We start from the raw sequence: 55,405 nt of genomic DNA, 5'->3' as shown, positions 1-55,405 counted from the left end.
CTTGATCAGGCCCATATAGCCGGGCATCACGGCGTCGCGCACGCCTTCGCGCGAGAAGGTCCGCGAAACGCGGTGGTTCATCATCGCGCCATACACGGGATGCGGGTCTTGCCGCTCGCCTTCCGAGCGCACCACCGGCAGCGCGTCTTCGGGCTTGTACATGCTGGCGTAGGGCTCGGGGACGATGTACGGCCAATGCGGCTTGATGTACGACAGGTGCATGCACCACGGCTGCTCGCCGGCCTCGGCGATGAAGTCCATGGCCCGGCGCGTGATGTAGGGCGTCTCGGAGTGCTCGTCGGGGACGCGGGCCGCACGGTTCGAGTACTTCAGGAACCAGCCCGAACGGATCCGGCCCTCGTCGTCGACCGTCGAATTGGCCCAGCTCTCCCAAGGGTTATCGCCGCCGAATCCCTGCTTTCGCAAGTAGTCGTTGTAGTTCGGGTCAGGGTCGTGGCCGGAATAGGGATGGATGCCGTCGTCGCGCTCGTAGGGGTCGAAACCGCACTCGGCGATGCGTATGCCGATGGTCGACGCGGGGTCGATCCCCAGGCGCGACATGCCCGCCAGGTCGGCCCGCATGTGAGTCTTGCCGACCAGCACCGAGCGCACGCCCAGAGGACGCAAGTGATCGCCGATCGTCATCTCGCCGGCCTTGAGGGGGACGAAGTTCCAGCTTGCGCCGTGCGAGTGGACGTAGCGGCCGGTGTAGTAGCTCATGCGCGACGGCCCGCACACTGGCGACTGCACGTAGGCCCGGTCGAAGATCACGCCACGCGCCGCCAGCGCGTCGAGGTTCGGCGTCTTCAGCGTCGGGTGGCCGAAGCAGGAAAGGTGGTCGGCCCGAAGCTGATCGCACATGACGAAGAGGATGTTCTTCACGCGGCGGGTCATGCGGCACTCCAGTGATACGGTGGGGATAAGTGATCGTAGTTGCAGCTCCGCGAGAAGTCGCATCACATGTTCTGATGTCGATTACCATGGGTTATCGCATCGGAGGCCCTACCTTGCGGCTGCAGCACCTACACCTGCTTCTGACCCTTGCAAAGACCGGGAGCCTGCGCGCCTCCGCTCAACTCCTCAACGTTTCCCAGCCCGCGCTGACCAAGGCGCTGCGCCAGCTCGAGGATGAGTTCGGTACCGAGCTGGTGGTGCGCTCGCCTAAAGGCGTGCGACTGGCACCAGCCGGCGAACTGATCGCCGCGCGCGCTGCGACCGTCGTGCGCGAGCTCGAACGGGCGCGGGAGGAAGTCGCATGGCACTTGCGGCATGCGGAGGCGCAGGTGACGGTGGGCGTTTCGCCGGTGGCGGCGATCCTTCTGGCGCCCGGCGCAGTGGACCGCTTCGGCGCGAGATGGCCCCAGGTCAGGCTTCGCCTGCGCGACGCGCTTTACCCCAGAGCGCTGGAGCAGGTTCGTGCTGGCGAGCTCGACATGGCGCTGGGCCCCTTGCCCACCGAGGGCGTCGGACGCGACCTGGTCGTTCAGCCACTCTTCGACAGCCAGGCGGTCGTCGTCGCGCGTCGCAGCCATCCCCTGGCGCGCGCCAAGATGCTCGCCGACCTGATCGACGCCGCCTGGGTGCTCACCGGCCCGGCGGGTGGGCCCGGCGATCCGCACAACCTGCGCTTCGGCGCGGAGGGCGGACGCATGCCGCAGGTTCGCCTGGAATGCGAGTCCTTCTCCACACTGCTGGCCCTGGTACCCAGGCTCGACGTGATCGCGATCATGCCCAAGGGCTTCTTCGACCGCTATGGCCCCCGCATGGACTTCGTCCAGTTGCCGATCGTGGACGCACTGCCCAACACCACGACCTACGCTCTGCATCGCGCCGACACGCCTTTGACCTTACCGGCGCAGCGGCTGCTCGAAGCGTTCGTCGCGGAAGCCCGCGACTTGCGTACGACACAAGCCTGACTTGGGGCGCGACGGCGGAAAGTGAGAGAGAGCGAGGTCCGCAACCGGCTCAAGGCCGGCGGTCCAAGAGGACAGGTTGCACGCGGCATAGGCGCAGGCGTCGAACCGGTTCGCTGTGCAGCCAGACGGGCGAAGATCTTGGCTGCCGCTTCCTGCAAGGTGATTGCTCCGGTACCGCGGGACCGGCTCAGCTGCAAATCTCGAGAAGGGCACTCACTTCGACGGTTTCCAGCGGCGGACCGGCGATGGGGGCGGTTGGTCCACCTCCAAGCCTCGAACTGGCGCAGCGCAGCCGCCGTCGTCGCCCTTGCCCTGGGCGATCGCCAGGATGCGATTTCGGTTGGTCGTGGTCGGGGGGCTTGATCATTCGGATGCCTTCTTGCCTCAATGAGACCGGCCGGGCTGGGGCTTTTCAGCGTGCGCTTCACGGCGGGCCTCGAGCTGACACAACGCGGCCGACGCCGCCACTTGGCTCTCTCGCAATTGCGCAATTTCACGCTATGCCTGCGCCTGCTGGCGCTGCAGCTGAAAAGCGAGGTCGTCAGCCCGCTGCTCCGCGCAGGCGGCGCGCTCTCGCGAGGTCGCAAGCTCGACCTGGGTCGCCTGATTCGTTGAACATCTGCCTGTGAGTCGGCCATAACCGGCAATTTGCCGTACAATACCGCTCAACCTTGGAGAGTACCGCCATGACATCCGCCTCTACTGCCCGCCTAGAAGCCCGCATCAGCACCGACCTGCATGCGATGCTGAAGCGCGCGTCCGAGTTGCAGGGGCGCACCATGACTGACTTCGTAGTTGCGGCGGTGCAGGACGCCGCGCAGAACGCCATCACCGAAGCCGAAGTGATCCGTCTTTCGCTGGCCGACCAGGAATGCTTCGCCCAGGCGATGCTGTCTCCCCCCAAGGCCACGCCGGCTCTGAAACGTGCATTCACCCGTCATCGCAAACTGCTGCGCGCTGAATGAGCAAGGCTGCGCCGTTTCGTGTTGCCTTGCTGGATCCATCGCATGACCGCGCTAGCTTCGACAGCGATTCGGCAGCGCTGAACCGCTACCTACAGCAGCAGGCCACGCAGGACGTTCGCCGCCGCATCGCCGCTTGCTTCGTGGCGGTGCCTGGTGACAACGTTCAGCACATCGCGGGCTACTACACCCTGGCATCCTCTAGTGTGCTTCTCCATGACCTGCCAGCGACCACTGGAAAGAAGCTGCCGCGATATCCCTCTGTGCCCGTGGTTCGCATGGGCAGGCTAGCGGTTGCAAAGGCCTTCAACGGCGTAGGCCTGGGTGCCGCCCTGCTGGCCGACGCATTGGGCAGGGCGGCACGCGCGGAGATCGCCGCCTATGCCCTGGTCGTGGATGCCAAGGATGACTTCGCAGCATCGTTCTATCGACACCATGGATTCATTGCAATGCCGAGCACACCGTTGACGCTGTTCCTTCCGCTGGCGAAGGTCAAGGAATTGGCATAAACGCCAATCAGGCTTAATTTTTGCGACAACCTTGGGCGCGATAACGCGCTGCTTATCGGGCCCCATGCTTCACGCTAGGGCAGTGGAGCGAATGTCTCACAACCCTTCATGTCTGCTGTCCTTCGAATTTGGCTGCCGAATGACGGCGATCGCCGAAAGCTGACATCGGCGCCTTACGTGATGAACGGCTGGTCTACTTTGGAACTTGGTCATGGAATGCCGCGACTCGCCCGCCGCACGACCACCGCCCCTTCATCCCAGCATTGAAATGCCCGGGCTGCAGGCAGCGGAAGTCAACTTGCCCGCCGCGCGTGAACTGCCAAACGATCTCGCCGCGGTCTCGCCCGCGCGCGCCTCGATCGAGGCAGGCGTGAAGCGCATGCCGTCGCTCATGTCGACCGCGATCGTGCGCCTCACGCGCGCCGGCGCGCCGGGTTTGCCGATGTCGTCCTGCGTTGCGTGCGAGTGGGCGTGCGCGCCCCTTGGTGCCGCATTGACCAACCCGCTGCTGCATCGCCGTGTGCATTCCTCTCGTCCTGTAGCGCCTGCTGCACGGTACTCGGAGCCGTGCCCGCCGCCTCGATGTCGGTAGCGTGCGCTTTTTGCTACTTGGCGAGCTCGGCATTGGCCTGGAGCGGCTTCATGCGCTAGCGATCGATGTCGGAGAGGAGGCGGCGTAGTGCGCTAGGTGGCGATTCTCGGCTTCGCTGGCAGCGCGCTGCGGGGCCTGAAGTCCCATTGCCGCCTTCTCGCGGAGCGCATCCCTGCGAGGGCTTCGGCGCGAGACTTGGGCAAGAGCCGCACCTCGGCCTGCGATTCACTGAGCACGCGAGCGAATTCCTGCCGCTGCGCGTGCTGTCGGTTTCCCTTCAATCTGTCACTTTTCCTCTTCCATTGTCTCGGCGCCAGATCATGGAGAGCCTTGATGCACAGCTTTCAAGGCGAGCGCTGCTCACACCTGCGATTTGAGGTCGGCCCGGCCGCCGGATTCTTGGCCCTTTCAATGGCACGCTCTTGCGCTTAACCCCTTCAATCTGTCACCATACTCGCACTCACTTGCGAGTTGATGGAGATGGGTAATTTCCGGGCGCTTCCTGACCTTGTTGCGGTCGCCGCCGATAGACTGGTGGCGATCGTTTGCGTTGAACCCGACGGCAGCGTCGTCGTTCGCGTCCTTGCCAACGGCATCTTGAGAACAACCTCGGCGTCGGAACTAGGTGCCCTAGCATCGCTGTCTGCTTCTACCGGGACGACGCTCTCGAACGTTGCGCTGGCTACGGACGCGCAGTGGGAGCGCGCTCGGCGGCGAGAGGCGGTCGTTGCCGGGCTCGTGAACTCCTCCACCTAGGGCGACCGATTACAAGCGCGGCCGCGCGACCCGGCATATCGCGGCGCACAGTCTTTCAGTGGCTGGCCGCGGACCGAGTGATCCATTCGACCTAGCGAAATACGACCGGCTGTTGCTGCTCGCGCGCTTCCTCGGACACGAAGCCGTCGACGAGGTGCTGGCCGCGCAGATCGGTGCCGCCGAAGGACGTTTTCGCGGCGTGCGCAACAGCGGCGCGTACCACGCCGACTTCAAGCACGGCGTGCTCGCGCGCTCGATGCCGCGCCTGTATGCGGACCCTGCGTTTCGCGAAGGCTATGCATGCCTGGAACGGCATGGCCTGAGCTTCGACGCCTGGATCTATCACACGTAGCTCGAGGACGTGTTGGAGCTGGCGACGACTTTCCCGCGCATTCCGCTCATCCTCGATCACGTCGGAGGGCTGCTGGGGGTTTCTGGCTACGAGGGGCGGCAGGGGGCGGCGCTGCAGGAGTGGCGGCCATGGATGCAACGCCTCGCGCAGTGCCCCAACGTTGCCGTGAAGGTCGGCGGACTGGGAACGGCCGTGTTCGGCTTCGACTTCGCGGGCCGACCGACGCCGCCATCGTCGCGGCAGCTGGCCGACGCTTGGAAACCGGTGGTCGAGCCGGTGCTCGACCTCTTCGGTCCGCAGCGCTGCCTGTTCGAGAGCAATTTTCCGGTCGATCGAAGCGCTGCCGGCTATGGGGTGGTCTGGAACGCCTTCAAGCGGCTCGCCGCCGGCGCTACTTGCGAGCAGAAGAAGGCGCTCTTCCATGAAAACGCTGTGCGACTCTATCGGCTGGACTTGGTCGATGCCTGACTCGTCTGGCGCAATGGACTGACGCGAGATCATGCCCGACTGGCTCAGATGCTTCGCCGCGGTCGTCCATCGATTGATTGTCGGTTCGGGCGCCCTGTTCGACGCCGCCCACGGCGAGTACCAGTGTGGGACCGTGAATTCGTCAGCAGCTCTCGGACTTCCGCCGGACGGGCAAGCTGGAGAGAAACCTGTCGATCAACCGAACGAGATCCGTACTCATGACGCTGCGGCGTCGCGCACCTACTAGTTGCATTGGTGGATAGATTCGCTGATTGCCAGGCGCAATGCATTTCAAAGGGCCTTGACCGCTTCAAGGCGGCTACTTTGGAGTTCTTGCTGCGGCCTAGAGGTGCTCTTTCGCCATCCGCGAGTTGTGCCTCTAATTAGCGAAGTGCGGCCTTGGTTGACACATTGTTCTCTTGAGGCTGAGTGATCTCGCGGTCCGACTGCACTTGGAGGCGCTGAAGCTGTGAGGCGAGGTCGGTTGCCCGCAGTTCTGCACCGGCAGCGCGCTCGCGCAGCGTCGCCAGTTCGACCTGAGGCTCTTGGTCCTGGCGTGACCACGTGGCAGCGGCGTCGCGGTGTGCGGTCTTCTCGTCCTGAAGCGTCTGTTGGGCCGAGTTCAGAGCGCTGCGAATGGCCTCTGCATCTGCAGCGTGGGCCTTTTGAACCTTTGCCAGTTCGGCGCCGGCCTGACGCGACGCCATGCGCTCGCGATCAATCTCCGAGAGCAGGCGACGTTCATGGACGAGATGTCGCTCCTCGGCTTCCCTCGTGTCGCGTTGCGGCGCGCCGAGTTCCATCGCTGCCTTCTCGCGCAGGGCTCCCTTGTTGGCCACAGCCTCGTCCAGCGCCTTGGGCAGGCGCCGCACCTCTGCTTCTGAATCGTTGTACAGGCGAGCGGACTCCTGGTGCTGCGCGTGCATCTGGGCCTTCATGGCCGTGACCGCCTGATGCCAAGACGCCAACGCCTCATCGAGCGCCACGCGGGCCTGCTCGAAGAAGGTCTCACGCTGCTGCAGGTCCGCTTCCTTCTGGGCCAGGGCGATGCGCTGCAGCTCGAGTTCGCGGCGGGTCCCCTTGGTCTTCTGGACCTGCACCTGATCGGCCTCGCCAGAAGACTTGCAGGTTGAGACCTCGCTGGACAAGCCGCTCCGTCACGGGCGCCATCTGATGAACGAGGATCGTGCTTCTGGCTGGCTGAGCATTCAGTTGCGATGACTTGCGTCCACCCGCTACGGGTCTTGTGAGGCCCATCGCACACTCCTATGATGGTCCGCCAGCCCGCCAACATCGGAGACCCCATGAACAGCATCCAATCGAAGCGCACCTTGTCCCGCCGCATCGCGTTGCAATACGGGCTCGGCGCTTTCGGCGCCGGCATTCTGCCCGCATCTGCTCTCGCCCAGGGCGCCTGGCCCACCAAGCCGGTCTCGCTGGTGGTGGGCTATCCACCGGGCGGACAGACGGACTTCGCCGGGCGCGTGCTCACCGCCGGCATGCAGGCCAGTTTGGGCCAGAGCGTCGTGATCGACAACAAGCCCGGCGTCAATGGCAACATCGCCACCGACTACGTGCTCAAGGCGCCGCCCGACGGCTATAAGCTGCTGGTGGGAAACGGCAGCAACATGGTGCTGAACCCACACACGTACCGCAACACGCAGGTGGCCGATCCGCTCAAGATGACACCCATCGGGCTGCTGCTGACCTCCTCGTTGATGCTGGTCGTGCCGACCAGCCTGCCGGTCAAGGATGTCCCCGAGTTCATCGCCTGGATCAAGGCGCAGGACAAGGCGGGCAAGGCCGTCGACTACGCCTCTGGCGGGCCCGGCAGCCTTGTGCAAACCGCGATGGAGCTGTTTCGCGAGCGCATCGGCAAGCCGAAGATGAGCCACGTGCCGTACAAGGGCAGCAGCCCGGCGATGACCGATCTGATCGCCGGCCGCGTGCCCGCCATGTTCGATGCCTCGTCTGTCGTCGCGCCCTTCCTCAAGTCCGGTCAGCTCAAGGCGCTGATGGTCACCGGCCCCAAGCGGGTGCCTGCGTTTCCCGACGTGCCCACAGCGGCCGAATCAGGCATCAAGGACTTCCAGATCATTTCCTTCATCGGTCTGTACGGCCCGCCGGGCCTGAGCCCCGACATCGTGAAGAAGGCGAACACGGCGATGAACAGCGCCCTCAAGGAACCCAATGTCCAGAAGACCATCGCCGATCGCGGCGACGACGCCGGTGGCGGCACGCCCGAGCAGCTCGCTGCGCTGACCCGGGACTACTACAAGCTGCTCGGCGAGGTGGTCAAGAGCAACGACATTCGCGCCGAGTAGGCAACGCCGGCGTGTCGTGCTTGAGGTTCAGATGCGGTCGAGGCCGCCGGTTTGAAAAGCGCCCGTCAGACGCCGCGAGAGACGACGCCGTTCGCCTCGGAGGCGACGTTTGACTGGGTGGGGGTGTGCAAGCTCGAAAGCGGAACGAGGCCACCTGCACGGCGAGCTCGCGCAGCACCGGCTTGGCCGGCACTTGCCGCCACGATCACGCAGTACCTCGATGGTCGGAGTGCTCAGCCCGTCGAGGTCTTACGCTAGCGGGTCACAGTGTCCCCCCTTGGTGACCCGAAAGAAATTGCAAGCCATCGGCTACTTCGACGCTTTCTTGCCGCGCTTGATGGGTGCCTTCTCGGCGACAACAGATTGGGCGCCCGGTTGGCTTAGCGCGGTCTTGCTCAACGCATGGCTCTCTCGGAGGAAGGCGATCTCGCGCTCCGACTGCGCTTGAAGGTGCTCAAGCCGCAGGGCAAGGTCCGTAGCGCGCTGGTCTGCACCGGTGGCACGCTCACGGAGGGTCGCAAGTTCGACCTGGCTCTCCTGCTGCTGGCGCGACCAGGCGGCGGCCGCATCGCGGTGCGCGGCCTTCTCGGCTTGGAGCGCCTGCTGTGCAGCCGCCTGCGCGGCGCGTGCTGCGTCGAGGTCCGCTGCGCGGGCCTTCTGCTCCTTTGCGAGATCTGCAGCGGCCTGGCGCGCGGCCACCCGCTCGCGATCGACGTCGGCCAGGAGCCGGCGCTCATGGGCGATATGACGCTGCTCGGCTTCCCGCCCATCGCGCTGCGCAGCGACCAGATCCATCGCCGCCGTCTCGCGCAGGGCTTCCTTGCTGGCCACGGCCTCGTCCAGGGCCTTGCGCAGGCGTCGTACCTCGGCTTCCGCGTCGCTGAGCAGGCGAGCGGACTCCTGCTGCTGCGTGTGCATCTGGGCCTCCATGGCCGTGACCGCCTGGCGAGAGGACGCCAGTGCCTCATCATGCGCGAAGCGGGCCTGCTCAAAGGAGGACTCGCGCTGGGCCAGGTCCGATTCCTTCTGGGCGAGTGCTTCGCGCTGCAGATCGAGCTCGCGCCGGGCAGCTTCGGCCTTCTGAACCTGCACCTGATCAGCCTCGCGGCGCGCGAGGTCCCAGAACTGCTGGGCGGCCTGAACGACGGCCAGGGGAAGCTGGTTCGCCTGGCCGTCGGCCGGGCTTACGCCATGACCGTCCAGGCGCTTGCCGAGCGTGGCGAACCAGCGCTCCAGCATCGGGCTCACGGTGTTGGGCGAGCCGCTGCCGATCTTCTGGCGGACACGCTCGATCGTCGGGCGCAGGCCTTCCTGCAGCAGCCAGTCGGCCGCTTCCCAGACTTGGGCCTCCTGGATGCCACGGCCGCTTCGGATTGGATGAATGTTGTCGCTCGAACTTTTCGGATCCATGTCGGCCTTCCTCTCCGTCTTTTACTTGCGATAATAAGAGATTATCGTAAGTGATGTAGAATGTATGTAGTACATCATACATGGCATGTTTAATAAATAACAGAGAGTCGGGGTTGGATCGACAGCCTGTCGTCGCCGGTGAATCCCATCAGTTGCTGGAGCTCGCATGAAATCCGCTGAAAAAGTGCCGCCATTGAAGGCCTTGATGCCGCTGAAGCGTGACCATGCGCTGCTCGATCCCGGCCAGCTGTCAGGGATGGCCGAGGAAGCCGCCCACGACCTGATGGCCGAGGGCGAATCCGACAACACCCGGCTGGCGTACCGCGCCGCCATGCGCTACTGGGCCGCCTGGTTCGGCGCGCGCTACGGGCGCCAGATGGCGCTTCCGGTTGCAGTCCCTGTGGTCGTTCAGTTCATCGTCGACCATGCGCAGCGCTCGACCAAGGCGGGCCTCGAGCACCAGTTGCCGCCCGAGATCGACCAGGCGCTGGTCGAGGCCGGGTTCAAGGGAAAACTCGGCGCGCCGGCGCTGAACACCCTGATGCACCGGATCTCGGTGCTCTCGATGGCGCACCACGTCTCCAAGCAAACTAATCCATGCGTGGACCCCGCGGTCAAGGCGCTGCTGAGCAAGACCCGAAAGGCCTATGCGAAGCGCAACGCCCTGCCCCACAAGCAGCGGGCGCTGACCAAGGAGCCGCTGGAGGCGGTCTTGGAAGCCTGCGACGACTCGCTGAAAGGAAAACGCGACCGCGCCCTCCTCCTCTTCGCCTGGGCCTCGGGCGGGCGCCGGCGCTCGGAGGTGTCGGAAGCCGTGTTCGAGAACCTGCACCGCGGCGATGAAGGCGCCTATCTGTACACGCTGGCGAGCTCGAAGACGAACCACAATGGAAAGATCCGCCCGGAAGACGTGAAGCCCGTCGTCGGGTCGGCCGCCGTGGCCCTGGACGCCTGGCTTGAGGCCAGTGGAATCCGCTCGGGGCCCCTCTTCCGGCGCATCCTCAAGAACGGCAAGCTCGGCACCGAGGGGCTCTCGGGGACGGCGGTGCGGGACATCGTCAAAGCGCGATGTCTGCGGGCAGGGGTGGGAGAGGATTTCTCGGCGCACTCGCTGCGGTCGGGGTTCGTGACCGAAGCCGGGCGGCAGAACATGCCTTTGCAAGAAACGATGGCGATGACGGGGCATCGGAGCACGGATACCGTGGCGGGGTACTTCAGGGCGGGGGCCGCTCAGGTCAGCGCGGTGGCTCGAATGATGGACGCAGATTAACCGCGGCCGGACCAAATCAAAATTTGACGGGGGCGAAAAACGGCACGGGCGAAAGGCACCGGATATGACGCAAGGTCGCGTGTCTGGTTTGGGACCAGAGGGTCGAAGGTTCGAATCCTTTCGCCCCGACCATGAAAAAATGAATGAGGACAACAGTTAAGGCTGTTGTCCTCTTTTCATTTCTGGGACGACTTTGTCTACGTTTTCGTCTGGTGTCTACGGGAGTCACGGAGCGCGCGGGGTATCGGCCGTCGTGGCAGCAGCGCCCAAATTGACGGGCGCTCGATTGCGAACGGTGATCGGCCCAGCGCCGACTGAGTGCAACCTGAGTTCGCGAGGGGCGGCCGGCATCAAAGGAAGGCCCCCTTCCATGAGGGGTTGCCGCAGCGTCCTCTACCAGCGTCAGCGGGCCGTCACTCTCCAGGGTACGTCTGACCCGTTGCCGCTGTATGTAGTCCTACGCTTCTGCCGAGAGGATGTTAGCCCCGACTCCGTGATCGCGCATTCGACGAACACCCCGACCGTGAGGCATTGGCCGTCAGCAGAACGCGCCAAATGCCACACGCCCACCCGTAGGGAAATGATTGACCATCTCCCAGGTGCTGGCTCGAAGTGAGCCCGCGCCGTCACTGGAGACTCACATGGCAGACGACCCCAAGAAGACCGGCCTCGAGCGCGCTAGAGGAACCCCACGAAGTCAGGAGTTGGACCGAAGCGCTGAAGGTCAGCGAGCAGAAACTCAGGGAAGCAGTAAAAGCCGTGGGCCATAGCGCCGAGAAGGTACGCGAGTACCTGCGGAAGAAATGACCGCGCGAAAAGCCGACCTCATGAAGGCCGGTGATCCGAAGTTCGCCGACGCTGTCCGCCTCATTGAGTCCTTCGTCGACATGCCGCGGAAACCGGTCAAGCGGGCGACCCCAAAAGCAGGCTCGGCGACCCGCGCGAAGGCTAAGGTCACCTCACGCGGCGTGGCGGAAAGCAAGCGCGCAAGCACTCGCACAGCGGCAAAAGGAGGGCCACCTAAGCTTGGTGACTCCAGGTAGGCGGCCTGCCGATCGGTGGGAGGGCAGTACCATCCCGTTCATGTGGAAGCTCACCCTCCCCGATGGAACGATCCTCGTCTTCGAAGACTGGGATTCGGCGCGAATCCAGGGCAACTTGCTGGGGTACGACTTGGGGGTGTACTTGGTTCCGGAGCGGCACGATCCCAACGTGGATGGCGGTCGCTGCGCTGGGCGAGCTGGATGCGCTGGCACGATTGAAGGCCAAGACGGCCCTATCGGGCGAACCACAGGACAGCAATGAGCACCGCCCACGCTAGTCCGGTGAGGCACGTCAGCACAACGATCACCCTTCCCAGCAGCTTCGCCATCCTAAAATAATACCCTCCCCAACGTGGGATTCGCCCCCAAATGTGAGCGGGCTACGATACGGGCCATGACCCACCTGCGGCGTATCTCCGTTTTCGTCGACGAGCCGGACCCGGGCCACTTCCACTGGGTGATCCACGAGAGCACAGAGGATGGATCGGTCTGGCTCGACATCGAATCCAGCGCGACCTCGTTCACGAGCTGGCTAGAGGCCTTCGACGCTGGATGCGTGGAGCTTTTCAAGGTGGTGTCCGACGAGCGGACCGGCCCGAGGGCGCTGGGCGAAGATGAAGACGCCGACCCGGTGGGCTGACGATCAGGGCTTTGACTGGAGTATCAGCGCGTCATAGCTGCGCTCGCAGGCAAGCCCGGCTATTCGAGCTCGGTCAGCGTATTCAGCCAGGATTCCCGCTCGACGGTCAGCGCGCTCGAGCACGTTGGCGAGCACTCCGATGGGATCGCCGGCTGGCGGGCCTGAGCTGACAGCGGCGGTATCCGTGCTGGCAGCACGACGGACGGCGGTGCGGAGCCTTTCGAGCTGTTCGCGCAGGCGGACAGACACAGCGTCAGCAGCAGCAGCAGCGACCTGAGCGCCCTTTGATTGATTCGTGGCGTCATCGAGGATCTTCCTTTGGGTGGCGGTGACGCGCTCCAGTTGTTGAGGTCAAGGATGGCTGCTGATGCCGAAGTTGCAGCAACATACGGTGGACCGCCTTGCGGCGCTGACCAGGATCAGTAGGGACAGAATCAAAGACATTCGGGTTCCGCCGCCCTGGGAGGGACCAAGGAAGCACTTCTGCTACTACGCGCGGTGTGTGTTCGTGAATCCCCTGGACGTCGCGGCGCCGATCTGGCGGCGTGAGTGGCTCGAGCAGAACTTGTCGGTCTGCCCGATTCACGGGAACGAGTTCCAGACGCTGCAAGCCGGCCGGGGGCTCGCGTGTAAGAACCTCGACAAGCTGCTTGCGCTGGTGAGTTGTCAGGAACGCCAGCTGCGCGACGGGACCTTGCCCAGGCGCGCTAGCAGAGTTCATTGAGCGGCTAGCGCATTTCGCTGACCTGGCTACCTTGAGCGAGGTGAAGATGCCGCGGCTGATGACGTCGCGCTGGATGCGCGAGAACCAGTTCTCGACCTGGTTGCGCCACGTAGTGGATCCGCACGTTCTGGTGTTCAGCCAGGAAGGCCTCGACCAACTCAGTCTTGTGGCTGCTGACGTTGTCGCAGATGACGTGGATCTCGCGGCCCTGCGGCTGAGTGCCGACAACGTCGCCGAGGAAGCTGACGAACTGCTCGCTGATGTGGCGCGGGGCGGTCATGCCAAGGACTTCACCGGTAGCGGTGTTCAGGGCAGCGAACAGGCTGAGGGTGCCGTTGCGCTTGTACTCGAACCCGTGGCTCTCGGCACGGCCCGGCGCCAGCGGCAGCATGCGATCCTTGCGATCGAGCGCCTGGATCGCCGTCTTCTCGTCCACGCAGAACACGGCGGCGTGCGCCGGCGGGTTCAGGTACAGGCCGATCACGTCCGCAGCCTTGGTCTCGAAGTTGGGGTCGTTGGAGACGAGGTGCCGCTCCAGCCGATGCGGCTGCAGTCCGTGCTTGCGCCAGATGCGCTGCACGGCAGAGAACGAGACGTCGCCCAGTTCGGCCGCGAGCTTGCGGCTGCTCCAATGCGTGGAGCCATCTTTCGGCTTGTGCTTGAGCGTCCTGTTGAGCACCCGCGCTTCCAGCTTGGCCACCGGCCGTACAGGCGCGCGGCCCGGGTGCAGCGACACCAGCCCGGCGAGACCTTGAAGTTCAATCGCCTTGGTCCATCGCGTGACGAAAGCGTCGTTGCAGGCCAGCTTGGCGCGGATGTCTACCCGACGTTCACCGTCGGCCCACAGCAGCACGCAACGCGCGCGCCGCGCCAACGCCGCACTGCCACTGCGCTTGCGAATCACTGCTTCCAGTTCGCCGCGCTCGTCGGACGTCAACTTCACCCTGTGCATGCCTTTCAAAATGGGCATACACATCCGATTTCAACGACTAGGCGTAGGCCGCGACCAGGGGTCCATAACCTCGCTATCGTGAACAGGGCCCGGAGGCCCTGCGTCTCATCGGAAAAAGAGCGCGCATAGCTGCCGCGTCGCCGCGTCGACATGAAGGCCTCTTCGTTTTCGCGCTGGACCAAGACAAACGGCACCCGGAGGTGCCGCTTGCTGCCTGCAGTCAAACGCATGCCGCGGTGCTGTTCGGCTGGTCGCTGGCTGCCCCGGTTGGGGTTTGCAAACGTCCGGCTTGGTGGACGCGCATGCTCGTAGTATTCAGAGGCCGTAGTATTTGTCCACACCGGTTCGATAGGCGTCGTCGTATTCAGGGACGGCGTCGCTTCCGTAGCGCGGTGCGCCTTCGAGTTGAGCCTTATCCAACGGCACGACATAGCCATCCTGGGATGTGTCGTACTTCAGCATGTTCCAGGGGATGGGGTAGCGGTCTGTGCCCATGCCCAGAAATCCGCCGAACTCCAACACTGCGTAGCGCACCTGGCCCGAGACTTTATCGATCATCAAATCATCGATCGTGCCGAGCTTTTCACCCCCGGCGTTGTAGACCGAGGTCCCTTCGACCCGTTCTGAGGAAATGACGTTGTTAGTGGAAATAGCCATGAGAAGCTTTCCTTGTTCAGCCGGCGCCGCTGGGGGCGACGACCTCGAATGCAAAGCCCAGCCCAACTCGTATCGCACGACGAATCTCTCGCAAAGATCAGCGGGTCGGCACTCTCCCTGTAGGTGATGTGCCCCGGTTTCCAGGCCACACAGCTGTTGAACATCAAGGTGCAGGCCTGGGTCGACGACCACCGCCTGCTTTGAGAGGGGGTCGCGCGACCGCACCTACATAAACGGTCAAAGATTTCCTGGTGCGGCAAAAGCACGCTCGGAAGATACTGGAACCCCTCGGGCTCATGGCAGCGATCAACATGACTATCTCAGCACAACCTCCCCGCCGGGGCGTTCGATCCCCCGGCAGTCCGGAGCCTGGCGGTTCCGAGTCCAAGAAGGGCACGAATCCGGACGGTGCAACACCCGCAGAGCTGCCCCAGCAACAACCGTCCCGACCGGCTCAGGCGAAGCCTAAGAAGCAGCCATAGCTGCTGCAGTGTCCCGATTGCGCGGCCGCGATGGAGGATCCGTTTCTGGCGCGAAGAAGGGCTCGCGAACGCGGGTTTAAACGCTTCGTGCAGATGTGGGTTTTCGAGCGTAGCGCCAGGCGTAGCAAATGCCCTCACGCTCCAGGATGCCTACTTAGGTTGGGAAGCCTAGGCCTGAACGCCATTTCATGGTCGCGGCCACATACGGCTTGTGGGCATTGTCGCCAACGCGGGTCGTGTCCCATTCCGTGGTGTGAGGTGGTATCCGGGTTTCGGAGCTCGGGACCAGGTGCCGCTCGCGGCGTAGGCGGTGGAGCAAGGATGGCACCGCACACCCCCAAGATTGTGATGCTCTCCTTCAGCGGGTTGTAGCCCGCCGCCTGGCGCTGGCGGACCCTTCGGTCGGCTGACGAGCGCCTCGACCGCTCGAAGGGCGCGGACAGTGAATGTCGGGGCCGGAGTGTGGCGACTCCAGGCGGGCAGATGGGTGACATAAGTCCGTCCGAACGTATCGATCCGATCGCCGGGTGATTGCGGAGTCGAGGAGCCACGCAACAATGCGTGATGGACCCAACAGCCCTCGCCGACGACGAACTTTTCCGAAATTGCCAAGAGCTGCGGGTGCAAGCGATGCGAGGTGACCAGAACGCTCTGCACCAAGCGCGCGTCTTGGAAGCGGAAGCCAGACGCCGATTTCAAGCGGCCACCACCATGGCCGCGCCACTGGCGGCTTTGCCTATAGGCCGGCGACCATGGTGGCGTTTTTGGTAGCCCCATGCATTCAGGGCCGCACGTTCATGCCTTTGTGTTTCAGGGACATTTAGGCCCGGTTCAGGGCCTAGTTTCACGATGAGTGCTTCCTCCTCCGCCCCACTGAGGGTTGCCCTCTTCGACGGGCTTTTTCAGGGGCGCTTCGTCCGGCGCCGGAGCCGGGATTGCTTCGAGCCGAGGCCATGTGAGTTTCAGCCCCGCTGCGCTCGTAGGTCGCCGACTGCGCCGGGCAGAACCACCGGAACTTTGCTTCCCCCCCGGGGTCTTACGTGTGCTTCGTGAGAGAGAGCGGTCGCCTGCCCCAACGCGCCCTCTCCGCGAGGTGTGTTCGATCGCGCTCAGGCAGGGCGCAGAATGTGAAGATTGTCAGGACTTCGTGAAGATGCACGGGACACCGGCATTCCCCACAGTTTCGACTTTGTCGAACCGGGGCCATGACGGAGGACCAGATGCATCGATTTCTATCAAACAATCGGGATGAGCTGATTTCACGGTGCAAAGCCAAGGTCGCGCAGCGGCCCTGGCGGGCCGCGACTGCGGCGCAACTCGCCAACGGCATTCCCATGTTCCTGGCCCAGTTGATTCAAACGCTGGAAGCACAGGACAACGGCGAGGTTGACGAGAGCTTACGGATTTCCGGTGCCGCGGGCGGGGACGCCGCCGCTTTGTCAGAAATGGGGCTGAGCGCGGCCGCGCATGGCAAGGAGCTCCTGGGGCTTGGCTATTCGGTGGACCAGGTCGTGCACGACTACGGTGACCTTTGCCAAGCCATCACGGACCTCGCAGTCGAACGCGATGCGCCGTTCTCCGTCGATGAGTTCCGGACGTTGAACCGCTGCCTGGACAACGCCATCGCTGATGCTGTCACCGAGTTCAGCGTCTGGCGTGACGCAAACGTCGCTCTTCAGCAGTCCGCTCAGGAGAATGAGCGGCTCGGCATGCTTGTGCATGAACTGCGAAATCACCTGCACACCGCATCGCTGGCGTTTGCAGCGCTGGAGTCGGGACGCCTGCCCATTGGAGGTTCGACCGGGGCGGTGTTGAAAAGGAGCCTGACATCGTTGGCGGCCCTGCTCAACCTGTCGCTGTCTCAGGTCAGGGGCACGGCCGAAGCGCCACAGGCGACGGCCTTTTCGGTCGCATCGTTGGTCGCGGAGGCCAGGAACGTCGCCTCGCTCGACGCGAGCGCGAGGGGTTGCACTCTCTCGGTCCAAGATGTCGATGCGGCGCTGGGCATTTCCGGCAATCGGGAGCAGCTCCTGGCGGCTTTGGTCAACCTCCTGCATAACGCCCTGAAGTTCACCCACACTGACTCCGAGGTCACACTGAGCGCACACGCCGAAGGCGACTATGTCCTGTTCGACGTTGAGGACCAGTGCGGGGGGCTTCCTCCAGGCGCTGCCTCACGCATCTTCCATCCCTTTGTTCAAGTCGGTGAGAACAAGAGCGGGTTGGGACTCGGTCTCTCCATCGCGCGCCGAAGCGTGGAGGCTGACGGGGGCGTTTTGACCGTTCGAGACCTACCTGGGAAAGGGTGCGTCTTCACCATCAAGCTTCCGCGCAGGGTGCTTCATTAGCGAATCGCACCGTTTCCCCAAGGCCTCCAGAATTGCGCAGGCAGTGCGACCGCGGTCGTCGGATACGGCCCCTCGCCCGATCAAGGCCAAGTCCCAGTCAGTGGCGCTTCGCAGCAGCACTCCTCTCTGCATTCGCGCCTTCGCAGGTTTGTAGCTCGCGCGAAATCTTCATGAGGGCTTCGGCAGCCCCCGGTTCGCATCGACGCAGCGCTTCAATTGCCGCCTCGTACTTTAAGGAGAGCGCCTGCCAATCGTCGAATGCTGAGCCCATTCCAGGTGTGTTGGTTGCCATTGGGTTCACGTAGACTTGCACGTTGTGTCGTAAGCAACTTGCTTCGCGACGCATGCACGACATACGGGTCCACAAGAGATGGTGCTCGTGCGCGCCGCCAGTGCCAGTGGCCCCGGCCCCGCATTGCCGTAAGGTGTTGGCGCCGGCCGAAAATTGACCCACCGGGGATGCGGACGAAAACTTGGACTACCAAGAGGTAGTTCATGTATTCATACGACGACAGAATCCGAGCCGTTGAGCTTTACATCAAGCTTGGCAAACGGGTTAGGCCCACCATAAGACAGTTGGGTTACCCAACCAAGAATGCTTTGAAGGGCTGGTACCGCGAGTATCAGCAGCGCCTCGACCTGCGGGTGCGCTATGCAGGCCGGGAACCGAAGTTCTCGCAGGCGCAGAAGAAGGCGGCTGTCGAGCACTACCTCGCCCACGATCGATGTATTGCTGCCACGATGAGGGCGCTGGGCTAAGCCCGCCGGAATCAAGGATTGGGACAAGCTGACGCCCGATGAGCGACGACTGTTTGCACGCCAGATGGAAGTCTTCGCGGGATTTGCCGAGCAGGCCGACTATGAGATCGGTCGCCTGGTGAAGGCGATCGAGGATCTGGGCGTGATGGACAACACGCTCTTCATCTACGTCGCCGGTGACAACGGTGCGAGCGCCGAGGGCGGGGCGACCGGCCTGTTCAATGAACTTACGTTCTTCAATGGTGTCCCGGAGACCGTCGAAAATCAGTTGAAGAACCTCGACAAGTGGGGCGGCCCCGAAACCTACCCACACTACGCCGCCGGCTGGGCCGTTGCTGGCGATGCACCTTTCGCCTGGACAAAGCAGGTGGCTGGGGACTACGGCGGCACCAAGACCGGCATGGTGGTGCTCTGGCCAAAGGGGATCAAGACGAGAGGAGAAATTCGTTCCCAGTGGCAGTACATCACCGACCTCGCGCCGACGGTGCTGGAAGCGGCACATCTGCCGTTCCCGAAGTCTGTCAACGGCACGGTTCAGAAGCCGTTCGAGGGCGTGAGCCTGGCTTACACACTCAACGATGCGAAGGCCAAGGACCGACGGACGACGCAGTATTTCGAGATCCTCGGAAACCGCGGCATCTATCACGACGGCTGGCTTGCGCGCACAGTGCACCGGGCGCCATGGGAACCCAAGCCGCGTGCGGCGCTCGACAAGGACACGTGGGAGCTCTTCGATGCGCGCAACGACTACAGCCTTGCCACAGATCTCGCTGCGGCGCAGCCGGCGAAACTCAAGCAGATGCAGGCCGTTTTCTTGAAAGAGGCGGCGAAGTACAACGTACTTCCGATCGATGACCGCGGCGTCGAGCGCTTCAATGCGGCCATCGCCGGGCGGCCCGACTTGATGGGAACGCGTACTTCGATCACGCTCTACCCGGGCATGACAGGCATGATGGAGAACACGTTCATCAATGTGAAGAACCGCTCCAACACGATCACCGCCGAGATCGACGTTCCACCGGGTGGCGCACAGGGGGTGGTCTTTGCACAAGGCGGGCGCTTCGGCGGCTTCAGCCTGTACCTGAAGGACGGCAAGCCCACGTACACCTACAACTGGGTCGGCCTCGAGCGCTACACAGTGGCTTCTCCCCAGGCGCTTCCGCCCGGCAAGGCAACCATCAAGTTGGACTTCGCGTATGACGGCGGCGGCCCCGGCAAAGGTGGCATCGCTTCACTGTCGGTCGGCGGACAGAAGGTGGCCGAAGGCCGAATCGAGAAAACAATTCCATTCCTCATCTCGCCCGATGAGGGCGCCGACGTTGGCGAGGACGATGACACGCCCGTCTCGGGCGACTACGTCGCGGGCATCAAAAGCCGCTTCACCGGGACGATCGAGAAAGTGACCGTGGAGGTGCGGTGAACGAAAGGCAAAGCTTGCAGCATTGCGCTCGCCATAAAAGAGGAAACGAGCGCTCCGATGCTTCAAAAGCCGACGTTGCCTGCCAGGAGTTGGCAGGCGATTGTTGCCCTATCGCGTTGATCGCGTTCCTTTGCACATACCGAGTTCACCTGCCGCCGGTCCAACCTGTCGTCGATTCCCGGATTGCAATACCCTCGCGGACCCGATCATGGTGGGCGCTTCAAGGATCACAAACATCGACCACAGCAGCACCAAGCAAGCAAAGAAGAACGGAAGAAGCGTCATCAGGCGGCTTGGCCTGTCCTCCGCGGTACGGTCACTTGCCCTAAACAACTAGGGGACGCCCCCCCATCGGAAGAGGAATGCGAACCATGACTACGCTCCGCGAAGCTGATCTCGAATTGGAAACGCGCCTGTCCCGGAAACTGCTGGACGTCTTCATCAGGGCTGGCCTGATTCTGGCCTTGACGCTGCTGTGCTACCGGATCTTTTCGCCGTTCCTGTCGTTGATGGTCTGGGCCGTGATCCTGGCGGTCACTCTCTATCCAGCACACCAGAAGTTCGCCCGGAGGCTGGGGGGAAAACAGGGGCTGGCGGCCAGCCTGTTGGTGCTCGGTGGCATCGTGCTGATCGTTGCGCCCACTGCCGTGCTGTTGACCTCCATGGGCGATTCGGTGCATCGCGTGGTCGCCAGCGTACGCGACGACACCCTGCGGATTCCCGAACCCCCGGCCAGCGTGGCCGAGTGGCCCGTTGTCGGCGAAAGGGTCCACAGCCTCTGGTCGCAGGCCCATGAGGATCTGCCGAGCGTTGTCCAGGGGATGCAACCGCAGGTGGGAAATCTGGCCCGGAACGCGCTGGACATGGTGGCGAGCATCGCCGGCACGGTGCTGCTCTTCCTGGCGTCATTCATCATCGCTGGGATCATCATGGCCTTTGGTCAGTCGGGAGCCGCAAGCACCCGGCGCATCTTCGGCCGCATCGTGGGGCCACTGCGCGGGGAAAAGTTTGCAAAACTCTCCACTGCGACCATTCGTGCGGTGGCGCTCGGCGTCCTCGGTGTCGCCTTCATTCAGGCCATTGTGGTCGGGCTGGTCATGATCATCGCCGGGGTTCCGTTCGCAGGCGTGCTCGCAATGGTCGTGCTTGTACTGGGCGTCGCGCAGGCGCCCGCTCTTATCGTCACTTTGCCGGTCATCGCCTGGATCTGGATGAGCGGGAACTACGGGACCGGTGGAGCGGTCCTCTACAGCGTGCTGCTATTCGTGGCGGGGATGCTCGACAACGTGTTGAAGCCGCTGCTGCTGGGCCGCGGTGTCGATGCGCCCATGCCTGTGATCCTGCTTGGTGCGCTAGGCGGCCTGGCCAGCGCCGGTATCGTGGGAATGTTCGTCGGCGCGACCCTGTTGGCCTTGGGTTACCAGATATTCATGTGGTGGGTCGCGACTCCTCCGGATACCGTGCCGGCGGTGCCTGCCTCGCATGCGGCCGAGTAGCTGCTTCGGGGCCGCCAAGCGCGGGCTTGACCCCCAACATCTGGTTCCAGAACGTGGAGTATGCGGTGGCCGAGAAGCTCGACCGAGCCAGCCTGCAACTGCGCCAGGGTGGCGGCCTGCGGGTTGATGTAGCAGTTGGTCGGCCCCACCGCGCGCAGTCCGGCCCGGGCGCAGGCGGTTGCGGGCAGCGCGGCTACGGCAGGGGCGAGCGCGAGTTGCGGCTGGATGTCGGAGGTGCGGCGGCCGTAGACGCCGGCCGTGCCGTCGAGCCATTCGGGGCTCCAGCGCGCCGAAAGGCCGAAGTCACCGGTCTTGTCGGGCTCGTTCTGCACACCGTGGAACAGGCGCTGGTTCGGCCCGGTGATGAGCGACTGGGGTAGCGCACCGACTGCCAATCGAGGAACACTTGCGCCGACGGGGCCAAGTCCGGCCGCGGCTGCACCTGCATGTTGAGCTGGTTGCGGGGCAGGTAGATTTCGCGTGCCTCGATGCCGGGGTCGACAGCGCCTTCCAGAGGTCGAGCGAATACTGGCCGTAGGAAATGCCATGAATCGCCCGGCGCGGTCGAGCGCACGGCGCGATTCACGTCCGAACCCTAGTTCAGGTCCTTGTCCTTCCAGACCTTCGAGCCTCCGAGGGACACCCCCGCCTGTAGGCCGGCCTTGGTCAGCACATAAGCGGTGCCGCCCGAGAACGCGACAGCACCCGCCTTGATGTTGGCCTCGTCCTTGCCGGTGCCTGCGCCCGCGGCAGCGCCGGCCGAGGCATCCCAGCCGTTGTCGATGAAGTCGGCCAGCGACTTGGAATCCTTGAACACGAAGAGATAGCGCGTGTCGGAGGCCCCGATCTGCAGGCCTGCGCTCGCCTGGGCGATGTTCATGTACGTGTCCTTTTTGGACTTGCTGTCGTGCGCTATGCCCTTCCCGCCCGCTCCGCCAAGGCCGAAGCTCAAACCGTAAGTCGTGAATACGGCGTAACCGGGCGCCTTGCCTACCGCGCTTTTGATCTCGGCATCGGCCTTGTAGAAGTCCTCGAGCGCCTGCTTGGCCTTTGCCCTGACCTCGGCCTGCTTGGCAGCGTTGTCCTGCGCGTAGGCACCGCGGGCCAGCAACGATGCCAGCGATGCACCGGCGACGAGTAGCTTGCGACGTTTCATTGCGTTCTCCTTTCACGGTCATGCAAATCCGCCTCATAGGCACGAGGGAGACCGGCTCGGCGGCACGTCTCCCTGCGAGCGACCCGTCCGAATGTTCCCACAGATCCGGTCACCTCGGCTACCAAGGAAATCCATGTCCAGCGCAGCCGACTGTAGCCCGTCATGCGATCGCGCTGCGATGGCAGCGTCGATAGCACGCGAGCGCGGTGATTTTGACGGGCGCTGAGACTGACGAGCGGGCTGATCGCCTTTAATGCCCCCGATAACCCCGCGCACGCAGCGCCCAGCGCCACTGGGCATCATGCCCGCTGAATTGGGGGGAGCGCGATGGTTGAGTGGGCTGAGACGCTGAGATGTTACGTCTCACGCAAGGGCGGGCGGTGTACGCAGACATGCTGGATTGGGCCTTCGAACTCTGGCCTGCCCGGAAGAATTGCGACCCTGCGGCGGTCGCAATGGCTGAGTTCCGAAACGCGGCTCAGGATGACTAGGCCGAGGCAGCTCGGATTTTTCGACTGAACCTTGCTATTTCAAGCACGCGCCACAGACCGGCAATGTGTACTCGTGCCTGCACGTTCCATGGCGGCGCTGAAGCTGAGATCGGTTTTGCTGAATTCTGGTCTACCCCGGAAGATCCAGTTGTGGCCGACACTAGCCGGTTGGGGAAGTGCCTAGCACTGAAGCGCGAAGCTTCGAGGGGCATTGTCGCGAAGAAGCGTCAGCCCGCCTCGCGCGCCAGCTTCGCGCGGGAGGGTTACGAATCGACGAGCCGCAGCGCTCCGGGCTTCGCGCCGGCTTCGAACAGCCGCTTGCCGCGCCCGAGCACGACGGGGAAGGTCCACACGTTGTACTCGTCGATCAGCGATGCGGCTTGCAACGTCTGGATCAGATTGCCGCTGCCGATGATCTGCAAGTTTTGTCCCACCTCTGACTTGAGCGCCGCGACCGCCGCGATGACGTCGCCGCGCAGGAGCGTCGAGTTGTTCCAATGCAGCTTCTTCAGCGTGCGCGAGGCCACGTGCTTCTTGGCCGCATTGAGCGTTTGCGCAATCGGGTCAGCGGCCGGCTGGTACGGCCACTACGCCTCGAAGATCTCGTAGGTCCAGTGGCCGAGCACGAGTTCGCGGTCCTTGCCGTCGAAGCCGTTCATGGAGCGGCCCATGACCTAGTGGATGCAATGAGCTTTCTCATGGGGCGACTCCGTGGCTGTTGGCGAACTGAGCGGTCACGACGAAGATCCGGTTCTGGGCTGGAAACTGGCGGCGGCGTTCAAGAAGGTCTCTTGATCGTGACGGGGGGGCCGCAGACCTTCTCGAAGAAGCTCAGAGCATCGTCTCGCGACGCGACTCTGAAGTCAAAGCCCTGAAGGCTCAGGTGGCTGTCGATCGAGCGCTGTTCGTGCAGTAGGGCGTCCCATGAGCGAACAGCGGGTATGGGCATGACAGTTCTTCAAGTACGCTCGCTCAACGTCCGCAGCGCACGTGGAAGTGGTCCTTGACATTGGCGTCGAGAGTAGCGTTCAACCGACTAGGACTCACCTGGCGCTTTGCGGTGCCTGCTCAGACAATACTTGAAGCATTCCTCCAGCTCTGTCGCGTGTCCAGCGCGAATCTCTGCCCGCGCGCCGGAAGCGCGATGGGATCAGGGCGACGGCGTTGGATTCGAGCGCGGCGGCGCGGTGGCCCCTTTCGGCCGATTGGCTGGCTCTCCGGCCGTGGAGCCAAGATCCTTGCGCTCGGGAACGCTTGGGTCGTCCGGTTGGCGCGCGGCGCGTTGCGCGTTGGCGGCGGCGGCGGGGCTCGGGTGAGTTTGTAGATCCGGTCCGCTGGAGGCTGCTGCCTTTCCGTCGGTCGGAGGCAGCGCCGGTGAACCCTTCGAAATTTCGGCCGGCTGTGGCGGCGACACTGTCTCCGCCGGCTGCTGTGCGAACGCCAGCGCTGCGGCAAGAAAGAGGGCTGAGAACACAAATCCGTGTTGTCCGCACTGTCCAAGTGCCCAGCTTGGCCGGTCACGCCGAAACTGAAGATGCAAAAAGCAGATCATGAGAAGCTCTCGATCGAATGCGTTCTTCCTGAACCAACCTAGCGCAATCAGCCAGGAACATGCGTGAGCCCGGATCCCGATCGCTCGTAGGCGACAGCAGCCGGTGGTCGGTTTTGTGCTCACCAACGTAGGGCTGGAAGCTGGCGTGTCGCTGCAGGGCGCGAGGACCGAACAAATCCAGCCTCGAGGTGCCGCCAGATTTTCCGCTACGGGCCATCGGGCAGACCGGCCGGCACCGATCATGCGTGAGGGAGGCCCAGATGTGTCCCTAGATGTCGACAAAAACTGAATCGCCATGGAGGCGTTTCTTGCGCCAGTCGTCAATGAACGCGCGCGACCGGTCGGACAAGGAAGCGATCGCGCTCGCTCCGTCTTCATGCTTGCCTGCGAGGGCTATCCGACATTTGTGGCCGTCCTTCCAATGAAGATCCGCCTGCCCAGAGATGATCCCGTCGAGCGTCGAACCGTCTAACTCAACCACCACATTCCAGCCGTCGTACTCGAACCGATGAACTGCAGAGTTGGTCATCACCAGAACCTCCAAGTCGCTCCCCCGCTCCCTCGATAGAAATCAATCCATGTATTCCAGCAACAGCGGCGCCACGGCGCGCAGGAACGCAAGTTCACACGGCTTGACCTCGCGGCCTTCGACGTCGAAGTGGCACAAAATCCCGACGACCGGTCCGGCCAGCGGGCCCACAGCCATACCGCAGTACGACACGATCGGCCCGCCGAGTGAAAGCAGGCGGCGGTCCGTGCGGCAATCCGCACTGACAAATTCGCCGTTCGCTACGGTCAGGCAGCACAGAGTCTCCAGGACGAAAGCGCTTCGCACATACGCCCGGTCCTCCCTGAAGCGATCGAACATACAAAGCGGACGCATGCCGCGGTTGACGAACCCGTACATCGCCGTGTACCGAAACTGGGTTCGACCATTCAGCAGTTCGATCGCTGACGAAGGACCACGCTGCGCCAGGTGCGCTCTGAACACCAACAACTGCTCCTCGAAGGGGAGGTCGATGGATGTCATGTTGGAGCCCCGAATTTTTCAAATTGTCGAGTGGACCGCGCATCTTTTAGTATAAGTCAGGTTACTTACCAATGCGACTTGTTCTGTACGTGGTCAACTCGCTTCCCAGACGCGCGAGCAGTTCCGACTCCGTCCCGTGCTTCGCCTCGAACCGGGCCTTCCACGGGTGGCGGCCGACCTTCACCACGCTCAAAGGGGAGCCCTGCACCTACGATGGCATGAGCACGGCTTGGACGCGCGCGCGATCGGGCAGGGATCAAGAATGCGCACTTCCACGATCTGCGCGCCAAGGCCCTGATGGACAAGGATGACAGCCAGAGCATCGGCGAGGCGCGCAAGATGGGCGGGCACTCCACCAAGCAGCAGACGAGCGATCACGTGCGGCACAAGAAGCCGCGGAAGACCTCCGCGACACGCTGAAGAAGTGTCTACGCCGGATAATGCTCTGCCCAGTTGTTAACAGCGAAAGGCAAATATGTTCAGCAATATTGTCAATGCCATCATCTGGATGCTGATCGTCGGCGTGGCTTGGTATCTGGTGAGCTTCATCCCGATCCCGGCGCCGGTGGGTACGATCATTACGATCTTGTTCCTTGCACTGGCTGTGGTCGTGCTGCTTTCCAGCTTCGGGGTGATCAACGTTGGGGTGCCACGCCTGTACAACAAGTGATTCGCGGCATCGTATAACGGTGTCAGCATGACCCTCGTCTAGACCACGCTCAAGTTGGGCGGCCATCTGGGTCTCGACAAGCACGATGAGCGCGCGCCGCTGATCAGGCGCCAGCCTGTGCTGTTCGTCAAAGCCGCTGTCGCCCCACGTTTCGTATGCGCCGCGTGCGAGCCAGGCGTTGAAGTGGTCGACGTCGCCGGCGCTGAAGACGGCCATAGCTGCCGACATCGTCCCCAGCTTCGCGCCGTCAAATCGGGGCAATTTCGGTTACCGGGGTCTGGAAGCGCATCCCGCAAAACCTCAAGGCCCTCAATGCTGTACGCTACGAACGCGAAGCACACCGGTCTCGGAGGGCGGCCGCGGGCACGTTCAGAGGCCGCCTAGCAAAACTCAGCGCACGGATCAGACGCCTACTTTCCGGCAGTCAGGACGGGTCCCGTTAGGCGCTTCGCCTACATCGAGATTCCGCCCGAAAGCGGCGGGCTTTTTCATGTCCGCCTGGCCGCCTCAAGCTCCAGCGTCAAGATCGTCGCTCCGATGTTCAGCAGAAGCTCCAGATCGGGTTGGTAGCTTTCGCTCGCCTTGTCCAAGCGGTCGATCAAGGCCGGGATGTGCGAAATCGCCTCTGTCCCAGGCAACGCACCCCCTGCCCTGGCCATCTCGACCACGGCAAGCATGACGTCGGTGCGGTTCATCTCGAGACTGTGCGCTTGACTGCCAAGGGAGGCAAGGCGGGCTTTGCCGGAGCTGCGCGGCTACTATCAAGGCATGCCCCGGAAGTCACCAGACCCGAAGCGCCTCGCCCTCAGGAACTACGAGCTCCGCGTGGCCGAGGAATTCCCGCTGCCCAAGATAGAGGGCGCGATCAAGGAACTCGACGTGCTCAACACCGGATCCGCGATCTTGAATGGGGTGTTCGACCTCGCGCAGCTCGAGGCGACCGTGGCGCACATGAACGCGCCCTGGGCACGCCCGATTGACGGGCGCTATTTCACAGTCGCAATCGGCCCGGCCTGAACACCTCTGCAAGGGCCTCGGATCTCTTCACGAGCGACATCTTCGAGAGCCGGCTCCGGGCCGCCCTGAACGGCTGTAGGGCCCGTTCCGAAGCAGCTGTTCGTATCCGCCAGGGTAAGTTGAAGTGCTCCGTCTACACCGACCGTGGATGTTGCGCAGTTCCTTCGCCCGGCCGCGCCTCTACGAGACTCCGCCCGCGCTTCTAGCAACGCCCGGAGGCCGCCCGCGGGGGTCCCGGCCCTGTCGGCTGTTTGCGCATCTATTGACTTGTTTGCGCACTTATTGGCGTTGCCCGACATTCTGGGATGGCTGGGCTGCGCGGCCTTGACCTCGGTCAAGGCTCGAGGCCATAGGTCGACGCCGCGCAGCGTGTCCACCTCCTTGGAGCCGGCGCTGTGGGCCCGCCTGGGCCTTGGCGCCCGAGGTCGTCGGCTTGGGCACGTAGGTCGTGATGCCCGCGTCTTCGCAGGCCTTGAGTTCCGTGCCGTTGAAGTACCCGCGATCGGCCAGGGCTTGCAGCTTGGTCTTTCCCATCTCCGGATCGTTCACCTGTCCGTCAAGACGGTCAGCACCTACCGCACGCGGCTGATGGAGAAGATGAATCTCTCCTCCAACAGCGATCTCACGGCGACGCCCTGAAGATTCGGTCTGTGTGCGCTACCGAACAGAGAAAAAGCAACATCGGCGCTAGCCTTTCCTGGTGCGTCTTTGACGCTCGGAGCCACGCCATGCGCCCGTCTGAACTTGTTGCCGATTCACAAATTTTCCTCCCTGAACGCACATACGCTGCCATGCGCCTCATCCCCAGTGAGGTGAACGCCAAGTCATCTGTAAAGCACGCGACGGCCCCGTCTTGCCTCCGCCTGGATGGACGACGCAGGTGAACATTGGAGCCGTTTTCGAGGGTAGTCGCAGCTATCACGCACAAGTCTTTCGTGACAAGGAGTGCCTCTGCCACATCGTTCTGGCTGGTGTAGCCATCGACGCGGAAAAAGCTGACGAGGTATTGACAATCCGTGTGCGGAACTGGATCGAATCATTTGAGACGCGCGTCGTCTCGGGCCACGGCGACCTGCAAGCCTAGTCCCACGATGCGGCGTCCATCAAGATTGCCGCGAGAACTGGCCGATGTCCCTTCGGGAGAGCCAGGTTGGTCCGTCGGTCCTCGGTGACGCCGTTACTCGCTTCAGCTTGAGCCTTGTGGATCACTCTGGCGTAGAAGCGTCAAGGTGGGCCACCGGATGCTTGCTTTCTAACAGCTTAGGCAGAAGATCTCGGATCCGAGGTTGTGTTTGACAACTCACCAGGCGCGCCCCGCGATGGCAACCAAATCCGGCGGCAAGGTCGAACAGGCTGGCGACAGCGCGCCATTGAAGATGCTCGCCCGCGTCGGCTTGATTGCATACGGCGTTGTCCACCTCTTGATCGGCTGGCTGGCGCTGCGAATCGCATGGGGCGCGTCGGCCAGCAAGACAGCCGACCTCTCCGGGGCGCTAAGAACATTAGCTGATCAGCCCTTTGGCAAGATCCTGCTATGGCTGGTTGCGGTCGGCATGGTGGCGCTCGCGCTCTGGCAAGCCAGTGTAGCCATCTGGGGTTATCGCAATTTCGAAGGCGCCAAACGGGTCCGCAAGCAGGCCACCGGCGGGACCAAGGCCGTGATCTACGCCGCGGTGGGGGTCAGCGCAGCGTCGATCGTCCTCGGCTGGGGATCGTGGGACTCGCGGTCCCAGCAGCAGACCACCTCTGGTGTGCTGGCGTGGCCCGGCGGGCAGGCGATCGTCGTGGTCACGGGGCTGATCATCATTGGCGTCGGCGTGGCCGGGGCCGTCAAGGGCGTGAAGAAATCCTTCGGTGAGGAGATTGACACTTCGTCGATGTCCCCAGTAGCCCGGAAGAGCGTTGCGCGATTGGGCCAAGTCGGATACATCGCCAAGGGAGTGGCTCTGGGCGTGGTGGGGGGCCTGCTCAGCTATGCGGCGCTAACGTTCCACCGGCAGAAGGCGCAGGGGCTGGACGGCGCGCTGCAGGCGATCCTGGCGCAGCCGTTCGGGAAGTTTCTGCTTACGGCGGTGGCGCTTGGATTCGTGGCCTTCGGCCTGTTCGCGATGCTCGAGTCACGATACCGCCGGATGTAATTCTCCAGCACCAAGCGAACGGACGCCCCTGGTTCAACGACGAAGCTGTCGTCGAGGAGATGCACGGATGACGGTGGCACGTTGAGTCTTCGTACCGCGAGCAAGCTCTCCGGCAAAGCGCTAAATCTTTCCCAACAACAACAGAACGACCAGGACCAGCAGCACCAGCCCGAGCCCCCCGCTGGGGCCGTAGCCCCAACCCCGGCTGTGGGGCCAGCTTGGAATGGCGCCGATGAGCAGCAGAATCACGACGATCAGCAGAATTGTTCCCAATGTCATTTCATTTCTCCCGTCGGTGAGTCGTAGCGGCGCAGCGTTCGAGAAAATTCGCGCAGTGCGCCAACGCCTCTTTGCTCAGCGCGTCGGCACCAGTCCTCCAACTGCTTCACCAACTGCGCCTTCGAGGCGGCGGATCGACCCCACAGGCCAATGAGTTCTTGCCGCATCGAGTAGATGGTGCTCAGCACCGTGCTGGAATGCAGAGCCTGGTCCAGGACGGCACGTTCCTTCTCCGGCAGTCCCCTCACGTCCCCTTGCAGCAAGTACTTGACCGGATCCAGCGCTCTGGCGTCGGCCGAACTCGGGGTCGTGCTGGCCCGCAGGCTGAGGAGTTCCTCCACGGCAGTCGGGCGCAGGAATCTGGCGAACTTGGCCAGCACGTCGTACCGGTGGGTGATGACGGCCTGCAGGGTTCCCACATCGCAACGAGTCTTGGATGTGTTGTAGCGAATCCTGGGCGCCACCTTGCGCACCCTGGCCAGGTGGATCATTTCAAGGATGCGGATGTACATCCAGCCGATGTCGAACTCCCACCACTTGCTAGCCAGCCTGGCGGAGGTGACATAAGCATGGTGGTTGTTGTGAAGTTCTTCGCCGCCGATCAGGATGCCCCACGGCACGATATTGCTGGAGTTGTCATTCGGCGCGAAATTGCGGTAGCCCCAGTAGTGGCCGACGCCGTTGATGACGCCGGCGGCGAAGAACGGAATCCACAGCATCTGCACCGCCCACATGCTGAGCCCGATCGGGCCGAACAGGGTGACGTCGATCACCAGCATGGCGCCAATCCCGAGCCGGGAGTGTCTCGCGTACAGGTTGCGCTCGATCCAGTCGTCGGGGGATCCACGGCCGTACCTTTCGAGCGTTTCGGCGTTCCCGGATTCCAGGCGATAGAGCTCGGTGCCTTCGAACAGCACTTTCCTGATGCCATGGATCTGCGGGCTGTGGGGGTCTTCGGGCGTTTCGCAGTTGGCGTGGTGCTTGCGATGAATCGCCGCCCATTCCTTCGTCACCATCACCGGTGGTGAGCCACAGCCAGAAACGGAAGAAGTGGCTGGCGGCGGAATGCAATTCCAGCGCGCGATGCGCCTGATATCGATGAAGGAAAATGCTGACCGCGGCGATGGTGACGTGGGTCAAGCCCAGCGTGACCAGTACAAGCCCCCAATCGATCAGGCTAAATTGCATCACAAGGTCCACGGCAGAACGGCGCGCCGACGTCCGATGATCTTGGACGTGGTCACGATGTCCTTGTCCGCAATCCTAGTCAGGCCAGGGCCGCAGTCTGTGCGCTACCGTACAGTTGTCGCGATTTTTCTGTTCGGCCAATAGCTCGTGCCGTTCGCATGTATGTGCGCTAGCGAACATACAGACGATATCAACCCGCCTATGCTCCTCGCAAACGCTGTAGAAGAGCACCACCACGGTAATCCTCGAAGCCAGACCCACCCTGGAGTTCCGTGATGATGGCCGCTTCGCCCGACCCAAGAAAGAACCACCTGCTCGCCGCACTGCCGGAGGCGGAGTGGCAGCGCTGGCTGCCACAACTTGAATGGGTCGAGATGCCGCTGGGCCAGGTCCTGTGCGAGTCAGGAAGCACGCTCAGCCACGTGTACTTTCCGATCACCGCCATCGTCTCGCTGTTGTACGTGATGGAGAACGGCGCCTCGGCAGAAATTGCGGTGGTCGGCAACGAGGGGATCATCGGCATTTCGCTCTTCATGGGAGGCGAATCCACGCCGAGCCGCGCGGTGGTCCAAAGTGCCGGGCACGGCTTTCGCCTGAAGGCACAGCTCATGAAGGATGAATTCAACCGGGCGGGGCCGGTGCTGCACCTGCTGTTGCGCTATACGCAGGCGTTGATCACCCAGATGGCGCAAACCGCAGCGTGCAATCGGCACCACTCGCTGGACCAGCAGCTGTGTCGCTGGCTGCTGCTGAGCCTGGACCGTCTGCAGGGCAGCGAGCTCGTGATGACGCAGGAGCTGATCGCCAACATGCTCGGCGTGCGCCGAGAAGGCGTGACCGAGGGGGCGCTCAAGTTGCAGCAGGCCGGGCTGATCCGCTACGCGCGCGGCCGCATCTCGGTGCTGGACCGACGAGGGCTTGAACAACGCACTTGCGAGTGCTACGCGGTCGTCAAGAAGGAGTATGACCGTCTGCTACCAGGGAACTGACGACGCAGCCGTCTGTGGTCTGCTGCGGATGCGGTTGGTCTGTTTGACGAGGCAATTCGTCTGCCGTTCTGTGCGCTAACAGACAGTCAGTGCGTGTCTCCTCATGCAGACTGGTTGCACAGGTCGGACCCTGTGCTCAACCGCAACGCAATCTTCCTGATCTTCGTCACCCAGGGGTGGCAGCAACACATCGGAGAGCCCATTGGCCACCGTCGAGAACCACCTCATCGAACTGCTTCCGCGCGATGATCGGCGGCGCCTGCTGGCCCTCTGCGAGCCGATCCAATTGGTGCTGGCCGAGGTCCTGTGCGAGCCTGGCGAGCCGACCCGGCATGTCTACTTCCCGATCGAAGGCTTCATCTCGCTGGTGGCGCGGACCGACAGCCATCCGGGGCTCGAAGTGGGCATGGTGGGCCGTGAAGGGATGCTGGGCGCACACCTGGCCCTGGACGTGGTCACCGCGCCCTTGCACGCGCTGGTGCAAGGCCCCGGAGCCGCATGGCGCATGACCACCGCTGACTTCCGGCGCGAACTTGCGCGCAGTTCGGCGCTGCGACGCAGCTTGAACCGCTACATCTATGTCCTGATGTCCCAACTGGCCGCATCGGCCGCATGCCTGCGCTTTCATCTTATCGGTCCGCGCCTGGCACGCTGGCTGCTGATGAGCCAGGATCGTGCGCACTCCGACAGCTTCCGCGTGACGCATGAGTTTCTTGCCCTCATGCTCGGCGTGCGCCGGGTCGGCATCACGACGGCCGCCAGTGCCTTGCAGCGCAGCGGCCTGATCGAATACCACCGCGGTGACCTGACGGTGCTCGATCGCAGCGGACTCGAGTCGATGGCGTGCGGCTGCTATGCCGCCGACCGAAAGGCCTACGCGGAACTGCTGCCTTGAAAGCTCGACATGGACGGCCTTGACTCCCCACCGGCGGCCGCCGCACCCGAGCCGGAGCACGTGCACCTGCACATGCCATCGACGTGAGAAGTGTGTCGTTGGCGCTGATCGCGCTTGCAATCAGCGTCTATGCGCTGCACTGGGCCAGCGCAGTCTTCATTCCGCTGCTGCTGGGCGTGATGTTCAGCTATGTGCTGTCGCCAGCGGCGGACCGACTGCAGCGCTGGCACATCCCGCGTGCGCTCGGGGCTGCGGTGCTGCTGCTCGCGGTCCTGGGCGGCCTCGGTTCGATGGTCTATTCGCACAGCGACGGTGCCACTGCGCTGGCCGAACCGCTGCCCGACGCAGCGCAGAAGGTGCGCCAGTCGCTGCGCGCGCTACCCGGCGCGTCCGAGAGTTCCATGGAGAAGGTACAGCGGGCGGGGGCGAAACTCGAGGAGGCGGCCGAAGAAAGCGGTTCGGCGGCTCCGCAGACCGGCAGTCCTGGATACTGAAGCGCGGCCGCTCGTGGCGCGGGACGGTCGGCACCATCGGCTTCATCGGCCAAGCGATGATGGTCTTGCTTCATCACCTTCTTCCTCGTCGTCTCGGGTGACACTTTTCGCCGCAGGATGGTGAGGATCGCAGGACCCACCTTCCGGCAGAAGAAGATCACGGTTCAGGCGCTCGACGAGATCACCGAGCAGATTCAACGCTATTTGCTGGTGCAGATCCTCACCAGCGCGCTGGTCGGCGTGACCACCTGGGTCGCCTTGCTATGGATCGGGCTGGAACAAGCGGCCGTCTGGGGCGTCGCGGCGGCCGTGCTCAACCTCGTGCCCTACATCGGTCCGATTGTGGTCACCGGTGGTTTGGCGCTGGTGGGCTTCCTGCAGTTCGGCACGCCCGGAATGGCGCTGCTGATCGTTGGCGTGTCGCTGGCCATTCAATTCGTCTCCGGCTACCTTCTCACGCCTTGGCTGACCAGCCGCGCAAGCCGCATGAACCCGGTGGCAATCTTCGTCGGCGTGCTCGCCTGGGATTGGCTGTGGGGCGTCGCCGGCCTGCTGCTGGGCGTGCCGATGCTGGTGGCCGTCAAGACCGTGTGCGACCGCGTTGAAGACCTGAAGCCGATTGGAGAATTGCTAGGCGCCGAGCCTTAGCACGCTGCAGCGCACTGGCCGAGTCCAACGCCGCGTCATATGCCGGGAGGTACCCGGCCTCGGTGCGCTTTCACCATTGAACTTCCCCGCCGGTCGCTTCATTAGAAAATCCGATCGCGCGTTCTTCGGTTCACAGCGGCAATCGGGGATTGCAGTTCGCCGGGTCCGGGAAACTCCGCTGTTGGCCGCACTTTGAATAGTAAGGCTCATGTCGCTATTTCGTGAGGCAACAGGCGGTCCGTCTCGCGCTTCACCACGGCGTAGCATTCGCACACGTGCCGCTCGAGACCGACTCGGTCAAGAACCAGGATGTGCCCTCGGGTGTATCTGATGAGGTTCAACCGCTGCAGTCTGCCTGCCGCCTCAGTCACGCCCTCGCGACGCACACCGAGCATGTTGGCAATGAGTTCCTGCGTCATCGATAGTTCATTGCCCGGCAACCTGTCGAGACTCAGCAAGAGCCAGCGGCATAGCTGCTGCTCGAGCGAATGGTGCCGGTTGCACACCGCTGTCTGCGACATCTGGGTGATAAGCGACTGGGTGTAGCGTAGAAGCAGGTGGAGCAAGGGGCCGCCGTTCTCGACGAACTGCTTGATGTGGCTCGCGCCCAGCCGGAACGCATGGCCTGCGCTTTGCACCACGGCGCGGTTCGGCGTGCTGCCACCACCCATCAGGAGCGATACGCCCACCATGCCCTCGAATCCTACGACTGCAATCTCCGCGGATTGCCCGTTTTCGAGAACGTACAACAACGAGACAATGGAGTCGGTGGGGAAGTACACGTACTGTTGCACGGCGCCCGACTCGTACAGAACCTCTCCCAGGTCGAGCGAAACGTGCTGAAGAAGCGGCGTCAGGCCGACCCGGACATCTGGAGGCATCTCCTCCAAAAGGTCATTGTGCGCCGCAGCAAAGCGCGGCGAAGGTAGCGTCGGTAACATGATCCGCTGCCGCGAAGTTCACCAATATTCTGTAGCAAAAAGACCTCGGGCGTACGCTATCGCACAAACGAAAGCGATAGCTATTTCTTGGCTGCGTGTGGCACGGCCGCACGGTGCGAAACGTCTTCCAGCGCCACCTTTTAGACTTCAGCCTTCCATGGGGAGCGACTCCATGTCCCCCCGCGATGACACCTTCCGAGCTTGCCGCCGACGCACTCGGCTTACTTGAACGGACGGCGCCTCCCATAAATCCTGCATGGCGCGGTCGTGTGGGTCGCCGCAACGCGGCTGGAAAGCGGCGAGACGCCGGGTGGTGCTTGACGAGACTTTGCGAACCGATTCGACAACCAAGCCAGAGCGAGAGATCGGGAACTAGACAATCCCAAGTGGGCAAACGCTAGCACCAGGGAGGTTCCAACGGCGCCCCCCAGGCACGCCGACGTCACGATGTGTGAGCCCATCCTGATTCGTACCGTTTCTGCCGCCGATTGCAGTCGTGGGACACGACCAGCCCGCGCTCGCATTGCCTCATGTGTTGAGCAAGGCTCGCGATGTCGTTCTCGACCAAGGAATTCGTGGTCGACCAGAGGCCAATGGGCTTGCAGACTTCCATGGGGAATCCCCTTCAGCGCAGCCCCAGATTTAGTTCTTCCCGAACTTTGTCTTGGCGGCGGCTGCCCGGCGTCAACTATTCTGAGCGCCGGGCGTCAATTATCTTGTGCGGTGCGGTCGAGCAAGATCATTGAGTAGTTGTCGTTGCGCTGCGTTGCCGGCGAGCCGGCAACGCAGCGCGGCGGCGGTAGCTGTCCACGTTCATCTCCAGGATCGTCGCGTGATGCACGAGGCGGTCGACCGCGGCGATCGTCATGGCCTTGTCGGGGAAGACCTCGTCCCATGCCGAGAACGGTGCGTTGGCCGTGATGGCGATGCTCTTTCTCTCGTACCGCTCTGCGATCAGCTCGAACAGCACCGAGGTCTCGGCTTGGTCGCGACGCGCATAGCTCAGATCGTCCAGGATGATCAGATCGAAGCGATCGAGCTTGGCGAGTTCCCCCGGCAATCGCAGGTCCCGGCGCGCCGCCTGCAGGCGTTGCACCAAGTCGCTCGTGCGCACGAAGAGCACCTTGTAGCCGTGGTCGATCAAGGCATGGCCGATGCCGGCAATGAGATGGGTCTTGCCGACGCCCGGCGGCCCGAAGGCGAGCAAGTTGTGCCCTTGTGCGAGCCAGCCATCGGCCTCGGCCAACGCCGTGACGTGAGCCTTGGAGACCGCTGGCACGGCGTCGAAGTCGAAGCTTGCCAGGCTCTTGTCCGGCGGCAGATGGCTGTCGATGCGTGCGCGCGCAAGCCGGCGCGTCTCACGCTCGTTGACCTCCTGCTCGAGCAGCACGCCCAAGAAGCGTTCTGCCGGCCAGCCTTCGCGGTTGGACTGCTCGGCCAAGTCTGCCCACAGCCGCTTCATCGTGGGAAGCCTCAGCTCCCCCAGCATTAGGGGTAGGCGCGCTGCATCGGCGGCGCTGCGCGAGGATGCGATCGTGTTCATGCGGCCTCCAGCAGTTCGTCGTACACCGCGGTGGCCGGCAACATGACTTCCACGAACGGCATCAATGCCGGACGCGGCGCGAACTGCGTCCGCAGCACCTCGATGTCGGGGATTTCATTGCGCTCGCCCAAGGCGCTGAGGATCCCGGCGAGCTCGGCCACCACATTGGCCCGATCCGCGAGATCGAGCAGGTTCACCATCAACCGGCAGGCCTCCCGCTCACTCAGCCGCTGACTCATGTGCTCCCAGGCCTGGGCGTATTCGCTGCGCGGGAACATGGCATCGCGCAGCATCCATCGGGCGAACGCTCCGGGCTTGCGCCGCAGCGACGGCAGCATGTGGCGCCAGTCGATGCGCTTGGGATGCTTGGTCTGGGCGCTGCTGCGCAACCGCTCGCACTCGAACACCTTCACTCCGCCCAGCCAGGCTTCGAGATGCGCGCTGTAGAGCCGAACCTTCAGCCGATGGCCGACCAGCCTGGACGGCACGCTGTAGTGGGCGGCCTTGATGCTGATCAGTCCGAACTTGCTGACCCTCGCGTCGACCTCTTCGAAGTCCACCGTTCGCCGAGCCGGCAGCGGCCGAAGGCTGGCACGCTCGACCTCCCACGTCCGAGCGCAGCGCGCGTTCAGCCGCCGCACGGTATCGGCGACGAACTGGCCGTAACCATCGAGGCTCGCGAACTCGCGTGTGCCGCGCAGCAGCAGCGACTGATCCAGCGCAGTCTTCAGGCTGCCCTGGCGCGCTTCGATCGAACCGTTCTCGTGGCTCACGCCCGGATTGTTGCGGCTCGCGCGCAGGCCGTAGTGCGCGCACAGCTCGCGGTAGCGGGCGGTGAGCTCCTCCTGCTCGGCCAGGTTGTTGAACGCCGCCGACAGACTGTCGGTGCGATGCTCTTCGGGCACACCACCGGCCATCCATAGTGCTTCCTGAAGACCGCTCGCCAGCGCCTGGAAGCTCTCGCCACCCAGCACGATGCAGGCATGGCGCCAACCACTGTGGGCGAACGCGAACTGGTACAGCCGGTGCGGCAAGGCCTCGCCGACGATGGTGATGGCCAGCTCGTCGCAGACCGTGAAGTCCGACAGCCCAAGCCGGCCGGGCGGATGCTCCTGGGCGAAGAAGATCTCGCGATCGCCACCGTGCTCGGCGCGCCACTGCCGCACCCGGCGCTGCAGGGTGCGCAACACCGTGCCGTCAAAGCGCTGCGGGTATCGAAGCTGCAGTTCCTCCAACACCGTCACCGCCATCAGCCCAGGGGCCGATTCCAGCATCGGCACGACCTCCGCCGTCCACACCTCCGTCAGCGGGTCGGCGCGCGTGCGCCAGTTGCGCGCCGGCTTCTGGGAGGGCAGCAGCACCGCCGATTCGATACGCCGCGCGCTGGCTACGCTTACTCCGGCCTTGGCAGCCGCCACCTCCTGGCTGTGCTTGCCGCGTAGTTCCTTGTACTTGGTCACTTGATGATCCGATATGCGTTTGCCGGGCAAGGTGGCTGCCTCCTCTAGAGGCAAACCACTTTAAAACCCGACCGCAAACGCACCCCGGGCGCGTGCGTCAACCGCTCACGATAGTTGTCGCTGACCGCTCAAGATAATTGTCGCCCGCCACCCCAAAGATGGATCGGTGGAATCCTCAACGGATGCCGACTCTGCAACGAGAGCGCCACGCGATGGGCTACAAGATCGGTCACCGGCCCACACCGTGGTCGCGGCGCCCTGGGCTACGCTCTTCCATTCGAGTTGCGGCTGCCCTTGTGTCTCGAACTGGGCGTTGAGTCGCTGGACGGCCAATTCCATGTTCTCGAACCCGATGTGCCGACCGAGACCGGTCCTGATGGTCCCAGGATGCACGGCAGTGGCACGCACCCCGCGCACCTTGTGGCGTCGATCGAACTCGACGGCGAACAGGATGTTTGCGGTCTTGGAGCGCGCGTAGGCCATCTGAGGTTCATACGCTGTGCGCTCGAAGTTCAGATCGTCCAGCGTGAAGTCCGCGGAGCGATGGGAAGCCGAAGACAAGACCACGACTCGGCCGCCATTCACGATCAGCGGCGCGATGCGATTGATGAATGCGAAGTGGCCCAGGTGGTTTGTACCCAACTGCGTTTCAAAGCCATCGGGTGTACGGCCCAGAGGTGTCGCCATGACGCCGGCGTTGGCGATCACGACATCGAACCGGCGCCCGTCCTCGACCAGGGCATCCGCGCAGGTGCGAACGCTTGCGAGCGACGCCAGGTCGAGCGCGACGAGCTCCAGGCCTCCGCCATCGGCGGCATCTGCAAGCACTGCTGCGGTGGCAGTCACTGCGCTGTCAATGTCTCTTGCTGTGCCGACGACCTGCGCGCCATGGGCGGCCAACGACCGAGCTGCTTCCATCCCGATACCGGACGATACGCCGGTCACAAGGATTCGCATCCCGCGCAGGTCGATGCCAGACAGCGCATCGTCTGCGGTCGACGTCGCGCCGAGCTCTGCGCGTCCAAGCTCGGAGTTGCCAAACGAATTGGTCAAAGTTCGCTTCCTTTCAATGATGAGGTGATTTCCTGGAGCGCGTAGGCACGTGCTCGGGGCCGCGTCCGCGCAACGAGGGAGGCTAGTTCTGACCTGGGCGACGGCGAGCTGCCCGCGAGAGCTCCCAGACGGCATCGGCAAACGCCTCAGGCGCTTCCTCGGGCAGGTTGTGCCCCGCGCCTTCGATGACGCGGTGCACGCGTGGCCCGCTGAACTTTGCAGCAGAGGCTTTGCCATCGTTGGCCGGCACGACACCATCGGCGCTGCCGTCCAGGGTGATCGTCGGAACCCGGATTGCGGGCAGCGCTGAGAGTCGGCCTTCTACTTCCAGATAGGCAGGGTATCCGCTCGCCGCGCCCAAGCGATGTCTGTAGGAATGAATGACCACGTCCACATAGTCTGGGTTGTCAAAAGCGGCGACGTGACGGTCCAGTGTCGCATCGTCGAAGTGCCAGTGCGGCGAGTTCCGAGTCCAGATCGTTCTGGCAATCTCGCGCCTGTTGGATTCGAGCCCCAATCTTCCCCGTTCGGTCAAGAAATAGTGCTGGTACCAGATTCCGGATTCGACGGAGGGTGCAACGGGCCGTCCGGCACTCGCAATATCCTGGATGAGATAGCTGTTCACGGAGACAAGTCCATCACATCGTTCAGGCCAGAGCGCAGCGGCGACGCAGGCAGCGCGCCCACCCCAGTCGTACCCGGCCCACACCGCCCGGCGGAGTTTCAGGGCTTCCATGAGCGCCAGCAGATCCGTGCCGATTGCGCCTTGCTGACCCGAGCGTGGCGTGTTGCTGTCTATAAAGCGAGTCGATCCATGGCCGCGAAGGTAGGGAACGATCACCCTGCACCCGCGCTGAGCGAGGTCAGGAGCAACCTTGGAAAAGCTGTCCACGGAGTATGGAAATCCGTGGAGCAGGATCACCGCGGGATCGTTCTCGCGGCCCAGTTCGAAATAGCCGACATCGAGAACTCCGGCCTGGACCTGCCTCAGGTTGCGTCCGTGCAGCCATGATCCCTGATTCGCAGACTCTGCCGCGAAGCCGGTGCGCATCGTCGGCCCGTTGGCCACCAGGATTCCTGTGGCCGTGGTCCTGATAAAGCACCGCCGGGTCGTGTTCGTAGTGTTCATGAATGACTTCTCGATGATTCGATGCTAGCCATCGGCGCTTGGCCTTGGTAGACCGCCATTGATCAACGCGATGTTGACTGGAATGCACCAGCCCGCAGGAGTTTCCAAGGTTGAATGTCACAAGATTGCGGGGTCATCCGTCTTCTGTTCTGCGAGGCAGGTAGCAAAGCCCTCTGCAAGTGCATCCCGTCATCCGGAAATCGTCTCAAGGAGCAGCCACAACCATGGTTCAGCGTGTCAACTATGTGCAGCAATCGCCGGAGCTCTTCGAGAGCTTTTTGGCATTCCATGCCGCAGCCAAGGAAGGCGTCATTGATCAGACAATCCGCGGCCTGGTTTCGATCAGGGCTTCACAGGTGAACGGCTGCGCGTTCTGCCTGGATCTGCAGGTGAAGCAGGCCAAGTTGCATGGCGAGCGGACGTTGCGCTTGAACCATGTGGCTGTCTGGCGAGAATCGTTACTGTTCAGCGCGCGTGAGCGCGCGGCTCTTGCCTGGACCGAGGCCCTTACCAGGTTGGCTGAATCGGGCGTGTCCGAGGAAAGCTATGCGAGGGTGCGAGCGGCGTTCTCGGAGAAGGAGATCTCGGATCTGACCTTCTTGGTCGTCGCGATCAACGCGTGGAATCGAATCAACATCGGCTTCAGGCCTGTGCCGGGCTCGTCGGATGCCGCTTTCGGCCTGGACAAGGCCAGGCTCACATAAATTGCCGAACTCCTAGCCAGCTACTGGCAGTTGCTGTAATATTTAGATACAGGTGTTGGCGTACACCTCCCACCCGTCTCAGGAAAGCTGTGGATCAGCACCGCCCTTGTATCTCAACTTGTGCATGTCATGTCCAGGTTCGAGGGACGGTCGACGGGTGACGTCTCGCAGTGAGCCGAAGGAACTGCATGTCCAACAAAGATGTTCGGCCGACAACGCTGATCGGCATCAAGCGTCTCGCCAAGGTGCTCAAGTCCACCAACGGCATTCCATATCTTCAAGCCCTCGACGAAGCGGCGCGGCGCGCAAGCCTGCAGAACTTCCGCCACGCCAGCAGAGTTCTGGGACTCACCAGCGCCGCCCCTCATCTGCCATCAGCCGCTTGCTGACCGCGGACGTTCGGGCAAGTCAACCCCTCATTACCTGACTGTCTTTTCGACGCGGTCGGTGCATCGCGCGCGGGCGTGCCGCGCCTCAATTCGTTCCGTGAACTCGTCTCCGTCCAACATGCATTGGAGTTGCCTCATGATTTCTTCAGCTTGCACACAACGTATGCTGAGATGGCTGCGCGCCTGTCTGATCGTGCCTGTCCTCACAGGCCTCTGCGCATGCGGAGGTTCGGGCGGGGGGGCTCCCGGTGGGGGTTTTCCTGGTCCGGGAGCTGGGACCACATGGGGCTTCTCGAGGCCGTCGCCGAGTCGACGCTCGAGGGGTTGGCTTTGGCGAGCAAGTCGGATCCGGATGGGGCGGTCGGCAGACTGCAGATCGTCGCTGACCTCGCCGATCCGACCATCAAGCGGGTGGGTCGATTTGGATGGCGCGCCACCAGCGCGTCGGTCGTGGATCAGACGGCCGTGGCGCTCAATGCGGACATGGGCGTGACCACGCGCGCGCTCCCGACACATATCTGCGGCAAGGCAACGGCAGGATCCGACTGTCGAAGCCAGGATGGCAAGGGCCCAGAGCTCAGTGACAGCGATCTTGAACTGCTCGTGCGCTACACGAGCTTGCTCGCGGTCCCTGCAACGCGGCACTTCGACGGTGAGCAACCGCTGGGAATCCATGCCGAGAAGATCCTGGCGCAGACCCCGGCGGAGACCAGCCTGCAGGTGCAGGCGGAGAACATGATGCAGTCGAGCGTCGCGCGCGGGCGTGAACTCTTTGTTCAGGCACGGTGCACGGCTTGCCACGCGGCGACGCTGCAGACCGGCAGAACGCACAGATTTGCCGAACTGAGGGGACAGACCATCCGCCCCTACACCGACATGCTGCTTCATGACATGGGCGCCGAACTGGCCGACACCTACCCGCAGGGGCGTGCGTCGCAACAGGAATGGCGGACGCCTCCTCTGTGGGGCCTGGGTCTGGTCGAGAAAATCGACGCCAAGGTTCGTTATTTGCACGATGGACGCGCCCGCACGCTCGAAGAAGCCATCCTTTGGCATGGCGGACAGGGGCAGGCCAGCCGCGATCGCTTCAAGGCCATGGATGCTGACGATCGGCGGAAGTTGATCGACTTTCTGAGATCACTGTGAACCGCCCTGTCGCTAGTGGAGGCCGATTCGTCGCCGGTTCGTTGCGGGCACGGTCAGCGCGGCTGCAGGGCAGGTCGCGCGATGGCCCCGCGAGTGCATTGGTGAGCGCCAGGAAACAGCGGGGTGCCTTCGATCCCTCTACCGGCGTGACACGGTTGGAGCCACGATCCATGCGGCCCATCCATCTTGAAGTGGTGGGCGCCGACATTCCGCTGTCGAGCGCAAGCGGGTTGGTGAATGTTGCCGCCTGCGAGCGACCTATGTCGTGCATCGCATCGAAAGCAGCTGAAGTTGATTGAATGAGGAAGACATCGACCGGCAGGCAGACTCGGTCGATGCCATTGCAACCGGCGATAGAACTGGCGCAGGACGCCGAGCACGTACTGGGAGATCACTATGCATCTGGGCAAGACCTACAGAGTTTCCGAATTCATCGTATGGACTCGGCGGCAAATCTATTTGCTCTTGGGTGTAGGGGCGATCCCGGTGATCCTCTACCAAGTCCTCGGTCTTCGGTGGCTCACCATCCCTCTCACCGTCGTTGGACTTCTTGGAACGGCGACGTCGTTCATCGTTGGCTTCAAGAATGTGCAGACCTACAACCGCACCGCCGATGCTCAGCAGATCTGGACGTCGATCCTCAACAGCAGCAGGTTCTGGGGCATCTGTATTCAAGGGTTCGTACTTCGACCTGACGATGCCCGTCAAATGATGGAGCGCCACATAGCGTGGCTGACTTGCCTGCGCTACGAGCTCAGGAAGCCAATGCCATGGGAGTCGATGGAGAAGGCGTCGAACGCCGAATACACGCACTCCTACAGAATTCCGGAGCGGGAAACGTCCGTTGACGAGGAGTTGTGCAAATACCTCAATGAAGCAGAGCTTCGTCAAATCCTGAAGGTCAGCAATCAGGCCACGCAGGTTCTGTGGTTGCAGAGCCGCGCTCTGAAACGGATGCTAGACAACGATGGCATTTCGCTGACGTCGTACATCGAGTTGAATAAAATTCTGAAGGACCTGATTGAGCAGCAGGGTAGAGCTGAGCGAATCAAGAACTTTCCCTACCCTCGGCAGTACGCCATCATCAACACCATCTTCGTATGGGCATTCTGTGTGCTTCTACCTTTCGGACTCCTTAAGGAATTCGACCTGCTCAACCAGGGGATCACTGGCTTCATGCAGGGTAGCATGGTGTGGCTGGTCATCCCGTTCAGCGCGACGATTTCATGGATGTACACCTCGCTTGAGCAGGTCGGTGAGAGCACCGAGAATCCGTTCGAGGGCAGTGCCAACGACGTCCCGATTACGCATATGGCACGAACGATAGAGCGCGAGCTGAGAGAGATCATCGGTGAGTCTGATCTTCCCGCGATTTATCAGCCCGTCAATCAAATCATTCTCTGATGATCTTTGCAAGCACTGCGGCCATACATTGGTGCGTCACGTCAGCCGATTGGGCAGTTTTGGCCCAAAGAAATTCATGTCGAGGGCACGATGGTCTCGCGAACGGCCCTGCACCGACGTGGCTGTCGCTGATGGAATCCAGAGCCTGAAGAGGGCAAACGCAGCCGCTGTGCTCGCTTGCACGCCTAAAGTCAGAGGGCCTTATTGACCATCAAGGTGCAGTCGGTGATGGATGCGCTGTGACGGGTCAGACTGTCTGCTGTCATTCGAAATTTGCTGTCGAATGACTGCGGTCGCCGAAACCTGACCTTGGCTCTTTTCTTGACGAACGGCCGGTGTAATTTGGAACTTGACCTTGCCGACGTGAGGTTCGAGTGCGACGCTCGCGTCGGGTCGCGATCGGTAACGGACGACCAAGACGAAATCGCGCGTGGGCGGCTGCCTCCCCATGTCGCGAAATGGCGTTCAGGGCCCTGAGCGGAACTTGCGAGCCGGAAAAAGCGGACCTTCCGCTGGTAGGTCTCAATGTCGCGACTCCCGTCAAACCGCGTACCAACTTCATCGGTCGTGAACCAAGCGGCCTGCGCCAAGCGTGCTCAAATCTTTGCCGGCTATGTCCATCAACAGGCTACTGCGCGTCGGACTCGATTTGATGATAAGAAACTGAATCGGCTTGCGCGCCAAATCATGGACGAGCCTCTCGATTCGCAGCACCGCTGAGTTGAGCTCGATGCCGAGCACCGATGCTATGAACGGATCGGCAATTTCGGCGTTGACCTCCTGGACTACTCGTCCAACATCCTTCTCCTCCTTCGTAATGAGGTTGAACAGAGGACGCTTTGCCAGGGCTTCGCGAGTAACGACCGATTCGAATCTCGCAGGCAGCCATGCTTCCAAAAACATCAGAGGCACGTTCTTGCGCGAACGGGTTCGGACCACGTGTACCGCCAGCGAGTCGGGTTCAATCTGCAAGGCAGCTGCGATGTGCGACGGACAGCGCACCATTTCCAATTCAAGGACTCGCACCTTTGTTTCCTCGACTACCTGTCGCAGCGTTTCGACGAAACCGAGCGTCGGGGGCGGTTTCAAGGCTGCGGCCGTAGAAGTCACGAAGGAGCCAAGGCCTTGCTCGTTGCGAACGAGACCGGCTCCCTGCAGGTCTGCCAGCGCGCGGCGCACGGTGATGCGAGAGACACCGTACTGCTGGCACAACTCCTCCTGGGTCGGCAAGCGGTCGCCGTCTGCCATCACCCCCCGCAGGATTTGCTGTTGCAGCACCACGAATAGTTGCTTGTGCAGCAATGTGCCAGCCTGGTTTGCCAGAGATGAAGCCATGTCGCGGAGTGCCCTCGAGAAAAGCCCTAAGCGTAGCAAACCTATTGCCTCCTGGCATGTTGGTATGTTGTAATGCCTGCATACCAAGTTGGCATTCTCACCACAGCATCCTCGGAGACACCATGAAACCCCTATCCGCCTTTTGTGCACTGGCCCTTGCGGCCTCTAGCGCACTCGCTCAGTCCGGAGCCTTCCACCCCACTAGACCCGTCACGCTAGTTGTTCCGTACAGCACGGGCGGTGGTACTGACGCCGTGGGAAGAATCTTCGCGAAAGAACTCGGCGAGCTCTGGGGCCAGCCCGTCATGGTCGACAACCGCACGGGTGCTAGCGGCGCGATTGGTTCCGCGCTTGTCGCCAAGGCAGCGCCAGATGGCCAGACGCTCCTGCTGTCAGTGGCCTCGATTGCCATAAACCCGTATCTGATTGCCAAGCTTCCTTACGACACCAAGACGGACTTCACGCCTATCACTCCCCTGGCGAAGCCGGTTGTAGTGATGGTGGCTGCACCCGCGTTGAAAGCCACTGACGTCAAGTCATTCATCGCTCTCGCGAAAGCAGAGCCTGGCAAGCATTCATTCGCCAGTTCAGAACCGAGCACTCGGCTGTACGGCGAACGCCTCGCCAAAGCCGCGGGCATCAAGCTTGTCCATGTGCCGTACAAAGGGGCCGGACAGTGGATTACCGACGTCGTGGGGAACGTTGTGGACACAGGCTTCGCCAGCATCACCTCGGCGCAGCCGATGATGTCGTCGCAGCGTCCGCCGAAGTCGGCGGACGTTACTGCGAGAACTGCCACGTGTCAGAAGTGATCGATGCGCCGATCAGTCCCATTGCTGAAGGCGTTCGTTCTTTCGCGCTCGACCCGGAGATGGCCAAGCTGCTATGGATTGCGAGCGAGAAACTGGTGGGTGAACACTTTTGATGTCTGCGCCCGTCATGCATCAGGTGCTGCGTAAAACTCGACGAAGAAGCGCACCGGTCCCAGCGGCTCGATGTGGTGCAGCACATCCGGCACCACGATGCCCGGCGTCTCCGGCGTGAGCGTCACGTCCGTGCCCCAAAGCTCGACAACGTATCGCAGTCGCCCTTCCAGGACATGGATCCGTGCCCACACCCCACCGCGGGTCGAGTGATCCTTGCGCAACGAGGCGGGCGCAGTGCTTTCGGTGAAAATGGGACTGGATCTATAAGGCCTGTAGTGCTCCGGCAACTCGAATCTTTCGCATCGCACGCACTCCAGGAACGCGCCCATCTGGCCCGCTCTGCCTTCCGTGGTCAACACCCAGGGGCGAGACACGAGCGGCGGATTGTGCCGGACATGCTGGCGATGCCCACATTCCAGAATGGCCACCCAATCCGACAGCTCGTCCTGCGCGAAGCCGACGATGGAACGTTGCATCTCAAACTCCTGGTTCATTGCGACGCTGTCGCCTAAAGGTCTGCGCGTGCGCCTCGGGGACCTTCGAGCGAATTAGCCATCGTATGGTTGACGTCGCGATGTCCGGCCTCGTCGTCTCGCACGGCTAGAACCACTTCGCGCAATCGGGCATCCTGGCCCAAATCCCAGTACGCAATCGCGAGTCCAGGGGCCGGAACATTCACGACCCTGCCTTCGTCGATCTCCTTCAGATAGCGTGTGTAGCTGACCACGGCCTCTTCCTCGAAGTAGCCCACCAGTCGGTGTGCGGTGCGAGCCGAACATGCGTACAGCACCAGGAAGAACACACAGAACACCGCCTGAGTCAGCAGGACCACGACACGTTCAAACCAACTTGGCTTCGCGATCTCCAAGAATGTCATCAGGTGCATGCGCTCGTTCTCGGCCTCCGCCAGGAGCTTCTGGATCCAGCCGTCATCGTCGACCATCCAGCGCAGGCACTTGAGATGGATCAGCATGCCGCCCACCATACCGGGCACAGCCGCGACCGTCTCCAGCACGATCGCTCGGTTTCCGTAGCGCTTCGCAAAGAAGGTGTCGGCCAAGAACCGCAGCGATCGCGTGATGCCCAGCGCCAGACGATCCGAGATGCCATGAGGAACGTGGTGCCTGTAGTAGCTGGATGGCGTGTCTTGCTGGGTGTTCATGAACGGAATTCTGGAAGTGGATGCACAGGAGGAGATGCTAGGAGGACGTGATCTTCTTCGGAAGGTCCTTCTTTCTCACCTCAGCGGTTCCCGGAAGGCACCCGACGCGACGCCGAACATTTGGTGTCTGCTCCTCAACACCGAAATGACTTCGCCACGTCTACCGACCCATCGCGCACATGTCTACGCTTTGTCCTGTCGATGGATGGTGGTGCGCGCAAGAGCATTCGTACCGCCAGACCAGCTCTGATCGAAACCGCCGCGGCTGTCCTGTTCGACCAAGGACACCCGCGATAGACAACGAACTGTGAGGACAGATCATGACAAAACTACTTGCGACTGCGCTGCTTTCAATCGTTGCCGCATCGATCGTCTTCTACGCGATTCAGCCGGTAGATGCCGCCGCGACGCCACAGGCATCGGACAGCCCGGTCTCGAACTCCTTCACCTCGATCGATCTGTCGATGCCGCCGCCGCAGGAACCCTTCGACAACACGCCGATCACTCCCTTCGAGACCGTCGGTGCTGCGGCCTACGAGCCGTATTAGTGCGGTGACCCCCACTGTGCGAGGCATCTTCTCCGTCGGCAGCGGCTCTTTCAACCACGCGCAATGAAGGAGTCAGCGCGCGCCGCGTCGAGAACCGCTTCCAGATGCGTTCCCAGCAACTCGAGCGGAGTGCGCTCGCCAAGCCATGCGTTGGCAGCCACGAGCCACTGGGCAGCGGCCCAACCGTCGAAAGCGCCAGATAGCTCAGCCAGCAACAGCCGCGTCGCTTGCCCTGTTCCGAGACTCTCTCGGTCCAGTTGAAACGCGGGAATCCAGAACGTCTCATTCCAATCGAAACACAGGATTTCACCTGCGGCCATCGATCTCGAGAGGCTGGCTGGGTCGCCAGAGGCCCTCGAGGCCATCAGATGGGCCAGATCATTCCCTCGCACGAGGCCACCCGTCGCCCGATACGCATTCAGGAGGGCAACGAATGCGGCGTCGCGCTTCGCCACCCCATCCGCAGAGACACGTGCTGGATGCCCACAGGGAATCGCTTGCAGAACGTAGGGATACTCATCGGCCGCACCGGTCCAGGAGGCGGGATTGAGGATGGACATCGATTTCTCCTTGGGTCTATCAGCGACCGTGGTCGACCACGTCAAAGCGCCAAAGCAGCCGGCTCAAGTAGCGTTTCCTCATGCGCACCGTCAGCAGGGTCGGGCGAGCGGGGCGCGGCGACGACGGCGACCCTACAGATCGATCTGATGCTCGAGGTTGCACACAGCGTTGCATGAGGGCCCTTTGTTGGATGAAGCGACGACCCAAATCTCGGCATGCCGACCACAAGGCCGTCCGATTTCTGCGTCGCAGAAAAGCCAATGCTAGGGATCAGCCGCTTCACACGGTAGACAGCCATCGGTGGCCACCGTGTTGCCGGAAAGGCAACGGTTGTTTGGTGCGTACCAGGCACCACTGTGAGTCCGTTCGCAGGCCTACCGGCTCATGACCTGCCTGCCTACGATGAATGTCATACGGCCTTCCGCCGTGAACCGTGCCCGACGACGCTGGATGTCGAACGGCCACTTGTTGCCAGTCGCCTGGCTGGATTGGCCCGCGCAAGCGGACCTCACTCTTGGAGATTTCGCCATGTTTTCCGTAGATGACACTTTGCAACCCACCAGTCAAAAATCCAATGACCTGGTTCCGTCCCGCTACGCGCTGCGGGTCGGCGAGATCGACGCGCTGGTGGTCAGCGACGGCGTGCTGCCATTGCCCGCCTCGACGATGGCTACCAATGCGGACCCGGCCGACTTGGCCAACTGGCTGGACCAGATGTTCATGCCGCCGGACAAGTTCGACTGGCCGCTGAACGTGATGGTGGCTCGCAGCGGTGACCAGACCATCCTCATCGACGCCGGGCTGGGCGGCCAGTTCTCGGGCTTCCCGCGCGCCGGGCAGTTTCCTCAGCGCCTGGCCGCGGCAGGGATCGAACTCGAGTCCGTGACCGACGTGATCATTACCCACATGCACATGGACCACGTGGGCGGGCTGCTGGTCCCCGGGATCAAGGAACGGCTGCGTCCGGACGTGCGTATTCACGTTGCCGCGGCCGAGGTCGCGTTCTGGATTTCGCCCGATTTCTCGCACACGGTCATGCCCAAGCCGGTGCCGGACGTGCTCCGCTCGACCGCCACGAGCTTCTACAACGAATACCGCGACCGGCTGCGGATCTTCGAGGACAGGCATGAAGTTGCGCCAGGTGTGGTCGTCCGTCTCACCGGCGGCCACACCCCGGGCCACAGCGTGGTCGACCTGGTGTCAGGCGGTGAACGTCTCACTTTCGCTGGCGACGCCATGTTCCCAGTCGCATTCGACCACCCCGAGTGGCACAACGGGTTCGAGCATGACCCCGAGGAATCGGCTCGCGTTCGTGTCGGTCTCTTCAAGGAACTGGCGCAGACCCGTGGGCTCTTGGTGGCCGCTCACCTGCCGTTCCCCTCCGTCGGCCGGGTGGCGATCGATGGCGACGCCTTTCGTTGGGTGCCGGTCATCTGGGACTTCTGACCGCGGGTCGGCGGCACGTGTCAAGGCACTGATTGCTTGACACGTGCAGCACTGCGCAATCGTTGCCTCCCCGAAGAAAGATCCTCATGTCCATCAACGACCGAGAGCCGCCGGCGCGGCGTCTCTTTTTACGCCGTGTCGGCGGCGCGTCCGGTGTGGCGCTCGCGGGTCCAGCACTGCTGGGAGGTTTCGCGAGCCCGCCCGCCACAGCACAGGACGTCGCAGTTCGCGAAACCGAGACTCGCCACTCGGCTTACTTGTCACTGGGCCCGCAGGAGGCTGCTTGCGTCGAGGCGCTGGTCAACGTGATGTGCCCGGCCGATGCGTTGACGCCGTGCGGGGTCGATTGCGGCCTGCATCTCTACATCGATCGGCAGCTTGCCGGCGCCTGGGGGCGTGGCGATCAACTCTATCGACAAGGCCCTTGGCGCCCCGGCAAACCGCAGCATGGTTACCAGTCCCCCTTGCCACCGGAGCAGCACTTCAAGGTCGGCCTCGAAGCGCTGCGCCGCGGGGCCCAACAACGCACGGGCAAAGCCGTCGAGCAACTCGAAGCGGGCGAACTCGATGCCCTGCTCCAGCACGTCGCTGCTGGTCGGATGGACGATGAACGCTTTGCGCTCAGTGCGTGGTTCAACGATTTCCTGTACCCACTGTTCATTCAGGCCTGCTTTGCCGACCCGATGTACGGCGGCAATCGCGACAAGTCTTTCTGGCGTGCCGTGGGCTTTCCTGGCCTGCCGGCCTTTCACGGCCGCAACGTGGTCCAGTACCGCGGCCTGCCCTTCCCCGGCGCGGCCAAGCCACAGTCGATCGAGGACTTCGGCTGAAGACCCACCACCCATGATTCAAAAACTCCCCAATCGGTCCGTTGTCTTCGTCGGTGGCGGACTCACCGCCGGCTTGGCTGCGCGGCAAATGATGAATTCCGGCATCGACGTGCTGGTCCTCGAGCGCGGCGCTGATCTCGCCGGCAGCGCGGCGGCAACGCTGCCCAACCAACGCGACGAATTGCGCTGGGGCGTGCGCAACAGCCTGGTGCAGAACTGGGCCAATGAGACCTACACCCTGCGCCATTCCGCTGACGAGAGCGCCCTGCCGGTGCGTCGGATGGAAGCTTTTCTCCCGGGTGAAGGCTTGGGCGGCGCGGCGAATCACTGGAATGGGCAGACCTGGCGCTGGGCCGAGTACGATCCGGCCCTGCGCACCCGCCTCGAGTCCCGATATGGCAAGGCCGCGATTCCGCGCGAGATGACGGTACAGGACTGGGGCATCAGCTACGCGGAAATGGAGCCCTATCACGATCTTTTCGAGCAGCTCTTCGGCATCGCGGGGCAGGCAGGCAATGTCGGCGGACAACTGATCGAAGGCGGCAATCCCTTCGAGGCGCCCCGAAAGCGCTGCTTTCCGCAGCCTCCGCTCGAGATCCTCGAATCCGGTCGAATCTTCAAGGCCGCAGCGCAAAGCCTCGGCTACAAGCCATTTCCGATGCCCGCGGCCAACTCGCCGCGCGCATACACGAACCCGGACGGCGCGAGCCTCGCGCCTTGCCAGTATTGCGGCCACTGCGAGCGCTTCATTTGCGAAGCCAATGCCAAGGCGACTCCAGCCCTGCTTCTGTATCCGATGCTGCAGAAGCAGCGGGACTTCATGCGCCGTTTCGAGGTTCGCCTGCACGCTCAAGTCAAGGAAATCATCTACGACAAGCACGCGAAACGGGTCACCGGCGTGCGGTTCATCGACCTCCAGACGGCCCAGGAATACGAGCAGCCCGCGGATGTCGTCGTACTGTCTGGCTTCACGATGACGAACACCAAGCTGCTGCTCGCGAGCGGCATTGGGCGGCCCTACGACCCGAAGACGGGAAAGGGCACGGTCGGGAAGAATTTCTGCTATCAGGTGATGTCGTCGGTGCCGGTGTTCTTCAAGGACCGCTGGATCAACCCCTTCATGGCCTCCGGCGCCTCGCAGATGGTCGTCGACGAGTTCAATGGCGACAACTTCGATCACGCAGGGCTCGGCTTCTTCGGCGGCGGCTACATCTACTCGAACGTGACGAACGGGCGCCCGATCAATGCACGGCTCCATCTGGCCGGAACGCCGCGCTGGGGATCGGCGTGGAAGCAGGCCAACGCGGACTGGTACGCGCACGCCTTCAATGTTGCGGTGCACGGCAGCAACTACCCGCATAGCCAGAACTATCTCGACCTCGATCCGACCTATCGCGATGCCTACGGGTCTCCGCTGCTGCGCATGACTTTCAACTTCCGCGATAACGACCATCGGATGAGCGAGTACGTCACGAACAAGGCCGCTGGCATCGCGCGTGCCATGGGCGCCACGGCCGTCGGCACCCCACAGCCCCGGCGTGGCGACTTCGACGCCCGGCAGTACCAGACGACGCACACGACGGGCGGAACGGTCATGGGCGCCGACCCTTCCACGAGCGTGGTGTCGCCCCGGTTGCAGCACTGGGATGCGCAGAACCTCTTCGTCGTGGGCGCGTCGGTCTACGCGCACAACGCGGGATACAACCCCACCGGTCCGCTCGCCGCACTGGCGCTGCGCCTGGGCGACGACCTGGTGCGATACGCCCGGCAACCGCGCATGCTTTGAGGACGCTTGCTTTGCAGACACGCCTTCTTGCCGCCTGCACCGTGGCTTTCCTGAATTTGGCGCACGGTCAATCCGCCGTGCAACCACCTCCGTCATGGACGACTTGCGCGGCATGCCATGCCGCGCAGGGCGCAGCCGCGATCGGGCCGCCGCTCGGCGGCGTGGTCGGCCGAAAGGCCGGCTCCGCTCCGGGGTTTGGCTACAGCCGCGCGATGAAGAACGCACAGATCACCTGGGACGACCCGTCGCTGACCGCCTTCCTGAGCGATCCACAGCAAGCCGTGCCGGGCAACCGGATGCCTTTTGCCGGCATTCCAGATCCCGCCGAAGTGGCGGAACTCGTCAAGTACCTCAAGACGCTGCGATAGGCAGCAGCGCTGGGCGGCCGATGGCCGCTCCCGCACCGCACCATCGCGGGAGGCCCTCCTTCCGCCGCGCGATCCCACACTGAGCCTCCCGGCAGGTGTCGCCATCGCTGTCGCCCCGAATTGATCCCTCGTGGGCCGGCGCCCCTTCGCGCAAATGCAGCGGCAGCGTTCGTGCTTTGGCCCTTCCCCACGGACGGGCACGTGGTGGCGTCGGGGCAATTCACAGGCCCGGCGGCCGGTCTTTCCAAAATTACGCTCCGCTTCGTTTCGTATTCAAAATACAATTGTTCACGATCGTTCGTTTGAGCGAGCGATGTGAGCAACCCGCGCCATGTCCAAACACCAGGATTCCCCCCTTCCCGCCGAGCCGCCCCTGGGCCGGCCTCGCAGCCCGGACGTCACGCAGGCGGTGCGCGCCGCTGCGCTCGCCCTGGCCTGCGAAGGCGGTATCGGCCACGCCACACTGGGGCGCATCTCCGAGTACAGCGGCGTTGCGAAGACAACCATCTACCGCCGGTGGCCCAATGCAGCCGCCATCGTGATGGACGCCTTCCTCGAAGACATCATCCCGCTCATCCGCTACCGCCGAAAGGCCGACATACGGGCGACCTTCATCGCCGCTTTGGAGGAACTTGCCCATGCGCTTCGGGGGCCCCGTGGCGATCTGTTGCGCCACCTGCTTGGCGCGGCGCAAAGTGATGCCGACCTGCAGAAGGCGTTCGTCGACCTGTGGATCGCACCGCGCCGAGCGCAGGCGAAGGAAGTCATTGCCGATGCCAGGACGCGCCGCGAACTGCGTGACGACCTCGATGAAGATGTCTTCATCGACACGCTTTTCGGTGCCGTGTACTACCGGCTGCTGATCCCGTATGCGGAGGTGACGGACCGGTATGTCGCAGCGTTGGTCGATCAGGTCCTGGCCGGCGCAGCCTCGCGCGACCGCCAAACTCCGCCCGAGCTGGCGAGCCACGGAGGAGACAAATGAGACCTCGCCCGGGTCACGAACGCGCCGGTCCTTCCACGCGGGCAGCATCCAGCATCGCGCCTCCCGCGTACCGCCCTGGTACACCCCGCGTTGACGCAGGCCCGATCGTTTCACAGGCGGAGCCTGACCCGGCGTCGGCAGAGATCCGCTGGTACTTCGGCGCTTTCGTTGTCTGGGAAGCGCAGCGCCGGCTCGAGCGGGCCGGCGAGGCTGTGCGGGTCGGGCCGCGTTCTTTCGACCTGTTGCTGCAACTGATCAAGCGGGCCGGCGAATTCGTGAGCAAGGACGAGCTGCTCTCGGCGGTCTGGGCCGGCGTCGTGGTCGAAGAGGCCAGCGTGCGCGTCCACATGTCCACGCTTCGCAAGGCGCTGGGCGAGCCGGGTGAGCGCGACGACTGCAAGGAGTGGATCTCCAACATTCCCCTGCGTGGCTACAGGTTCAACGGTCGCGTCCGGCGCGAGGCGGCCGACACCTCGATCAAGGCCGAGCCCCGACCACCCGCCCCCGCCTTCACCCCGCTGCCGGTCCGTCTGACTGAACTCGTCGGCCGCGACGCCGAACTATCGCGGGTTCTCGCGTCGCTGGAAACCTGCCGCCTGGTCTCGATCGTCGGCACAGGCGGCATCGGCAAGACCCGTCTCGCGATCCACGCCGCGGAGAGTCAGCAACGCATGCACGCCACGGAGGTCGCCTTCATCGACCTCTCGCCGCTGATCTCCGCGGATCACGTGCTCGGTACCTTGGCGCGCTCCGTGGGCGTGCCCGCCGACCTGCCCGACTCCGTCGGCGCCATCACGCAAAGCCTGATGGGCCGCGACGTACTCCTGCTGATCGACAACTGCGAGCATGTGGTGGATTCGCTGACCTTGCCGATCACCGGCTTGCTGTCCGCGCTGCCCGGTCTGCGCATCCTCGCAACCAGTCGCGAAGCGCTTGGCGTGACCGGCGAGCATGTCTTGCGGTTGCAAGCGCTTGCGGTTCCGGATGCCGAACAGGTCTCGCTCGCCCAGGCAATGCATTGGCCCTCGGTCGAATTGCTTGTCGAGCGGGCCAAGGCGGCGGGTGCGGGTGCGTTCGACGATTCGCACGGCCCCTTGCTGGCGAAGATCGTGCAGCAGGTCGACGGCATCCCCTTGGCGATTGAGTTGGTGGCAGCGCGCCTGGGCGTCCAGCCCGTCGGCGATCTCGCGCGGAGGCTCGACGACCACATGCGCCTCTACGCCTTCAGCCGTGCCGCACTTGCGCGGCACCGGACGCTGGCGGCAGCCCTGGACTGGAGCATCGCGCTGCTGAGCGAGGTGGAACTGCGGCTCTTTCGGTGGTTGTCGGTGTTCCGGGGGCGCTTCGATGTCGAATCTGCGCTCGGCGTCAGCGCCGCCGGCATGGACACCGAAGTGGCTTTCGACGCCCTGATCTCGCTGGTCAACAAGTCGCTGGTCTTTTTCGACAGCAGCGATGCCGTCGCACCCTATCGCCTCCTCGAAACGACGCGAAGCTACGCCGCTGCGCTTCTTGCGCAGAGCGATGAGCGTCCGGCGTTGCTGCAGCGTCATGCAGTGCTCATGTGCGACCTCATGAAGGCCGCGGCCGCCGAACTTTCGGACCTGACCGAACAGGCCTGGGCCGACCGGTACGCTCACCGACTGGACGACGTGCGCTTCGCGCTCGAAATCTGCCTGACCCAGCAGCCCGATGCGAAGATGGCCGCCTCGCTGGTGACGGCTTCCGCCCCGCTGTGGTTCCATCTGGCCCAGGTGGTGGAATATCGAGACAGGATCTCTGCGGCGCTCGAACTGGTCGACCGGCAATCTGCACCGGACACCGAAGCAGCGACCTGGCTCAATACCGCCCTGGTCAGCGCTCTGCTTCACACCGGCAGGTCGACACCCGAGCTGGGGGCCGCAGCGGATCAGGCCCTTGCCGGAGCGCTCGCGGTCAAGGTGCCGGTGCTGGAACTGCAAGCCCGTTGGGGGCGCTGCACGCACGACATGTTTCGCGGCGAGTATGCGCCGGCATTGGACCAGGCGCACACGCTCATGGCGGCTGCGCAATCCTGGTCCGA

56 protein-coding genes, 1 tRNA gene and 5 pseudogenes (2 of these 62 only partly in view) are annotated in these 55,405 nt (G+C 63.1%); 38 read left to right on the top strand and 24 right to left on the bottom strand.

Annotated elements, in window-relative coordinates; all coding sequences use genetic code 11:
• A protein-coding gene (locus tag QTI68_RS09600; RefSeq protein WP_286521181.1) for an alkaline phosphatase family protein crosses the window boundary here: on the bottom strand, positions 1–894 show its 5' portion. The gene continues 810 nt to the left of window position 1, outside the view; only the first 894 of its 1,704 coding nucleotides appear in the window; it begins with the start codon at positions 892–894; its stop codon lies beyond the left edge, outside the window.
• 74 nt (positions 895–968) lie between these two features.
• On the opposite strand from QTI68_RS09600, the gene QTI68_RS09595 reads away from it, so the two are divergent.
• From QTI68_RS09595 to QTI68_RS09580, 4 genes are all read left to right on the top strand, one after another.
• On the top strand, positions 969–1,916 hold the full coding sequence (locus QTI68_RS09595) for a LysR substrate-binding domain-containing protein (protein ID WP_286521180.1): 948 nt from the start codon (positions 969–971) through the stop codon (positions 1,914–1,916).
• A 417-nt stretch (positions 1,917–2,333) separates the two neighbouring features.
• Positions 2,334–2,531 carry a hypothetical protein gene (locus QTI68_RS09590; RefSeq protein ID WP_286521179.1) on the top strand — a complete coding sequence of 66 codons (198 nt, stop codon included), beginning with the start codon at positions 2,334–2,336 and terminating at the stop codon, positions 2,529–2,531.
• A 71-nt stretch (positions 2,532–2,602) separates the two neighbouring features.
• Positions 2,603–2,881 carry a type II toxin-antitoxin system TacA family antitoxin gene (locus tag QTI68_RS09585; protein ID WP_286521177.1) on the top strand — a complete coding sequence of 93 codons (279 nt, stop codon included), beginning with the start codon at positions 2,603–2,605 and terminating at the stop codon, positions 2,879–2,881.
• Positions 2,878–3,387, top strand: a complete 510-nt coding sequence (locus QTI68_RS09580) for a GNAT family N-acetyltransferase (RefSeq protein ID WP_286521175.1) — start codon at positions 2,878–2,880, stop codon at positions 3,385–3,387. Before QTI68_RS09585 ends, QTI68_RS09580 begins: the two co-directional genes overlap by 4 nt.
• Positions 3,388–3,639: 252 nt before the next feature.
• Here the strand turns inward: QTI68_RS09580 and QTI68_RS09575 are convergent, their stop codons facing one another.
• The gene (locus QTI68_RS09575) at positions 3,640–3,888 is read right to left on the bottom strand and encodes a hypothetical protein (RefSeq protein ID WP_503011641.1); all 249 of its coding nucleotides are present in this window, start codon (positions 3,886–3,888) and stop codon (positions 3,640–3,642) included.
• A gap of 959 nt (positions 3,889–4,847) precedes the next feature.
• Between QTI68_RS09575 and QTI68_RS09570 the strand changes: the two genes are divergently transcribed.
• Together QTI68_RS09570 and QTI68_RS09565 are read left to right on the top strand one after the other, a co-directional pair.
• A complete protein-coding gene (locus QTI68_RS09570; protein WP_286521173.1) occupies positions 4,848–5,087 on the top strand; it encodes a hypothetical protein in 240 nt (79 codons plus the stop codon).
• A 9-nt stretch (positions 5,088–5,096) separates the two neighbouring features.
• The gene (locus QTI68_RS09565) at positions 5,097–5,555 is read left to right on the top strand and encodes an amidohydrolase family protein (protein ID WP_286521172.1); all 459 of its coding nucleotides are present in this window, start codon (positions 5,097–5,099) and stop codon (positions 5,553–5,555) included.
• A gap of 383 nt (positions 5,556–5,938) precedes the next feature.
• On the opposite strand, the gene QTI68_RS09560 is transcribed toward QTI68_RS09565, so the two are convergent.
• Positions 5,939–6,703 carry a coiled-coil domain-containing protein gene (locus QTI68_RS09560; protein ID WP_286521170.1) on the bottom strand — a complete coding sequence of 255 codons (765 nt, stop codon included), beginning with the start codon at positions 6,701–6,703 and terminating at the stop codon, positions 5,939–5,941.
• A 156-nt stretch (positions 6,704–6,859) separates the two neighbouring features.
• On the opposite strand from QTI68_RS09560, the gene QTI68_RS09555 reads away from it, so the two are divergent.
• On the top strand, positions 6,860–7,879 hold the full coding sequence (locus tag QTI68_RS09555; RefSeq protein WP_286521169.1) for a Bug family tripartite tricarboxylate transporter substrate binding protein: 1,020 nt from the start codon (positions 6,860–6,862) through the stop codon (positions 7,877–7,879).
• A gap of 309 nt (positions 7,880–8,188) precedes the next feature.
• On the opposite strand, the gene QTI68_RS09550 is transcribed toward QTI68_RS09555, so the two are convergent.
• Complete coding sequence (locus QTI68_RS09550) at positions 8,189–9,289, bottom strand: DNA-binding protein (protein WP_286521168.1); 1,101 nt, start codon at positions 9,287–9,289, stop codon at positions 8,189–8,191.
• A 205-nt stretch (positions 9,290–9,494) separates the two neighbouring features.
• On the opposite strand from QTI68_RS09550, the gene QTI68_RS09545 reads away from it, so the two are divergent.
• The 4 genes from QTI68_RS09545 (at position 9,495) to QTI68_RS09530 (ending at position 12,242) form a co-directional block, all read left to right on the top strand.
• On the top strand, positions 9,495–10,559 hold the full coding sequence (locus QTI68_RS09545; RefSeq protein WP_286521568.1) for a site-specific integrase: 1,065 nt from the start codon (positions 9,495–9,497) through the stop codon (positions 10,557–10,559).
• A gap of 59 nt (positions 10,560–10,618) precedes the next feature.
• Positions 10,619–10,691: transfer RNA gene (locus tag QTI68_RS09540), tRNA-Pro, on the top strand.
• 480 nt (positions 10,692–11,171) lie between these two features.
• Positions 11,172–11,366 carry a DUF3606 domain-containing protein gene (locus tag QTI68_RS09535; RefSeq protein ID WP_353506407.1) on the top strand — a complete coding sequence of 65 codons (195 nt, stop codon included), beginning with the start codon at positions 11,172–11,174 and terminating at the stop codon, positions 11,364–11,366.
• A gap of 630 nt (positions 11,367–11,996) precedes the next feature.
• Positions 11,997–12,242, top strand: a complete 246-nt coding sequence (locus QTI68_RS09530) for a hypothetical protein (protein ID WP_286521167.1) — start codon at positions 11,997–11,999, stop codon at positions 12,240–12,242.
• A gap of 59 nt (positions 12,243–12,301) precedes the next feature.
• On the opposite strand, the gene QTI68_RS09525 is transcribed toward QTI68_RS09530, so the two are convergent.
• Positions 12,302–12,547, bottom strand: coding sequence for a hypothetical protein (locus tag QTI68_RS09525; protein ID WP_286521166.1), 246 nt, complete (start codon positions 12,545–12,547; stop codon positions 12,302–12,304).
• A 62-nt stretch (positions 12,548–12,609) separates the two neighbouring features.
• Here QTI68_RS09525 and QTI68_RS09520 point away from each other — a divergent pair, with 62 nt between their 5' ends.
• The gene (locus tag QTI68_RS09520) at positions 12,610–12,966 is read left to right on the top strand and encodes a hypothetical protein (protein WP_286521589.1); all 357 of its coding nucleotides are present in this window, start codon (positions 12,610–12,612) and stop codon (positions 12,964–12,966) included.
• Positions 12,967–12,996: 30 nt separating this feature from the next.
• On the opposite strand, the pseudogene QTI68_RS09515 reads toward QTI68_RS09520, so the two are convergent.
• Both QTI68_RS09515 and QTI68_RS09510 read right to left on the bottom strand, forming a co-directional pair.
• A pseudogene (locus QTI68_RS09515) lies at positions 12,997–13,918 on the bottom strand (IS630 family transposase); the annotation flags it as partial.
• 315 nt (positions 13,919–14,233) lie between these two features.
• Complete coding sequence (locus QTI68_RS09510; RefSeq protein ID WP_286521164.1) at positions 14,234–14,575, bottom strand: PRC-barrel domain-containing protein; 342 nt, start codon at positions 14,573–14,575, stop codon at positions 14,234–14,236.
• Between the two features lie 1,687 nt (positions 14,576–16,262).
• On the opposite strand from QTI68_RS09510, the gene QTI68_RS09505 reads away from it, so the two are divergent.
• Positions 16,263–17,405 (top strand): sensor histidine kinase, encoded by a 1,143-nt coding sequence (locus QTI68_RS09505; protein WP_286521163.1) that lies wholly within the window; start codon positions 16,263–16,265, stop codon positions 17,403–17,405.
• A 97-nt stretch (positions 17,406–17,502) separates the two neighbouring features.
• Here the strand turns inward: QTI68_RS09505 and QTI68_RS09500 are convergent, their stop codons facing one another.
• A complete protein-coding gene (locus QTI68_RS09500) occupies positions 17,503–17,697 on the bottom strand; it encodes a hypothetical protein (RefSeq protein WP_286521161.1) in 195 nt (64 codons plus the stop codon).
• 203 nt (positions 17,698–17,900) lie between these two features.
• On the opposite strand from QTI68_RS09500, the pseudogene QTI68_RS09495 reads away from it, so the two are divergent.
• From QTI68_RS09495 to QTI68_RS09480, 4 genes and pseudogenes are all read left to right on the top strand, one after another.
• A pseudogene (locus tag QTI68_RS09495) lies at positions 17,901–18,161 on the top strand (IS3 family transposase); the annotation flags it as partial.
• A gap of 13 nt (positions 18,162–18,174) precedes the next feature.
• Complete coding sequence (locus tag QTI68_RS09490) at positions 18,175–19,584, top strand: sulfatase-like hydrolase/transferase (protein WP_353506415.1); 1,410 nt, start codon at positions 18,175–18,177, stop codon at positions 19,582–19,584.
• 371 nt (positions 19,585–19,955) lie between these two features.
• Positions 19,956–21,080, top strand: a complete 1,125-nt coding sequence (locus QTI68_RS09485; RefSeq protein ID WP_286521160.1) for an AI-2E family transporter — start codon at positions 19,956–19,958, stop codon at positions 21,078–21,080.
• Between the two features lie 26 nt (positions 21,081–21,106).
• Positions 21,107–21,460, top strand: a complete 354-nt coding sequence (locus tag QTI68_RS09480; protein ID WP_286521159.1) for a hypothetical protein — start codon at positions 21,107–21,109, stop codon at positions 21,458–21,460.
• A 215-nt stretch (positions 21,461–21,675) separates the two neighbouring features.
• On the opposite strand, the gene QTI68_RS09475 is transcribed toward QTI68_RS09480, so the two are convergent.
• The 4 genes from QTI68_RS09475 to QTI68_RS09460 form a co-directional block, all read right to left on the bottom strand.
• Complete coding sequence (locus tag QTI68_RS09475; protein ID WP_286521158.1) at positions 21,676–22,236, bottom strand: lipid-binding SYLF domain-containing protein; 561 nt, start codon at positions 22,234–22,236, stop codon at positions 21,676–21,678.
• 754 nt (positions 22,237–22,990) lie between these two features.
• Positions 22,991–23,287 (bottom strand): dihydrofolate reductase family protein, encoded by a 297-nt coding sequence (locus tag QTI68_RS09470; RefSeq protein ID WP_286521566.1) that lies wholly within the window; start codon positions 23,285–23,287, stop codon positions 22,991–22,993.
• Positions 23,288–24,547: 1,260 nt separating this feature from the next.
• A complete protein-coding gene (locus QTI68_RS09465; protein ID WP_286521157.1) occupies positions 24,548–24,808 on the bottom strand; it encodes a hypothetical protein in 261 nt (86 codons plus the stop codon).
• Positions 24,809–24,850: 42 nt separating this feature from the next.
• Positions 24,851–25,309 carry a hypothetical protein gene (locus QTI68_RS09460; protein ID WP_286521156.1) on the bottom strand — a complete coding sequence of 153 codons (459 nt, stop codon included), beginning with the start codon at positions 25,307–25,309 and terminating at the stop codon, positions 24,851–24,853.
• 297 nt (positions 25,310–25,606) lie between these two features.
• Here QTI68_RS09460 and QTI68_RS09455 point away from each other — a divergent pair, with 297 nt between their 5' ends.
• Positions 25,607–25,729: a hypothetical protein gene (locus tag QTI68_RS09455; protein WP_286521154.1), complete on the top strand. Its 123-nt coding sequence runs from the start codon at positions 25,607–25,609 to the stop codon at positions 25,727–25,729.
• A 55-nt stretch (positions 25,730–25,784) separates the two neighbouring features.
• The gene (locus QTI68_RS09450) at positions 25,785–25,979 is read left to right on the top strand and encodes a hypothetical protein (RefSeq protein ID WP_286521153.1); all 195 of its coding nucleotides are present in this window, start codon (positions 25,785–25,787) and stop codon (positions 25,977–25,979) included.
• 488 nt (positions 25,980–26,467) lie between these two features.
• Here the strand turns inward: QTI68_RS09450 and QTI68_RS09445 are convergent, their stop codons facing one another.
• On the bottom strand, positions 26,468–26,674 hold the full coding sequence (locus QTI68_RS09445; RefSeq protein ID WP_286521151.1) for a hypothetical protein: 207 nt from the start codon (positions 26,672–26,674) through the stop codon (positions 26,468–26,470).
• A 130-nt stretch (positions 26,675–26,804) separates the two neighbouring features.
• Between QTI68_RS09445 and QTI68_RS09440 the strand changes: the two genes are divergently transcribed.
• From QTI68_RS09440 to QTI68_RS09430, 3 genes and pseudogenes are all read left to right on the top strand, one after another.
• Positions 26,805–26,996, top strand: coding sequence for a hypothetical protein (locus QTI68_RS09440; RefSeq protein ID WP_286521150.1), 192 nt, complete (start codon positions 26,805–26,807; stop codon positions 26,994–26,996).
• Positions 26,997–27,533: 537 nt separating this feature from the next.
• Positions 27,534–27,635, top strand: a pseudogene (locus tag QTI68_RS09435) (LuxR C-terminal-related transcriptional regulator); the annotation flags it as partial.
• A gap of 680 nt (positions 27,636–28,315) precedes the next feature.
• Positions 28,316–29,134 (top strand): DUF1206 domain-containing protein, encoded by an 819-nt coding sequence (locus tag QTI68_RS09430; protein ID WP_286521149.1) that lies wholly within the window; start codon positions 28,316–28,318, stop codon positions 29,132–29,134.
• Positions 29,135–29,254: 120 nt separating this feature from the next.
• Here the strand turns inward: QTI68_RS09430 and QTI68_RS09425 are convergent, their stop codons facing one another.
• The gene (locus QTI68_RS09425; RefSeq protein ID WP_286521148.1) at positions 29,255–29,413 is read right to left on the bottom strand and encodes a DUF3309 family protein; all 159 of its coding nucleotides are present in this window, start codon (positions 29,411–29,413) and stop codon (positions 29,255–29,257) included.
• Positions 29,410–30,601: pseudogene (locus tag QTI68_RS09420) on the bottom strand (DesA family fatty acid desaturase). The gene QTI68_RS09425 and the pseudogene QTI68_RS09420 overlap by 4 nt, the downstream one beginning before the upstream one ends.
• 278 nt (positions 30,602–30,879) lie before the next feature.
• Between QTI68_RS09420 and QTI68_RS09415 the strand changes: the two are divergent.
• The 3 genes and pseudogenes from QTI68_RS09415 (at position 30,880) to QTI68_RS09405 (ending at position 33,627) form a co-directional block, all read left to right on the top strand.
• The gene (locus tag QTI68_RS09415; RefSeq protein ID WP_286521565.1) at positions 30,880–31,590 is read left to right on the top strand and encodes a Crp/Fnr family transcriptional regulator; all 711 of its coding nucleotides are present in this window, start codon (positions 30,880–30,882) and stop codon (positions 31,588–31,590) included.
• A 202-nt stretch (positions 31,591–31,792) separates the two neighbouring features.
• A complete protein-coding gene (locus tag QTI68_RS09410; protein ID WP_286521147.1) occupies positions 31,793–32,485 on the top strand; it encodes a Crp/Fnr family transcriptional regulator in 693 nt (230 codons plus the stop codon).
• An 83-nt stretch (positions 32,486–32,568) separates the two neighbouring features.
• A pseudogene (locus QTI68_RS09405) lies at positions 32,569–33,627 on the top strand (AI-2E family transporter).
• Between the two features lie 206 nt (positions 33,628–33,833).
• On the opposite strand, the gene QTI68_RS09400 reads toward QTI68_RS09405, so the two are convergent.
• The 5 genes from QTI68_RS09400 to QTI68_RS09380 all read right to left on the bottom strand — a co-directional run bounded on the left by QTI68_RS09400 (position 33,834) and on the right by QTI68_RS09380 (position 39,753).
• On the bottom strand, positions 33,834–34,568 hold the full coding sequence (locus tag QTI68_RS09400; RefSeq protein WP_503011640.1) for a Crp/Fnr family transcriptional regulator: 735 nt from the start codon (positions 34,566–34,568) through the stop codon (positions 33,834–33,836).
• Between the two features lie 739 nt (positions 34,569–35,307).
• A complete protein-coding gene (gene istB / locus QTI68_RS09395) occupies positions 35,308–36,111 on the bottom strand; it encodes an IS21-like element helper ATPase IstB (protein WP_046543662.1) in 804 nt (267 codons plus the stop codon).
• Complete coding sequence (gene istA / locus QTI68_RS09390; RefSeq protein ID WP_286521146.1) at positions 36,108–37,601, bottom strand: IS21 family transposase; 1,494 nt, start codon at positions 37,599–37,601, stop codon at positions 36,108–36,110. The genes istB and istA overlap by 4 nt, the downstream gene beginning before the upstream one ends.
• A gap of 75 nt (positions 37,602–37,676) precedes the next feature.
• Positions 37,677–38,624 carry an SDR family NAD(P)-dependent oxidoreductase gene (locus QTI68_RS09385; RefSeq protein WP_286521145.1) on the bottom strand — a complete coding sequence of 316 codons (948 nt, stop codon included), beginning with the start codon at positions 38,622–38,624 and terminating at the stop codon, positions 37,677–37,679.
• A gap of 82 nt (positions 38,625–38,706) precedes the next feature.
• Positions 38,707–39,753 (bottom strand): alpha/beta fold hydrolase, encoded by a 1,047-nt coding sequence (locus tag QTI68_RS09380; protein WP_286521144.1) that lies wholly within the window; start codon positions 39,751–39,753, stop codon positions 38,707–38,709.
• A 224-nt stretch (positions 39,754–39,977) separates the two neighbouring features.
• On the opposite strand from QTI68_RS09380, the gene QTI68_RS09375 reads away from it, so the two are divergent.
• The 4 genes from QTI68_RS09375 to QTI68_RS09360 all read left to right on the top strand — a co-directional run bounded on the left by QTI68_RS09375 (position 39,978) and on the right by QTI68_RS09360 (position 43,396).
• A complete protein-coding gene (locus tag QTI68_RS09375) occupies positions 39,978–40,457 on the top strand; it encodes a carboxymuconolactone decarboxylase family protein (protein ID WP_286521143.1) in 480 nt (159 codons plus the stop codon).
• Positions 40,458–40,645: 188 nt separating this feature from the next.
• Positions 40,646–40,846, top strand: coding sequence for a hypothetical protein (locus QTI68_RS09370; protein WP_286521142.1), 201 nt, complete (start codon positions 40,646–40,648; stop codon positions 40,844–40,846).
• Positions 40,847–41,128: 282 nt separating this feature from the next.
• Positions 41,129–41,992 (top strand): di-heme oxidoredictase family protein, encoded by an 864-nt coding sequence (locus QTI68_RS09365; RefSeq protein WP_286521141.1) that lies wholly within the window; start codon positions 41,129–41,131, stop codon positions 41,990–41,992.
• Positions 41,993–42,388: 396 nt separating this feature from the next.
• Complete coding sequence (locus tag QTI68_RS09360) at positions 42,389–43,396, top strand: bestrophin family protein (RefSeq protein WP_286521140.1); 1,008 nt, start codon at positions 42,389–42,391, stop codon at positions 43,394–43,396.
• Positions 43,397–43,954: 558 nt separating this feature from the next.
• On the opposite strand, the gene QTI68_RS09355 is transcribed toward QTI68_RS09360, so the two are convergent.
• Positions 43,955–44,731, bottom strand: a complete 777-nt coding sequence (locus tag QTI68_RS09355) for a GntR family transcriptional regulator (protein ID WP_286521139.1) — start codon at positions 44,729–44,731, stop codon at positions 43,955–43,957.
• A gap of 122 nt (positions 44,732–44,853) precedes the next feature.
• On the opposite strand from QTI68_RS09355, the gene QTI68_RS09350 reads away from it, so the two are divergent.
• Entirely contained in the window at positions 44,854–45,543 is a 690-nt protein-coding gene (locus QTI68_RS09350) for a tripartite tricarboxylate transporter substrate-binding protein (RefSeq protein WP_353506406.1), read from the top strand.
• Positions 45,531–45,656 (top strand): hypothetical protein, encoded by a 126-nt coding sequence (locus QTI68_RS09345; RefSeq protein WP_353506405.1) that lies wholly within the window; start codon positions 45,531–45,533, stop codon positions 45,654–45,656. The genes QTI68_RS09350 and QTI68_RS09345 overlap by 13 nt, the downstream gene beginning before the upstream one ends.
• Positions 45,657–45,668: 12 nt before the next feature.
• On the opposite strand, the gene QTI68_RS40335 is transcribed toward QTI68_RS09345, so the two are convergent.
• Positions 45,669–46,133, bottom strand: coding sequence for a DUF3565 domain-containing protein (locus tag QTI68_RS40335; RefSeq protein ID WP_503011639.1), 465 nt, complete (start codon positions 46,131–46,133; stop codon positions 45,669–45,671).
• Positions 46,134–46,165: 32 nt separating this feature from the next.
• Positions 46,166–46,819: an alternative oxidase gene (locus QTI68_RS09330; RefSeq protein ID WP_286521137.1), complete on the bottom strand. Its 654-nt coding sequence runs from the start codon at positions 46,817–46,819 to the stop codon at positions 46,166–46,168.
• 320 nt (positions 46,820–47,139) lie between these two features.
• Between QTI68_RS09330 and QTI68_RS09325 the strand changes: the two genes are divergently transcribed.
• Complete coding sequence (locus tag QTI68_RS09325) at positions 47,140–47,367, top strand: hypothetical protein (RefSeq protein WP_286521135.1); 228 nt, start codon at positions 47,140–47,142, stop codon at positions 47,365–47,367.
• A gap of 50 nt (positions 47,368–47,417) precedes the next feature.
• Here QTI68_RS09325 and QTI68_RS09320 read toward each other — a convergent pair whose 3' ends face one another.
• A complete protein-coding gene (locus QTI68_RS09320; RefSeq protein ID WP_286521133.1) occupies positions 47,418–47,927 on the bottom strand; it encodes an antitoxin Xre/MbcA/ParS toxin-binding domain-containing protein in 510 nt (169 codons plus the stop codon).
• Positions 47,928–48,456: 529 nt separating this feature from the next.
• On the opposite strand from QTI68_RS09320, the gene QTI68_RS09315 reads away from it, so the two are divergent.
• The 6 genes from QTI68_RS09315 to QTI68_RS09290 all read left to right on the top strand — a co-directional run.
• Positions 48,457–49,374, top strand: a complete 918-nt coding sequence (locus QTI68_RS09315) for an MBL fold metallo-hydrolase (RefSeq protein WP_286521131.1) — start codon at positions 48,457–48,459, stop codon at positions 49,372–49,374.
• An 86-nt stretch (positions 49,375–49,460) separates the two neighbouring features.
• Entirely contained in the window at positions 49,461–50,204 is a 744-nt protein-coding gene (locus QTI68_RS09310; protein WP_286521130.1) for a gluconate 2-dehydrogenase subunit 3 family protein, read from the top strand.
• 13 nt (positions 50,205–50,217) lie between these two features.
• Positions 50,218–51,990, top strand: coding sequence for a GMC family oxidoreductase (locus tag QTI68_RS09305; protein ID WP_286521128.1), 1,773 nt, complete (start codon positions 50,218–50,220; stop codon positions 51,988–51,990).
• An 11-nt stretch (positions 51,991–52,001) separates the two neighbouring features.
• Positions 52,002–52,358, top strand: coding sequence for a c-type cytochrome (locus QTI68_RS09300; RefSeq protein ID WP_286521127.1), 357 nt, complete (start codon positions 52,002–52,004; stop codon positions 52,356–52,358).
• A 331-nt stretch (positions 52,359–52,689) separates the two neighbouring features.
• Positions 52,690–53,343: a TetR-like C-terminal domain-containing protein gene (locus QTI68_RS09295; RefSeq protein ID WP_286521126.1), complete on the top strand. Its 654-nt coding sequence runs from the start codon at positions 52,690–52,692 to the stop codon at positions 53,341–53,343.
• Positions 53,340–55,405: the 5' portion of an ATP-binding protein gene (locus QTI68_RS09290; RefSeq protein WP_286521125.1), read on the top strand. The gene runs 871 nt beyond the window's last position; only the first 2,066 of its 2,937 coding nucleotides appear in the window; the start codon lies at positions 53,340–53,342; the stop codon falls past the right edge of the window. The genes QTI68_RS09295 and QTI68_RS09290 overlap by 4 nt, the downstream gene beginning before the upstream one ends.

It is taken from the genome of Variovorax sp. J31P207 (assembly GCF_030316965.1).
GTDB lineage: Bacteria > Pseudomonadota > Gammaproteobacteria > Burkholderiales > Burkholderiaceae_C > Variovorax > Variovorax ginsengisoli_B.
Note: the sequence above shows the minus strand (reverse complement) of the source record. Positions and strands in the feature narration are given on the sequence as shown.

Bases quoted from the DNA above. Each gene is read 5' to 3' on its own strand.
- QTI68_RS09310 (WP_286521130.1), top strand. From the start codon at position 49,461: ATGTCCATCAACGACCGAGAGCCGCCGGCGCGGCGTCTCTTTTTACGC.
- QTI68_RS09530 (WP_286521167.1), top strand. From the start codon at position 11,997: ATGACCCACCTGCGGCGTATCTCCGTTTTCGTCGACGAGCCGGACCCG.
- istB (WP_046543662.1), bottom strand. From the start codon at position 36,111: ATGAACACGATCGCATCCTCGCGCAGCGCCGCCGATGCAGCGCGCCTA.
- QTI68_RS09595 (WP_286521180.1), top strand. From the start codon at position 969: ATGTCGATTACCATGGGTTATCGCATCGGAGGCCCTACCTTGCGGCTG.
- QTI68_RS09315 (WP_286521131.1), top strand. From the start codon at position 48,457: ATGTTTTCCGTAGATGACACTTTGCAACCCACCAGTCAAAAATCCAAT.
- QTI68_RS09500 (WP_286521161.1), bottom strand. From the start codon at position 17,697: ATGGCAACCAACACACCTGGAATGGGCTCAGCATTCGACGATTGGCAG.
- QTI68_RS09485 (WP_286521160.1), top strand. From the start codon at position 19,956: ATGACTACGCTCCGCGAAGCTGATCTCGAATTGGAAACGCGCCTGTCC.
- QTI68_RS09455 (WP_286521154.1), top strand. From the start codon at position 25,607: ATGGACAAGGATGACAGCCAGAGCATCGGCGAGGCGCGCAAGATGGGC.
- QTI68_RS09380 (WP_286521144.1), bottom strand. From the start codon at position 39,753: ATGAACACTACGAACACGACCCGGCGGTGCTTTATCAGGACCACGGCC.
- QTI68_RS09415 (WP_286521565.1), top strand. From the start codon at position 30,880: ATGGCCGCTTCGCCCGACCCAAGAAAGAACCACCTGCTCGCCGCACTG.
- QTI68_RS09400 (WP_503011640.1), bottom strand. From the start codon at position 34,568: ATGTTACCGACGCTACCTTCGCCGCGCTTTGCTGCGGCGCACAATGAC.
- QTI68_RS09430 (WP_286521149.1), top strand. From the start codon at position 28,316: ATGGCAACCAAATCCGGCGGCAAGGTCGAACAGGCTGGCGACAGCGCG.
- QTI68_RS09510 (WP_286521164.1), bottom strand. From the start codon at position 14,575: ATGGCTATTTCCACTAACAACGTCATTTCCTCAGAACGGGTCGAAGGG.
- QTI68_RS09580 (WP_286521175.1), top strand. From the start codon at position 2,878: ATGAGCAAGGCTGCGCCGTTTCGTGTTGCCTTGCTGGATCCATCGCAT.
- QTI68_RS09425 (WP_286521148.1), bottom strand. From the start codon at position 29,413: ATGACATTGGGAACAATTCTGCTGATCGTCGTGATTCTGCTGCTCATC.
- QTI68_RS09450 (WP_286521153.1), top strand. From the start codon at position 25,785: ATGTTCAGCAATATTGTCAATGCCATCATCTGGATGCTGATCGTCGGC.
- QTI68_RS09295 (WP_286521126.1), top strand. From the start codon at position 52,690: ATGTCCAAACACCAGGATTCCCCCCTTCCCGCCGAGCCGCCCCTGGGC.
- QTI68_RS09350 (WP_353506406.1), top strand. From the start codon at position 44,854: ATGAAACCCCTATCCGCCTTTTGTGCACTGGCCCTTGCGGCCTCTAGC.
- QTI68_RS09555 (WP_286521169.1), top strand. From the start codon at position 6,860: ATGAACAGCATCCAATCGAAGCGCACCTTGTCCCGCCGCATCGCGTTG.
- QTI68_RS09360 (WP_286521140.1), top strand. From the start codon at position 42,389: ATGCATCTGGGCAAGACCTACAGAGTTTCCGAATTCATCGTATGGACT.
- QTI68_RS09375 (WP_286521143.1), top strand. From the start codon at position 39,978: ATGGTTCAGCGTGTCAACTATGTGCAGCAATCGCCGGAGCTCTTCGAG.
- QTI68_RS09325 (WP_286521135.1), top strand. From the start codon at position 47,140: ATGACAAAACTACTTGCGACTGCGCTGCTTTCAATCGTTGCCGCATCG.
- QTI68_RS09320 (WP_286521133.1), bottom strand. From the start codon at position 47,927: ATGTCCATCCTCAATCCCGCCTCCTGGACCGGTGCGGCCGATGAGTAT.
- QTI68_RS09355 (WP_286521139.1), bottom strand. From the start codon at position 44,731: ATGGCTTCATCTCTGGCAAACCAGGCTGGCACATTGCTGCACAAGCAA.
- QTI68_RS40335 (WP_503011639.1), bottom strand. From the start codon at position 46,133: ATGCAACGTTCCATCGTCGGCTTCGCGCAGGACGAGCTGTCGGATTGG.
- QTI68_RS09545 (WP_286521568.1), top strand. From the start codon at position 9,495: ATGCCGCTGAAGCGTGACCATGCGCTGCTCGATCCCGGCCAGCTGTCA.
- QTI68_RS09370 (WP_286521142.1), top strand. From the start codon at position 40,646: ATGTCCAACAAAGATGTTCGGCCGACAACGCTGATCGGCATCAAGCGT.
- QTI68_RS09365 (WP_286521141.1), top strand. From the start codon at position 41,129: ATGGGGCTTCTCGAGGCCGTCGCCGAGTCGACGCTCGAGGGGTTGGCT.
- QTI68_RS09475 (WP_286521158.1), bottom strand. From the start codon at position 22,236: ATGAAACGTCGCAAGCTACTCGTCGCCGGTGCATCGCTGGCATCGTTG.
- QTI68_RS09505 (WP_286521163.1), top strand. From the start codon at position 16,263: ATGACGGAGGACCAGATGCATCGATTTCTATCAAACAATCGGGATGAG.
- QTI68_RS09465 (WP_286521157.1), bottom strand. From the start codon at position 24,808: ATGACCAACTCTGCAGTTCATCGGTTCGAGTACGACGGCTGGAATGTG.
- QTI68_RS09525 (WP_286521166.1), bottom strand. From the start codon at position 12,547: ATGACGCCACGAATCAATCAAAGGGCGCTCAGGTCGCTGCTGCTGCTG.
- QTI68_RS09305 (WP_286521128.1), top strand. From the start codon at position 50,218: ATGATTCAAAAACTCCCCAATCGGTCCGTTGTCTTCGTCGGTGGCGGA.
- QTI68_RS09585 (WP_286521177.1), top strand. From the start codon at position 2,603: ATGACATCCGCCTCTACTGCCCGCCTAGAAGCCCGCATCAGCACCGAC.
- QTI68_RS09460 (WP_286521156.1), bottom strand. From the start codon at position 25,309: ATGACATCCATCGACCTCCCCTTCGAGGAGCAGTTGTTGGTGTTCAGA.
- QTI68_RS09445 (WP_286521151.1), bottom strand. From the start codon at position 26,674: ATGAACCGCACCGACGTCATGCTTGCCGTGGTCGAGATGGCCAGGGCA.
- QTI68_RS09520 (WP_286521589.1), top strand. From the start codon at position 12,610: ATGCCGAAGTTGCAGCAACATACGGTGGACCGCCTTGCGGCGCTGACC.
- QTI68_RS09330 (WP_286521137.1), bottom strand. From the start codon at position 46,819: ATGAACACCCAGCAAGACACGCCATCCAGCTACTACAGGCACCACGTT.
- QTI68_RS09550 (WP_286521168.1), bottom strand. From the start codon at position 9,289: ATGGATCCGAAAAGTTCGAGCGACAACATTCATCCAATCCGAAGCGGC.